The sequence below is a fragment of the Marinobacter manganoxydans MnI7-9 genome (assembly GCF_000235625.1).
Classification (GTDB): domain Bacteria; phylum Pseudomonadota; class Gammaproteobacteria; order Pseudomonadales; family Oleiphilaceae; genus Marinobacter; species Marinobacter manganoxydans.
On sequence record NZ_AGTR01000085.1, the window covers coordinates 1 to 57671 of the forward strand.

Annotated in this window: 46 protein-coding genes and 1 tRNA gene (1 of these 47 running past the window's edge); 16 read left to right on the top strand and 31 right to left on the bottom strand. The window is 58.7% G+C overall.

Translation table 11 applies throughout. The annotated features are described in order from the left end of the window. Positions 1–40: 40 nt before the first annotated feature. The 3 genes from KYE_RS18645 to KYE_RS18655 all read right to left on the bottom strand — a co-directional run bounded on the left by KYE_RS18645 (position 41) and on the right by KYE_RS18655 (position 4108). Positions 41–805 carry a VC0807 family protein gene (locus KYE_RS18645; protein WP_008176596.1) on the bottom strand — a complete coding sequence of 255 codons (765 nt, stop codon included), beginning with the start codon at positions 803–805 and terminating at the stop codon, positions 41–43. Positions 806–1010: 205 nt separating this feature from the next. Continuing rightward, a complete protein-coding gene (gene gabT / locus KYE_RS18650; protein ID WP_008176599.1) occupies positions 1011–2288 on the bottom strand; it encodes a 4-aminobutyrate--2-oxoglutarate transaminase in 1278 nt (425 codons plus the stop codon). Between the two features lie 89 nt (positions 2289–2377). Further along, positions 2378–4108, bottom strand: a complete 1731-nt coding sequence (locus KYE_RS18655; protein ID WP_039882150.1) for an ABC transporter transmembrane domain-containing protein — start codon at positions 4106–4108, stop codon at positions 2378–2380. A gap of 252 nt (positions 4109–4360) precedes the next feature. On the opposite strand from KYE_RS18655, the gene KYE_RS18660 reads away from it, so the two are divergent. Beyond that, positions 4361–6178 carry an ABCB family ABC transporter ATP-binding protein/permease gene (locus KYE_RS18660; RefSeq protein WP_008176603.1) on the top strand — a complete coding sequence of 606 codons (1818 nt, stop codon included), beginning with the start codon at positions 4361–4363 and terminating at the stop codon, positions 6176–6178. Here KYE_RS18660 and KYE_RS18665 read toward each other — a convergent pair. The 4 genes from KYE_RS18665 to recC form a co-directional block, all read right to left on the bottom strand. After that, complete coding sequence (locus KYE_RS18665; RefSeq protein ID WP_008176604.1) at positions 6163–7512, bottom strand: sensor domain-containing diguanylate cyclase; 1350 nt, start codon at positions 7510–7512, stop codon at positions 6163–6165. The two genes, KYE_RS18660 and KYE_RS18665, sit on opposite strands and share 16 nt — an antisense overlap. A gap of 67 nt (positions 7513–7579) precedes the next feature. Then, a complete protein-coding gene (gene recD / locus KYE_RS18670; protein WP_008176607.1) occupies positions 7580–9853 on the bottom strand; it encodes an exodeoxyribonuclease V subunit alpha in 2274 nt (757 codons plus the stop codon). After that, positions 9850–13572, bottom strand: a complete 3723-nt coding sequence (recB, locus tag KYE_RS18675) for an exodeoxyribonuclease V subunit beta (protein ID WP_008176609.1) — start codon at positions 13570–13572, stop codon at positions 9850–9852. The genes recD and recB overlap by 4 nt, the downstream gene beginning before the upstream one ends. Continuing rightward, positions 13569–17186 carry an exodeoxyribonuclease V subunit gamma gene (recC, locus tag KYE_RS18680; RefSeq protein WP_008176612.1) on the bottom strand — a complete coding sequence of 1206 codons (3618 nt, stop codon included), beginning with the start codon at positions 17184–17186 and terminating at the stop codon, positions 13569–13571. The genes recB and recC overlap by 4 nt, the downstream gene beginning before the upstream one ends. A 155-nt stretch (positions 17187–17341) precedes the next feature. Here recC and KYE_RS18685 point away from each other — a divergent pair, with 155 nt between their 5' ends. After that, on the top strand, positions 17342–18127 hold the full coding sequence (locus KYE_RS18685) for an SDR family NAD(P)-dependent oxidoreductase (protein ID WP_008176614.1): 786 nt from the start codon (positions 17342–17344) through the stop codon (positions 18125–18127). Positions 18128–18164: 37 nt separating this feature from the next. On the opposite strand, the gene KYE_RS18690 is transcribed toward KYE_RS18685, so the two are convergent. After that, entirely contained in the window at positions 18165–18455 is a 291-nt protein-coding gene (locus KYE_RS18690; RefSeq protein ID WP_008176616.1) for a DUF6482 family protein, read from the bottom strand. Positions 18456–18596: 141 nt separating this feature from the next. Between KYE_RS18690 and KYE_RS18695 the strand changes: the two genes are divergently transcribed. After that, the gene (locus tag KYE_RS18695) at positions 18597–19037 is read left to right on the top strand and encodes a DUF4864 domain-containing protein (protein WP_008176618.1); all 441 of its coding nucleotides are present in this window, start codon (positions 18597–18599) and stop codon (positions 19035–19037) included. A gap of 5 nt (positions 19038–19042) precedes the next feature. Here KYE_RS18695 and folM read toward each other — a convergent pair whose 3' ends face one another. From folM to KYE_RS18720, 5 genes are all read right to left on the bottom strand, one after another. After that, the gene (gene folM, locus KYE_RS18700) at positions 19043–19750 is read right to left on the bottom strand and encodes a dihydromonapterin reductase (protein ID WP_008176620.1); all 708 of its coding nucleotides are present in this window, start codon (positions 19748–19750) and stop codon (positions 19043–19045) included. 11 nt (positions 19751–19761) lie between these two features. Continuing rightward, positions 19762–20688 carry a LysR family transcriptional regulator gene (locus KYE_RS18705; protein ID WP_008176622.1) on the bottom strand — a complete coding sequence of 309 codons (927 nt, stop codon included), beginning with the start codon at positions 20686–20688 and terminating at the stop codon, positions 19762–19764. Between the two features lie 233 nt (positions 20689–20921). Then, positions 20922–22202, bottom strand: a complete 1281-nt coding sequence (locus tag KYE_RS18710; protein ID WP_008176625.1) for a TRAP transporter large permease — start codon at positions 22200–22202, stop codon at positions 20922–20924. Between the two features lies 1 nt (position 22203). After that, complete coding sequence (locus tag KYE_RS18715; protein WP_008176627.1) at positions 22204–22695, bottom strand: TRAP transporter small permease; 492 nt, start codon at positions 22693–22695, stop codon at positions 22204–22206. Positions 22696–22745: 50 nt separating this feature from the next. After that, positions 22746–23732 carry a TRAP transporter substrate-binding protein gene (locus KYE_RS18720; RefSeq protein ID WP_008176628.1) on the bottom strand — a complete coding sequence of 329 codons (987 nt, stop codon included), beginning with the start codon at positions 23730–23732 and terminating at the stop codon, positions 22746–22748. Positions 23733–24059: 327 nt separating this feature from the next. On the opposite strand from KYE_RS18720, the gene KYE_RS18725 reads away from it, so the two are divergent. The 3 genes from KYE_RS18725 to KYE_RS18735 are packed head-to-tail and all read left to right on the top strand — an operon-like array spanning position 24060 to position 28925. Then, positions 24060–24929, top strand: coding sequence for a polysaccharide deacetylase family protein (locus KYE_RS18725; RefSeq protein ID WP_008176629.1), 870 nt, complete (start codon positions 24060–24062; stop codon positions 24927–24929). A 28-nt stretch (positions 24930–24957) separates the two neighbouring features. After that, positions 24958–26667, top strand: a complete 1710-nt coding sequence (locus tag KYE_RS18730; protein WP_008176630.1) for a VRR-NUC domain-containing protein — start codon at positions 24958–24960, stop codon at positions 26665–26667. Between the two features lie 2 nt (positions 26668–26669). Then, entirely contained in the window at positions 26670–28925 is a 2256-nt protein-coding gene (locus KYE_RS18735; protein WP_039882169.1) for an ATP-dependent DNA helicase, read from the top strand. Here the strand turns inward: KYE_RS18735 and KYE_RS18740 are convergent, their stop codons facing one another. The 3 genes from KYE_RS18740 to KYE_RS18750 form a co-directional block, all read right to left on the bottom strand. Further along, a complete protein-coding gene (locus KYE_RS18740; protein ID WP_008176632.1) occupies positions 28926–29297 on the bottom strand; it encodes a VOC family protein in 372 nt (123 codons plus the stop codon). Between the two features lie 60 nt (positions 29298–29357). Further along, positions 29358–30725, bottom strand: a complete 1368-nt coding sequence (locus KYE_RS18745) for a sensor domain-containing diguanylate cyclase (protein ID WP_008176633.1) — start codon at positions 30723–30725, stop codon at positions 29358–29360. A 123-nt stretch (positions 30726–30848) separates the two neighbouring features. Beyond that, positions 30849–32117, bottom strand: a complete 1269-nt coding sequence (locus KYE_RS18750) for an FAD/NAD(P)-binding oxidoreductase (protein WP_008176634.1) — start codon at positions 32115–32117, stop codon at positions 30849–30851. Between the two features lie 222 nt (positions 32118–32339). On the opposite strand from KYE_RS18750, the gene KYE_RS18755 reads away from it, so the two are divergent. After that, positions 32340–32783: a hypothetical protein gene (locus tag KYE_RS18755; RefSeq protein WP_008176635.1), complete on the top strand. Its 444-nt coding sequence runs from the start codon at positions 32340–32342 to the stop codon at positions 32781–32783. A 44-nt stretch (positions 32784–32827) separates the two neighbouring features. Here KYE_RS18755 and KYE_RS18760 read toward each other — a convergent pair whose 3' ends face one another. After that, positions 32828–33373, bottom strand: coding sequence for a rhodanese-like domain-containing protein (locus tag KYE_RS18760; RefSeq protein WP_227497885.1), 546 nt, complete (start codon positions 33371–33373; stop codon positions 32828–32830). 66 nt (positions 33374–33439) lie between these two features. Next, positions 33440–34066: a peroxiredoxin gene (locus KYE_RS18765; RefSeq protein ID WP_008176637.1), complete on the bottom strand. Its 627-nt coding sequence runs from the start codon at positions 34064–34066 to the stop codon at positions 33440–33442. Positions 34067–34308: 242 nt separating this feature from the next. Between KYE_RS18765 and KYE_RS18770 the strand changes: the two genes are divergently transcribed. The 3 genes from KYE_RS18770 to KYE_RS18780 all read left to right on the top strand — a co-directional run bounded on the left by KYE_RS18770 (position 34309) and on the right by KYE_RS18780 (position 37197). Continuing rightward, entirely contained in the window at positions 34309–35865 is a 1557-nt protein-coding gene (locus KYE_RS18770) for a phospholipase D family protein (RefSeq protein WP_008176638.1), read from the top strand. 140 nt (positions 35866–36005) lie between these two features. Then, positions 36006–36668: a hypothetical protein gene (locus tag KYE_RS18775; RefSeq protein ID WP_008176640.1), complete on the top strand. Its 663-nt coding sequence runs from the start codon at positions 36006–36008 to the stop codon at positions 36666–36668. 1 nt (position 36669) lies between these two features. After that, entirely contained in the window at positions 36670–37197 is a 528-nt protein-coding gene (locus tag KYE_RS18780) for a type II toxin-antitoxin system VapC family toxin (RefSeq protein WP_008176642.1), read from the top strand. 67 nt (positions 37198–37264) lie between these two features. Here the strand turns inward: KYE_RS18780 and KYE_RS18785 are convergent, their stop codons facing one another. Further along, complete coding sequence (locus KYE_RS18785) at positions 37265–37624, bottom strand: hypothetical protein (RefSeq protein WP_008176645.1); 360 nt, start codon at positions 37622–37624, stop codon at positions 37265–37267. A 73-nt stretch (positions 37625–37697) separates the two neighbouring features. Here KYE_RS18785 and KYE_RS21400 point away from each other — a divergent pair, with 73 nt between their 5' ends. Continuing rightward, positions 37698–37925 (top strand): hypothetical protein, encoded by a 228-nt coding sequence (locus KYE_RS21400; RefSeq protein WP_081467559.1) that lies wholly within the window; start codon positions 37698–37700, stop codon positions 37923–37925. Positions 37926–37962: 37 nt separating this feature from the next. Here KYE_RS21400 and KYE_RS18790 read toward each other — a convergent pair whose 3' ends face one another. From KYE_RS18790 to def, 12 genes are all read right to left on the bottom strand, one after another. Then, the gene (locus KYE_RS18790) at positions 37963–38394 is read right to left on the bottom strand and encodes a hypothetical protein (RefSeq protein WP_008176647.1); all 432 of its coding nucleotides are present in this window, start codon (positions 38392–38394) and stop codon (positions 37963–37965) included. Beyond that, positions 38391–39767 carry a restriction endonuclease subunit S gene (locus tag KYE_RS18795; protein ID WP_008176649.1) on the bottom strand — a complete coding sequence of 459 codons (1377 nt, stop codon included), beginning with the start codon at positions 39765–39767 and terminating at the stop codon, positions 38391–38393. The genes KYE_RS18790 and KYE_RS18795 overlap by 4 nt, the downstream gene beginning before the upstream one ends. Continuing rightward, positions 39764–41383 (bottom strand): N-6 DNA methylase, encoded by a 1620-nt coding sequence (locus KYE_RS18800; RefSeq protein WP_008176652.1) that lies wholly within the window; start codon positions 41381–41383, stop codon positions 39764–39766. Before KYE_RS18800 ends, KYE_RS18795 begins: the two co-directional genes overlap by 4 nt. Before the next feature lie 189 nt (positions 41384–41572). Further along, positions 41573–45100: a type I restriction-modification system endonuclease gene (hsdR, locus tag KYE_RS18805; protein ID WP_008176655.1), complete on the bottom strand. Its 3528-nt coding sequence runs from the start codon at positions 45098–45100 to the stop codon at positions 41573–41575. Positions 45101–45223: 123 nt separating this feature from the next. Then, positions 45224–45300, bottom strand: a tRNA-Pro gene (locus tag KYE_RS18810). A gap of 35 nt (positions 45301–45335) precedes the next feature. After that, complete coding sequence (gene gmhB / locus KYE_RS18815) at positions 45336–45893, bottom strand: D-glycero-beta-D-manno-heptose 1,7-bisphosphate 7-phosphatase (protein WP_008176658.1); 558 nt, start codon at positions 45891–45893, stop codon at positions 45336–45338. A 27-nt stretch (positions 45894–45920) separates the two neighbouring features. Continuing rightward, the gene (gene glyS, locus KYE_RS18820; protein ID WP_008176659.1) at positions 45921–48002 is read right to left on the bottom strand and encodes a glycine--tRNA ligase subunit beta; all 2082 of its coding nucleotides are present in this window, start codon (positions 48000–48002) and stop codon (positions 45921–45923) included. A gap of 2 nt (positions 48003–48004) precedes the next feature. Then, entirely contained in the window at positions 48005–49030 is a 1026-nt protein-coding gene (gene glyQ / locus KYE_RS18825; RefSeq protein WP_008176661.1) for a glycine--tRNA ligase subunit alpha, read from the bottom strand. A 105-nt stretch (positions 49031–49135) separates the two neighbouring features. After that, positions 49136–50539 (bottom strand): Trk system potassium transporter TrkA, encoded by a 1404-nt coding sequence (trkA, locus tag KYE_RS18830; RefSeq protein ID WP_008176663.1) that lies wholly within the window; start codon positions 50537–50539, stop codon positions 49136–49138. Beyond that, complete coding sequence (rsmB, locus tag KYE_RS18835; protein ID WP_008176664.1) at positions 50536–51837, bottom strand: 16S rRNA (cytosine(967)-C(5))-methyltransferase RsmB; 1302 nt, start codon at positions 51835–51837, stop codon at positions 50536–50538. The genes trkA and rsmB overlap by 4 nt, the downstream gene beginning before the upstream one ends. A 1-nt stretch (position 51838) precedes the next feature. Next, complete coding sequence (fmt, locus tag KYE_RS18840) at positions 51839–52774, bottom strand: methionyl-tRNA formyltransferase (protein WP_039882172.1); 936 nt, start codon at positions 52772–52774, stop codon at positions 51839–51841. Between the two features lie 92 nt (positions 52775–52866). Continuing rightward, the gene (gene def, locus KYE_RS18845; RefSeq protein ID WP_008176668.1) at positions 52867–53370 is read right to left on the bottom strand and encodes a peptide deformylase; all 504 of its coding nucleotides are present in this window, start codon (positions 53368–53370) and stop codon (positions 52867–52869) included. 418 nt (positions 53371–53788) lie between these two features. Here def and KYE_RS18850 point away from each other — a divergent pair, with 418 nt between their 5' ends. From KYE_RS18850 to aroE, 5 genes are all read left to right on the top strand, one after another. Beyond that, positions 53789–54805: a LysM peptidoglycan-binding domain-containing protein gene (locus KYE_RS18850; RefSeq protein WP_008176670.1), complete on the top strand. Its 1017-nt coding sequence runs from the start codon at positions 53789–53791 to the stop codon at positions 54803–54805. Between the two features lie 71 nt (positions 54806–54876). Then, positions 54877–56019 (top strand): DNA-processing protein DprA, encoded by a 1143-nt coding sequence (gene dprA, locus KYE_RS18855; protein WP_008176672.1) that lies wholly within the window; start codon positions 54877–54879, stop codon positions 56017–56019. A 44-nt stretch (positions 56020–56063) separates the two neighbouring features. Continuing rightward, positions 56064–56636 (top strand): L-threonylcarbamoyladenylate synthase, encoded by a 573-nt coding sequence (locus tag KYE_RS18860; RefSeq protein ID WP_008176674.1) that lies wholly within the window; start codon positions 56064–56066, stop codon positions 56634–56636. 8 nt (positions 56637–56644) lie between these two features. After that, positions 56645–57571, top strand: a complete 927-nt coding sequence (gene hemF / locus KYE_RS18865; RefSeq protein WP_008176676.1) for an oxygen-dependent coproporphyrinogen oxidase — start codon at positions 56645–56647, stop codon at positions 57569–57571. Continuing rightward, positions 57564–57671, top strand: partial view of a shikimate dehydrogenase gene (gene aroE / locus KYE_RS18870; protein WP_008176678.1) — the 5' end (the start) only. Its footprint extends 720 nt past the window's final position; 108 of the gene's 828 nt are visible here — the first part of the coding sequence; the start codon lies at positions 57564–57566; its stop codon lies beyond the right edge, outside the window. The genes hemF and aroE overlap by 8 nt, the downstream gene beginning before the upstream one ends.

Below are 57671 nucleotides of genomic sequence, written 5' to 3' on the forward strand. Positions count from 1 at the left end.
TTTGTTTTCGATCCCGTGCGACAACGATCCACCGGAGGTTTTATTTACCGGTGCTCGATTCCGACGATTCGTTTCGCTCCCTCTCTTTCTCCGCCAGATGCGGTGCCATCACCTCTTCCAGCGTGTACCCGGTCAGCCGGCGGATGGTGCGCCAGAGATAATAAAAGATCAACATCATCATAATCATGGAAGGAATGGCGATCATGGGATAGCTCACCAGGGTCATCCGACCAAGCTCCTCATTGAACGCCTCGGTACCGGACGGGCTGACCACGATCCATTTAGCAATCACGTAGTTCATGATGGATGAAAACAGGAAGGTGCCCGCAAAGAAGTAACTCGCCTTTAGCAGGCGGGCCTCGAATTCCTCAACCCGATTGTGTTCTTCAAGGGTTTTGTGGATCTTATCGACATCCAGAACACTCGGGTTATACAGAAGGGTGCGTACCAGAGGGTACTTGGTTCGTGTGGAAGCCAGTACCGCCAGACCTATGATCGCGGGAATCGCGGCTTCCTTGATGGCTAACCAACCCGCATCCAGCTCAAGCAGGCCAATGCCGCCTGTCAGCCCGACACTGACCAGACCGAGTACCGCAATGAAGTTTTTCTTGCGGTACTTGATCAGTTCGAACAACCCCCAGCCCAGTGGAAACGCCAGGCCGATGACCAGTGCGTTCACGCTGCCCAGATGTTCTTCGCCACTGAACTTCATCAGGATAACGGATGGAATGATAATGCTGACCAGCAAGTCGACCCAGGGCCTTGGTTTGTGGTCCGGAACGTTGGCGGAGCTCGGAGACGTCATGTTCTAGCCTGATTGGTGAAACTGGAGCAGGCCGGAAGGCACTGCCGGAGTAGTCTGGGCAGTATACGATGAATCCAAGTGTGGACGTAACCGCCGTCACCGCACACAGAAGCGGCGGGTTGACTGAATAGACGCTTTCCAAACGGGCATAAAAAAACCGGGCTTATGCCCGGCTTTTCTGTTTCTTCTTGAACGTCAGCGCCGATCAGGCACCCACTTCCTTGAGGCTTTCTTCCACAATCGCCAGCCCTTCTTCCAGCACCTCGTCTTCGATGGTGACCGGCATCAGGAACCGCAAGGTGTTGCCGTACATACCACAGCTCAGGAGAATCAGACCCTTCTCCTTCGCCTTCTTGGTTACCACCGCTGCCAGTTCCGGCTTGGGCGTACGGCTTTCCTTGCTTTCCACCAGCTCAAACGCAGCCATGGGACCGAGGTTGCGCACATTGTCGACGTGGGCAAACTGTTCCTGCCACTGGCTGAAGCGCTGCTTCAGTTTTTCGCCCAGCGCCTGGGACTTGCCGAGAATGTCCTCTTCCTTGAACACGTCGAATACGGCCAGGGCTGCTGCACAGGCGGTCGGGCTGCCCGTGTAGGTGCCGCCCAGAGAGTTCGGACCGGACGCGTCCATATACTTGTCGGTACCGACGATGGCGGAAATCGGCATGCCATCAGCCATACTCTTGGCCATGGTCATCAGATCCGGCTCAACGCCACTGTGCTCGATGGCAAACATCTTGCCGGTCCGGCCAAAGCCGCTCTGCACTTCGTCTGCGATCATCAGGATATCGTTCTCGTCGCAGATCTTGCGGATTTCCTTGAGGAAGCTGGTCGGAGCCGCGTAGAAGCCGCCCTCACCCAGCACCGGCTCGATAACGATCGCTGCGGTGTTGTGGGCCGGGGAATCGGCTTTCATGGCCATTTTCAGGCCACGCAGTGCTTCATCTTCACTGACGCCGTGGTACGGAACCGGATAAGGCGCGCGATAAACGGTGCCGGGCATGGGGCCGAAATCCGTCTGGTACGGCGCTGCCTTACCGTTCATGGCCATGGTGTAGAAGGTCCGGCCGTGATAACCACCGTCGAAGCAGATGACGTTGGTCTTGCCAGTCGCTGCACGGGCGATCTTCATGGCGTTTTCCAGGGCCTCGGCACCGGAGTTGGCCAGCATTACCTTGGCGTGGCCACGCACAGGAACCACACCGCTGAGCTTCTCCGCCAGTTTCACGTAGCCCTCATAGGGCATAACCGTCTGGCAGGTATGCATCAGCTTGTCCAGCTGTGCCTTGACCGCTTCTACCACCTTCGGGTGGCGATGGCCGATGTTCAGTACGCCGATGCCGCCGGCGAAATCGATCATGCGCTTGCCGTCTGCATCCCACAGCTCTGCATTCGTTGCATGGTCGGCAAACTGTTCATTGGGACTTGCCGCGCCCGCCGCAACGTAGCGTTCTTTGAGTGCCTGCAATTCTTTATTGCTCACTTTGCCATTCTCCCTGGGTTCAGGTTCGAAAGTTTCACCTAACAGTGTAAGTAGTACGGTCACAGGAAACAAACCGACTATTGTCGCCCTCAGGCCGCATTGTCCCGGAATTGCAGTTTTGCCAGGCGTTGATAGAGGGCGTTATGGCGCATCAGTTCATCATGGGTGCCCACCGCCAGCAGGCGTCCCTGGTCCATAACGGCAATCCGGTCCGCGTCCCGGACCGTGGCCAGGCGATGGGCAATCACCAGGGTGGTACGCCCGGCAGTGAGAGCTGGCATCGCTTGCTGGATCAGATTCTCGCTCTCTGCATCCAGTGCGCTGGTGGCCTCATCCAGCAACAGCACTGGCGCATCGGCCAGCAGCGCCCGGGCGATGGCAAGACGCTGCTTCTGGCCACCGGACAGCCCCAGGCCGGCATCTCCGAGCAGCGTGCCGTAGCCCTTTGGGAGGCTCTGGATGAAATCATGGGCATGGGCGACCTTCGCAGCCTGCTCGACATCCTGCTGGCTGGCATCAGGCCGGGCGTAACGGATGTTGTCGGCCACCGTGCCATGGAACAGGGCTGGATTCTGGGGCACCAGGGAAAAACACCGGCGCAGCGCATCGAGAGACAGATCGGCAGTGTCGACGCCATCGAGTAGAATTCGGCCCTCTGTCGGCTGATAGAAGTGCAGCAGCAAATCGAACAGCGTGGATTTTCCGGCTCCGGACGGCCCCACCAGGGCCAGGGTCTCGCCGGCCCTGACCTCCAGCGAAAGATCTGTCAGCGCGGGCTGTTCCAGCCGCCCCGGGTAACTGAAGCTCAGCCGCTCAATCCGGATTGCCCCCTGAACGTGTTCAGGGAGTGTCAGTGTCGACTCCTTGCGTTCAAACGCCGGCTCAGTCTGTAACAGTTCAAACAGCCGCGCCGCCGAGCCTGCAGCCCTCTGCAACTCGCCGATGACCTCGCTGATGGCGCCGGCAGCAACACCCACCAGCAGACTGTAGAAGACAAAGGCCGCCAGCTCACCCGGGCTGATCCGGCCGTGAATAACGTCCAGGCCCCCTATCCAGATAACGATGCCCACAGCGCCCATCACCAGGGAAATAGCCAGCGTGGTCAGCCAGGCCCGCTGCCGGATACGCTGCCGGGCTATGTCGAAGGCCCGTTCCGACACCTCGGAAAAATACCGACGGTCGTGGGGCTGATGGTTAAAGGCCTGCACGGTCTTGATCTGGGTAAGGTTCTCGCCCACATAACTGCCAACATCGGCCACCCGGTCCTGGCTGAGCCGGGACAGCGCGCGAACTCTCCGGCCAAAGAACAGGATGGGGGCAATCACCAGTGGAAAGCCCAGTAGAATGATACTCGCCAGCTTGGCGTTGGTAATGAACAGCAGCAGCAACCCGCCGACCAGCATCAGGGCATTGCGCAGCGCAATGGAAACCGTGGAGCCAATCACCGACTGCAGAACCGTGGTATCAGCGGTAAACCGGGACTGGATTTCCAGGGCCCGGTTCTGCTCGAAAAAGCCCGGATGAAGATCAATCAGGTGGTTGAAGACTTTTTTGCGGATATCCGCCACCACCCGTTCGCCGATCCAGGACACCAGATAGAACCGGGCAAACGAGCCAAATGCGAGCCCCAATACCAGTATGAAAAACAGACCGATGGCCCTGGCCAGGTTCTCCGGCGACTCGGTGGCTAATCCCTGATCGACAAGAATACGTAGACCCTGTCCTAACCCGAGTGTAATTCCGGCCGTAAAAATCAGCGCCACCAGGGCACCGGCGACAGCCCGGCGATAGGGGCTGATAAAGTCGATGACCAGTCTCAGGGCCTTGCGGTGACGAGTGTTAATGATGTGCCTCCTGGATACGGGGTGCTGTAGACTCCGCTAACAATACGGTTTGTACTCCATACAAGACCTATCATACAGCTACGCAAGAGCGTGCGGGTGGAGCAGCTTGCCAGGACCGTCGAAAGCCAGGGATGGCTTTCGCCGAGCGTACAGGGACGTATTTACAGCGTGTCCTGGCAAGCTGCTCCACCCGCGCGCTCGACTACTCCGAAGCGGAAGGAACATGAATTGAGAGCCTACGCCGACAACGATTACCCGGCAGATCATAAACCGGACTGGAAAATCATTTCAGGCCTCTGGCCCTATCTGGCCGAATTCCGCGGCCGGGTAGTCCTGTCCCTGGTTTTGCTGGTGTTGGCCAAGCTGGCGACCGTTGCCACGCCCATTGCCCTGAAATACATCGTCGACTACCTCGACCAGAACCGCGGCGCGGACATGCTGCTTTGGATCCCGGTGATCCTGGTGGTGGCTTACGGCACACTGCGCTTTGGCGCCACCCTGTTCAATGAGCTTCGGGATGCGGTATTTGCCCGGGTAGCTGAACGGGCCATGCGCCGGGTGTCCCTGCGAGTGTTCGAGCACCTGCACCAGCGGGAACTGGCCTTCCACCTGGATCGAAAGACCGGTGGCCTGGCGCGGGATATCGAGCGGGGTACCAACGGCATCAGCTTTCTGCTCCGCTTTACCCTGTTCAACATTGTGCCCACCCTGCTGGAGATCCTGATGGTCGCCGGCATTCTTTTCGTGGTGTTCAACGTGGGTTATGTGCTGGCGATCCTGGTGGCCGTGGTGGTGTATGTGGTCTTTTCCATCAAGATCACCGAATGGCGAACGAAATTCGTGCGCGAAGCCAATGCCCGGGATAACCAGTCCAACTCGCGGGCCATAGACAGCCTGTTGAACTATGAAACCGTCAAATATTTCAATAACGAGCGGTACGAGGCGGAGGTCTATGATCGGGATCTGGACGACTGGGAACAGGCCCGTCTGAAAAACCGCCTGTCCCTGGCCGCGCTTAACTCCGGTCAGGCATTGATTATTGGTTTGGCGATGATCGTGATCATGGCCATGGCGGTCCGGGAAGTGGCCAGTGGTGAGATCACCCTCGGTGACTTCACCATGATCAATGCCTACCTGCTTCAGCTGTTCATTCCCCTGAACGCCCTGGGGTTTGTCTACCGGGAAATCCGGCAGGCACTGGTGAATGTCGAGCGCCTGTTCAAACTGCTGGGGGACAAACCGGCGATTGAAGATGCTCCGGATGCTACCGAGCTGGCCGTGGATAGAGGCGAAGTGCAGTTTGACCACATCCACTTTGCCTACCGCCCGGACCGCCCGATTCTGAAGGATGTGAATTTTTCCATCCCGTCCGGCCACAAGATTGCCGTGGTGGGAGCCAGTGGCGCCGGCAAGTCCACCCTCGCCCGCCTGCTGTTCCGCTTTTACGACGTCGATCAGGGCGCCATACGGATCGACGGCCAGGACATTCGGCAAGTGACCCAGGACAGCCTGCGCTCGGCGATTGGTGTGGTTCCTCAGGATACGGTGCTGTTCAACGATACCCTGTACCGGAACCTGGCCTATGGCCGGCCGGAAGCCACGGAAGAAGAGGTGTACCGGGCAGCTCGAATGGCCCACCTGGAAGACTTTATCCACAGCTTGCCGGAGGGTTATGAAACCAAAGTCGGCGAACGGGGCCTCAAGCTCTCCGGTGGTGAAAAACAACGGGTGGCCATTGCCCGGGTGATCCTGAAGAACCCGCCGTTGCTGATCCTGGATGAGGCCACGTCCTCCCTCGATTCACTTTCGGAGCAGGCCATCCTTACGGCGCTCAAGGAAGTCAGCCAGAGGCGCACAACACTGGTGATTGCCCACAGGCTGTCGACTGTTATGGATGCGGACAGCATCCTTGTGATGGAGGGCGGAAAAATCGTGGAGAGCGGACACCATCAGGATTTGTTGGCCCGGAACGGGCACTACGCCCGGCTGTGGTTCCAGCAACACCAGTCTGATGGCGGGGATACCGAAATTCAGCCGGAATCCTGATCGTTGTAGTCAAACACGACCACTTGATTGCGGCCTTGAGCCTTGCCCCGGTACATCGCCTGGTCCGCACGTACCAGAATCTGGCTGGGTTTTTCGTCAGTCCGGTCGGAAATGGCAACGCCGCAGGTTATGGTGCCCCGCAGTTCATCAAAGCCAATGAACCGCAATTGTTCAACGGATCGGCGAAGGCGTTCTGCAAATTGCCTGGCACTGTTCTCGTCGCACTGAGGCAAGAGCACGGCAAACTCCTCGCCACCGATTCGCCCCAGCGTGTCGCCCGTACGCAGTTCATTTTTGATGCGGTGGGCAGTCTCCCTCAGGACAAGGTCACCAACGTGGTGCCCGTAATGATCATTCACTCTCTTGAACCAGTCAAAATCGAAGAGTACGACCGCATAGCCGGCGCCGTTCCGTTTCAGCCTCTCAAACTCCCAGGACAGCACCTCGGTGAAGCGACGCCGATTGGCTGCACCTGTGAGATCGTCAGTGGTTGATGTCTGTCGGAGCTCTTCTTCAAGCGTTTTCTGGGAGGTGATATCCAGGATCGCGCCGTGCCAGATGACCGTACCGTCCGGCTTGAATTCCGGTTTGGAACGGCCCAGAACCCAGCTGACCACGCCCTCGTTTATAACCCGATATTCACAGATCCAGTTTTCGCCGCTTTTCTTCGAGTGGTTAATGGTCTGTTCAACAAAGCCGCGGTCTTCTGGATGAATGGCCTGGAATACAATAGTCCCATCGGCGAGCGCCTGCTCAGGCGTCACGCCATAGACCCGTTCAATGCCGGCACTGGCATAGGGAAACGTCATGGTTCCGTCCGGTCTGATCTCGAACTGGAACACCACACCCGGCAAGAGCGACGCCATTTTTTCAAAACGCTGGATCGTTTGCTGTTGCTCAGCCTTGATTTGCTCCAGCCTCTGTTCGTACTGCTTGCTGCTGGAGATCTCTATGTGCGTTCCGGAAATCCACTCGGGCTCACCTTCAAGTGTCCGACTGACGAGGCGACCATAATCTCGGACCCAAACCCAATAGCCGTCGCGATGACGCATGCGGGCTTCACACTCGTAATACTCGGAGTCGCCGCGGAAATGAGCCGTTAACTTCTGCTCTGACAGAGCCAGATCGTCCGGATGGGCGTGCTTCATCCAGGTGTCAATGGACACCGGTTGAAGTTCTTCCAGCGAATACCCGATGATTTCCGCCCAGCGCTCATTAAAAATCGTCTCCCCCGTCTGGACGTTCCATTCCCAGGTTCCGGCGCCGGTCCCTTCCAGAATGGTTTTTAGACGTGAGGCTTCGTCTTGCTGAAGATAAAAAGAATGAGAGGGCATTCCACGTACTGCATGTCAGAGAGTTCCCGGCGATCATATAAGAACATGTAGCTGGAGGCGATACCCATTAGTCAGTAGATTCCACAAGTGCGAGCGCCAAACCTGAGGCCCTGGAGACCTGCTGCGAGACGGCCTCCCTGAGCACCGGAATGTCCCCGGCAATCAGGCTGAACCAGTTTCTGGCGCGGGTGATCCCGGTATAGACCAGCTCTTTTGTCAGGACCGGGCTCAAACGGTCCGGCAAGACCAGGCAGGTGTGGTTGAACTCCGAACCCTGGGATTTGTGCACCGTCATGGCGTACACGGTTTCCAGCTGCTGCAGACGACTGGGCGAGATCCAGCGAATACCGCCAGCGGTGTCGCTATCCGGAAACGCCACCCGCAGGGTATAGCGGGGCTCACCGGTGTCGGTCCGATCCCAGGGCACGTTGACGGCAATGCCAATGTCGCCGTTCATCAGGCCCAGGTTGTAGTCGTTGCCGGTAATCAGCACAGGCCGGCCCTCATACCAGCCCTCGGCCCGCGGGATCAGTTTTTCAGCCAGTAACTGCTTTGCGATCCGGTCGTTGAGGCCTTCTACGCCCCAGGGGCCCTTGCGCAGGGCACAGAGCACCTGAAAGTCACTGAAGGCTTCAAGGAGCTGCACCGCCATCGCATCCCAGTCTTCGCGGGGGCTGTTTTCGTTCAGGCCATGATTCTGCAAGCGTTCGAGGTAATGGCGGTAACCAACGGGTGGTGGCAGGCTCTGACCATTCACTTGCCGGCCCTGCCCGGCATTTCGGAATGCCTCTGGTGAGCCGGTGATGGCATGTCGACACACCAGGTCCAGGGTGTCTTCCGTGTCCCCACTTTTCGACCGGCTGTTAAGCAAAATTACGTCGTCGAATTCTGCTTGCCGGATCTGGCGCAACATGGCGTTATCAAGCGCGTTAGTGTTCACTGCTTCGGCAAAGGCGCGGATACCGCTGTCCTCCCGGAACCGGTAGCTCTTGCGCAGCATGGCCACGGCCTGATCCATGGGTTGGCCGGTTTCGTCCACCAGTGACTCCGGTATCTCGCCTTCGGCCATGGCGGCCAGCCACCGGGCCGTCTCCGGTGTGTAATGCGCCAGCAACGCCCGCTGGCAAAGTTCCCCCAGTACTGCACCGGCGTCCACCGAGGCCAGCTGGTCCTTGTCGCCCAACAGGATCAGCTGGGCGTTGGCGGGCAGGGCATCAAACACCGACGCCATAAGATCCACGTCCACCATTGAGGCCTCGTCGATCACCAGGATATCCACCAGCAAAGGGTTGTCCCGGTTATGGCGGAATTTGCGGGTATCCGGCCGGCTGCCCAGTAACCGGTGCAGGGTAGTGACCCTGGTGGGGATATCATTCAGGTCCACGTTGCCCGGCAGTTCGGCAAGGGGTAACCGGCTCACTGCACCACCGATGGATTCGTTCAGTCGGGCCGCCGCCTTGCCGGTCGGGGCTGCCAGGCGGATCCGGTATTTCCGACCGGCCCGTTCGGGGGATTCCCCGGCGACGGCCTGCAGGGCCGCCAGCAGGTTGACCACGGTGGTGGTCTTGCCGGAGCCCGGCCCGCCGGTGATCACGGCGAAATGGTTGCGGGCCGCCAGGGCACAGGCCAGTTTCTGGTAATCCACCGGTTCTGACGACCGGAACAGCGTATCCAGAGCGAGAGACAGGGTGCGGGCCGGACCGGATTCCGGATCTGCCAGGGGTGATGGCAAAGCCAGGCGGTGCCGGATACCCGCCGCAATGCGTTGTTCGTAGCGCCAGAATCTGCGCAGATAGAGCCGGGTTCCGTTCAGCACCAGGGGTGTTGTATGTGAGCCATCACTTACGGCGCAGGCGCCTTCCAGTATGATCAAGCATTCCGGCAGCGTTACAAGTGCAAGCACGTCGGCGGGCTTGGGCCGGTCCGGCTCGCTGGTGCCGGAATCGGTGAGCGGCTCCTGGACCGACTCCTCTGGCGGCAGTGACAGGGTATGCCCGGCATCGGCCAGGAGATTGCCCAGATCGACGCAGACATGGCCACGCCCCACCTGATGGGAGACCAGTGCCGCCAGCAGCAGGAGCAGTGGGTCCGGGCGTTCGCCCTGCTCTTCCGAGAGCTCCCGGATCAGCCGGGCAAACCCCACATCCAGCGCGCGGATCCACTCCGCCTGCTGCCAGTGCAGCAGCAGGGTCTCGGTTCTATCCGGGCTCGAGAGCAGATCGTTGATAGCGAAGGTGGTATCACCGGCAGCGGGTATGGTCGGCGTTTCCGCAGCGATGTCCTCCGCGAACAGATCAATCTGGTGGTCGGACTTTCCGGTTTGGGAGCGGGAACGGCTCATGCGGCCACCTCCGCAACCGACTCGCCATCAAACAGGGCATCCAGTTGTTCAATCAGGGCTCTGGGCGGTTTGTCGGTGAAGGCGCCACCTGTGCTGGAATCAATGCCTCGCAGGAACAGATACACCGCGCCGCCAATGTGTCGGTCGTAGTCGTAATCCGGCAAACGGGCTTTCAGCAGCCGGTGCAGGGCCAGCAGGTAGAGCACGTATTGCAGATCGTAGCGTTTATCCAGGATGGCGTTGCCCATGGCCTGATCGGTATAGGCGCTGTTGTCTTCGCCCAGGGTATTGGATTTGTAGTCCAGCACGTAATAGCGCCCGTTGTGTTCGAACACCAGATCGATAAACCCCTTGAGCATCCCGTTGAATCGGGTCTCTTCGACTCGGGGACGGTCCGCGCGATTCAGGGTGTGCACGGTTACCAGCTCGTCGAGTTTGCGGATACTGACGTTGCGGCTTTCAAACCAGAACTCCAGTTCCGGGCGCAGGGTGATCAGGTCCGCCAGGCAGACGGTTTCTGCACCGGCCCGGTCGAGGCTCAATGGTTTGCTGATCAATGCCAGCAACCAGCGCTCCAGCGGCTCCACCCATTCGTTCCAGCCACGAGTGCCGCAGCGCCGGGTCAGCTGCTCATGAAGTAGCGGCGGGTTATCCACAACCCGTTGAAACCCCTGCTGTGTGCACCATTCCAGCAATTCGTGCAGGAAGGTGCCGGGTCCGGCGCCTTTCGGAAAGTTATGCTGGTTGCGCTGGTTGGCCATTTGAGCCGGGTTTTCCTCTTCGTCCAGGGTACTTTCTTCCAGCAGGTTCTGGGTCTGGGCATCTTCCACCTCACCGGTAAACGCGATCCCGGTGCCGGTCATGCCGGTGTATTCGATGGAGGAGTAGCTGGCAATCCACCAGTCCTCTCTGGCCTCGCGGGAAGAGACCATGGCCGGGCCAAGCGCTTCCGGCGCCGGTTCGTGGTAGTGCGTGTCGTCCGGATCCGGTAACGGGGTTATCCGGATCTCTGCTCTGCCCTCTGCCAGTTTCCCCAGGCAATCGCTGATACGGCTTTGCCCTTCGCCGGCAATCAGGTAGCCCAGTCCGCTTTGCTGCCAGTTGTCCAGGGCCGCCGTGCCGACCCAGGTGGCGAAGCGGGCCCGGGTCAGGGCTACGTAGAACTTGCGGATATCCTCGCCGAGGCGCTCACGGTCAGCCCTGGCCACGTCGTCCGGCGACGGGTCGAATACCGTGACCAGCCTGCCCTGCTCATTGTGATAGCGCACGAAGGCCTGCTTTTCACTCTGGGCGCGAAAAGCTGTGCCAAAGGGCAGAAACACCAGCGGGTACTCCAGGCCCTTGGACTTGTGCACGGTGATGACCTTCACCAGGCCGGCATCACTCTCCAGCCGCAGGGTACGGTGTTCATCTTCCTCGTCGGCTGCACGCAGAATCTGGGTGTAGTGGTGCACCAGGGCATGTTCGCCGTCCAGTTGCAGGCTGTCCTGCTGCAGCAATTCGGCAATGTGCAGAATGTCGGTCAACCGCCGTTCGCCGTCAGGGCGTTGCAGTAACCGGCCTGGCACCTCGAAATCCATCAGGAAGGTTCGCAGCATGGGCAGTACACCCTGTTTCTGCCATTGCTGCTGGTAACCAATAAAGCGCTCGATTTCCCGTTCCAGCACGAGCTCGTCGGTCAGCAGCTGATTCATGGCATGCCAGGACTGACCGAGGGTGGGTGTAGCCAGGGCCGCGCGGATATAGGCCAGCTGCCGGGGCTCGGCAAATGCCCGAAGCCAGCAGAGCATTTCCTGTGATTCCCGGGAGGTCAGCACCGAATCGCGGTCTGACAGGTACACACTCTTGATACGCCGCTGGCCCAGGGCGTCCCGCACTGCGCTGGCCTCGTTGCGGTTGTTGACCAGTATCGCGATGTCTTTGGGGGCAACCGGCTCCAGATTCTCTGAATTATCGTGCAAAGCAAAACCCGCCTGCCCGGCCTGGCCCAGGGTCAGCAATTGGGCGATCTCACTGGCGCAGGTTTCCGCCACATCGGCCGTGGCAGTGCCCTTGGCCATACCTTTCGGATTGCCATCCCTGTCCTCTTCCCCGGATTCATGGGTCCAGAACACCAGGCTGGGCTGCGCTTCCCCGTTAATCGCCCAGACTCGTTTGGTGCCATTGGCGTCCACACCCTGGAACGGCAGCGGTGACGTATCGCCCTTGCCGAACAGGAAGGCGCCGTCCCGGCTGTTCTGGTCACTGTGTTCAAAGACCCGGTTAACCGCCGCCACCATGGTTTTGGCGGAGCGGAAGTTCTTACCCAGTGTGTAGGTCTGCTCTTTCACACCCTGCCGGGCCTGCAGGTAGGTGTAGATATCGGCCCCCCGAAAGCCGTAGATGGCCTGCTTGGGATCCCCGATCATCAGCAGGCAGGTACCGGAATCGCCGCCAGCCACATCATAGATGCGGTCGAAGATCCGGTACTGCACCGGGTCGGTGTCCTGGAATTCGTCAATCAGAGCAACGGGAAACTGGCGACGGATCGTCGCGGCCAGCTGGTCGCCCCGGGAGCCGTGCAGCGCATCGTCCAGCCGGGTGAGCAGATCGTCAAAGCCCATTTCCGAGCGTTTCTGCTTTTCTGACTCCAGCCGCCCGGCAATCCAGTGGCTGGCGTGGCGCAGAATGTCGGATTTGGCGTTGGGCTGGTTCTGGCTGAAATCCAGCAGCGCTCCGATGGCATCAAAGGCCGGGTGATGAGGGGCAGAATCATCGCCCTTGAGAATCTTGTCGAGCCCTTCGGGCGTCTGATTCTTGAAGCCCGCGGCGCTATCGATCTTTTCCGGCAAAAGGTCGTCCGATTCCGCCCAGGCAACCAGCAAGTCCCAGACCTTGATCATGGCATTCTTGCTGGCGCCATGGAGTCGCTTGCTCTTGTTCAGATCGTTCAGCAGCTCGATGACGTCATCGCGCCACTGGCTCCAGGGGTGGGCTTTCAGAGACTGTGACTGTTCCAGACGCTGCTGAACCACTTGATCAATGGCCTGATGAACGCTGTCCGGGGGTGTGCCCAGGCTCAGGGGATCGTCAATCAGATTGCGAACACCCTGGCGCAGGTCCCCGGGGGTTTTCCAGTGGCTCAGGGCCTCGTCCATCAGCGCCGGTGGCAGAGGATAGACAAAGGTGCGCCAGTAATCCCGGGCGACCTCGTCCAGCAATTCGCTCTGGTCGGTTTCGAGGGTGAGTTTGAACAGGCTGCCGCTGTCGAAGGCGTGCTCGCTGAGCATGCGGTTGCAGAAACTGTGGATGGTCGATACCGCCGCCTCGTCCATCCATTCGGCGGCCAATAGCAGCTTCTTTCGGCATTCCGGCCAGCTGGCCGGATCCGGGTAGCTTTCATCCCGTAGCTGGTAGATCAGTGCCGTCTCCGCGGGTGGATTGGGCTCGTCGGGCGCGTCAGAAAACACCTCGGCGGCCTGGGTGAGCCGGGTGCGGATACGGTCACGCAGTTCCTTGGTGGCGGCCTCGGTAAAAGTGACCACCAGCAGGTTGGGAGGCAGCAGGTTCTGCAGAGGGCTGTCGGGCGACTGGCCGTGGCCAAGCACCAGGCGTACGTACAGAATAGCAATGGTAAAGGTTTTGCCGGTGCCGGCACTGGCCTCGATCAGAGCACTGCCGTTGAGGGCCAGTGCCAGGGGATCCAGGTTCGGATTCCGGTTGGTCATCTGCTCGGTCATTCCAGGCCTCCGATCTGATCTGCAGCCGATTTGTCCTGCTCGGCTTCCCAAACCGGCACGTAGAGCTGATGCAGCAGGGCTTCGAATTCACCGCTGGCCATCAGCAGCTCCGGTGTTTCAAAGGCTCCTCTCAGGTAACCCGTATCCCGCTCCAGAGCAATGGTATATGCCTGCTGCGCCTCTGATATGGCTCGTTCATGGTCACCGACGTACTTTTTGCTGCCGTAGAAACTGGTGATCCAGGCAAAGCCGGCCTCGCAGTGAATGGGCAGCGCCCGGGTGGTGGCGTCCATCCATCCGCTGAGCACCGTTTCGAACAACGGTCTGGCCCGCTCTGGATGCAATGGAGCAAAGCGGAATTTCCGTCCCTCCTCCTTGCCCAGAACCAGGGTCTCAAAAGGTTGACCGCCGAGCTGGCCTGCCAGATGGATCAGCCAGTCCCGCATCAGATTGGCATAGCGTACTTTCTTGCTGGATCCTGAACCGGTCAGCAGGCTGGAACTCGCCACCACCAGCCGGCACAGTTCCCCCTGGGCATTGCAGCGCAGGTTGTCGATCAGATCCGCGATTTCCACCGAACCCAGGGCGTTTTCAAACCGGTAGTCAAAGGATAGCGGTTCAACGATTGCTTCCGGCCAGTCAGCCAGTGCGTTCTGGTAACGCTCGAACAGATCGGGCAAACGCCCGGCCAGCTCGGAACGCAGGCGGTGTTCGGTCACGCCCATACCCAGGTCCCCGCGTCGGGCCATGCGGTCCAGAGTTGCCTGCAACCGGTCGTGCAGTTCCTCTTCGCTGCTGGCTTTCAATAGCCCGTCCTGGATCAGCTCGTTGTCCAGGCGCCAGCGGTCGAGGCCGTCCAGCTCGAAATTCTCGTTGTCGGTGTCGTCGTCTTCGACATCCTCGAAGCGCACCTGCAGCCGGCGCTGGTAAAAGGTGTCGATGGGCTTTTTCAGGAAAGCCGCCAGATCGTTCAGACTGATGGGCTCTTCGGGCGCCTGGTAAGGTAGTGCCGACTGTGTCTGCGCGGCAGCCTCACCACCATGGGCACTGCGCCATTCCCGCTCGTAGGTGAATAACCGGCGTGCCTCCAACACCTCGGCCAGGGGACGGGGCGAACTGTTTTCCCCCTTTCCACCCTCCTCCAGCCCGTTGGCTTTCGGGAAATAGCTCCGGCTGAACGGCTGCAACGGGTGTTGGGTCGTCAGTGCCTCGATGACCCTGGTTTCGGGTTGCCCTGACACAGACCAGAGACTGTCCAGATGATCCTGAAGCTGCCCCACCAGAACCGACGGCGGCCGTTCCGAATCGTCCTTGATGCTGCGGCCGACCCAGCTGATGTAAAGCTGCTCCCGGGCAGACAACAGGGCTTCCAGGAACAGGTAGCGATCGTCTTCCCGGCGGGATCGGTCCCCCGGGCGGTAATCATGGGCCATGAGATCGAAATCCACCGGCGGCCGGGAGCGGGGATAGTCGCCGTCGTTCATGCCCAGCAGGCACACTTTCCGGAAGGGTATGGCACGCATGGGCATCAGGGTGGCGAAATTGACCTTGCCGGCCAGGAAACGCTGGTTCAGGCCGCCTTCATCCAGCCCCTCCAGCAGCACATCCTTGACGATGTTCAGGGGCAGGGTCTGTTCCTCAAGGCCCGCTGCCAGGGCGTCTTCCAGCCACTGCGCCAACTGGCGGCGGAAACGGTTCAGCAGCAACAGGTCGCTGCCTTCGACCTTATGGAAGAACTGCCCGAGCATCTCTGAGAACAGGCCCTCCCATTCGTCCGGTGTGCGATGGGTCTGCAGCGCCTGCCAGAGGGTTTCCAGCCGATGCACAAAGTCGTTCAGGCGGCCGGCAAGGCTGGCCTGCAGGCCCCCGATTTCCCCGAAGGGTTCCACACCGGCCCAGGGCTCATCGTCGCCCATGCCATAGCCCAGCAGCATCGAACGCAGCCCGGATTGCCAGGTGTTGCGCTCCAGCTCGGCGGGCAGGTCCAGGCTTTCCCGGTGCTGGCCGTGCAGACCCCAGCGGATATTGGCGCCCTCGACCCAGCGACGAGCCAGGGGGATCTCGTCTTCATTGATCCCGAAACGGTCCCGTATGCCGGGTACTTCCAGCAGGCTGATGATCTCACTCACCGCAAAACGGCTGCGGGGCAGTGACATCAGGGTTTCCAGGGCAATCAGCACCGGCTCGTGGTGGCGCTGGCCCTGGTCGGAAATGGTGAAGGGAATGTGGCGCTTCCGGCCCGGCTGGTAGCGGCCGAATACGGCCTGGATGTGGGGCGCGTACACGTTGATATCGGGCACCATCACGATGACGTCCCGGGGCCGCAGCGTGGGATCGACGTTGAAGGCGGCGAGAAGCTGATCGTGCAGAATTTCCACTTCCCGCTGGGGGCTGTGGGCCTCGTGGAACGCCAGGGAATGATCCCGCTGAATATCCAGTTGTCGTTGTTGCTGGCGGATTTCCTGGAGGGGCGTCAGGTTGTGGATATCGTTCTGCAGCTGATGCAGCAGGCGCGGTGCGTCCTCGTTGCCATGGTCCGAGAAAATATCAATTTTCTGGTCGGGGGTCTGGAAGCTGCCCCGGTACTGGTCCGGGTTGTCGAACTCGTCCAGCAGCCGGATGTAGTCCCGGCCCTGCTTGCCCCAGGCGGCCAGCAGTGGATTGGCGTGCTGGTGCAGCTGGTCCGGATCCTCAATGGCGGAAAGTGTCGGATGGGTCCTGCCCCGTTTGCGTTCGGCGGTGAGTAGTTCCCGGTCGCTGATGATGTCGGCCCAGTAGAACTGGCAGGGGTTGTGAACACACAGCACCACCTGACTGAACCGGCTCAGGACGTACAGGGCTTCCAGAGCTTGCCGTGGCAGCGACGAGACGCCAAACACCACGATCCGGGTTGGCAGCCGGGACGGGTTGGCCGGCGCCTGAAGTCGCTGGCCCTGTTCCATGAACCGGGTATGGATCTGGGAGCGGCTGGTATGAGCGTCTGCGCCCACATCCTCAACCAGCCGGCGCCAGAGCAGGGGCTGCCAGCGGGTTTCCGCATCCAACGACTTTTCCTCGGCCCGGGCCGTGATAATCACGTCCTTGCCCTGCTCCCAGGCAGCCAGCCAGTCGGCCCGGAACACCTGGTACTGATCAAACAGATCGGCCACCTTTTCGGCCAGCTGGAAATTGCGCAGGTCCGGATCGTTACCTTCCAGAAACCGGGCGAGCGGTGTAAAGGCCTCGTCCTGCCCCACCAGACGTGGCAATAACCGGTACAGCCGCCACACCAGCCGCCGTTTGTCGAAGGGCGACTGTTCCGGTACCTCACCGTCCGGAAGCACGGCCCGGTAGGCTTGCCAGATAAACCGGGCCGGGAACAGAAAATCCATGCCGGCAGCAATTCCCAGGCCGCCTTCCATGCCATCGTCAGTGCGCTTCTCCGCCAGTGCCAGCTTCAGCCACTGGGCAATGCCGTTACTCTGTACCAGGAAGGTTTCACTCTGCAGCGGGGGCATGGGATTGTGCCGGCAGATATAGACAACGGCCCGGCGCAGATCTTCCAGATGGTTGGCGTGAATCGCGTGAAACCCGGGTTCGATGGGAGCGGGTTTATCGGTGGACAGAGCGGCCATGGGTTTCCTTGTCTGATATGCAGTTCAATCCTGTTGCCACAGGTTACCGTATGTGACCACAGATGCGGACAGTCTGAAACGTTCGATCACCGGAAATCATGACGGCCCGTTGCGACAGGCGGTGTCGTGAGCTATCTGCGCAGGAGAGGTGCATTATGTGGACATTGATCACCGGCGCCGGTTCGGGCATTGGCCGGGCCCTCGCTCTGGAGCTTGCCGCCCGGGGCCATAACCTGATTCTTGCCGGCCGAACCCTGGCAAAGCTGGAGGAGGTGGCGGAAGCACTTCGCGCCGATGCACCTGACTGTGAAGTGATGACACTGGGCGTCGACCTGGCGGATCCCGCCAGTACCCGCGATCTGGCCCACCAGGTGAGTGATGCGGTCGATCACCTTTCAGTCTTTGTCTATTGTGCCGGCGTGGGTGAGCCGGCCGCGGATTTTGCCAGCCTTGGCCTGATCGATTTTCAGGAAGCGCTGGCCGTGAACGTGTCTGCCCCGATGCTGCTCACCCAGTCGTTGCTGCCGGTACTGAAAGGCGGCGATCCCGCGTCGAGGATTGTCATGATTGGTGCGGGCATGGACAAGCACGCCCAGCCGGGAACCGGCAGTTACGGGATCAGCAAAATGGCGTTGCGTCGGCTGGTGCGCCAGATGTCCGTGGAATTCGACACCATGTCGGACGGACCGGTGGTGAGTCTGTTCCAGCCCGGGCTGGTGGATACCCTCGGAATCCGGAGCCATATCCATAAGGCGGGTGAAATGAACCTTCCCCATGCGGAATGGCTGAACAGGCGCCTCTCGTCCGGCGACTGCCTCACCGCCGAACAAGCCGCCAGTGCATTGGCGTTCACGCTGAACCAGGTTCCGGAGAGTGATTTTCACGGTGCCGTGTTCAACGGCGCCGATCTGGTGGATTCATTGTCGTTTGCCGCAAGCTGACGGCTGGCGAAGTGGATCCTTGCCGTAAGCCCCTGTTTTACAGGGGAACCCGCATGGTTTCGCCGCTGCTGTCCGGCATACCGATCATTTCGTCGGTACCGGTAGGCGGAATCACTTCGGTGTTGGCCACCTGGTAATCGTGAAAGTATTCCCGTACCGCGCAGGCACCTGAAAACAGAACCGGCTTGTCGTGGGGGTCGGTCAGAACATAGCCCTGGCCATCCAGATAGAACCGCGCCATGTAATAACGCCCCTCCATGGAGACGATCTCCAGCAAGGAAATGGTGTCGTGTTTGTGGCTTTTCAGTTCGCCAGTGTCCATATGCATCGGAAGTCTCCCGCAGGTTTGTTGTCGTAATGAAGGTTACGGAACACACAGGCAAACAGGTCAATAAACGAGCAATCAGGAGGGTCCGGCGCGCCCGACACCCCGTATTGTTTAAAAGATGAACAATAGAGAGGTGCCATCATGGGTCACCAAAACATCATGTTCGGAAAGTGGCTGATTCCCGTTCTTCTGACTTTTATGGGGCTGGCCATCCTCGGGTCCTCACAGTCTGTAGCCAGCGACAAAGATGCGGACATCCGCGACACCATCCTTCGCCAGATCGAAGCCTTTGCCAACAACGACGAGGAACAGGCCTGGGCCCACGCCTCCGAGGGCATCAAGCGTCGATTCGGATCGTCCCAGGTATTTGTTGATATGGTTCGCGAAGCCTACCCGGCTGTGCACAACGCCACGGCCATCGAATTTACCCAGCGCGTGCCCCATGGCGCCTTTGAAATCCAGGTTGTGCGATTGCAGGGGCCGGAAGGCAAGCGGTGGGACGCCTATTACCGGATGGTGCTCACTGAAGGTGCCTGGAAGGTGGCCGGCGTGAGGCTCCAGCCGGCCGAGCTGGGCATTTAACGGGGTCAGGCAAGATGCCGCCCGCCGTCCAGGGGAAGGGTCCTGCCCGTGATGTAGGGGTTGTCCAGCAGGAACTGCAGTGTAGCGACAGCGACCTCGGCCCCGGGCTCGATGCCCATCAATGATTTTTTGAGGGTTTTTTCCCGGTAGGCCTCGCTGTCGCCCGGGTTGAACATGATCAGGGAGGGCGCAACCGCGTTCACCTTCACTTTCGGCGCCAGCAATCTTGAGAACGACAGGGTCAGGTTGGTCAGCGCCGCTTTGCTGGCGGCATAGGCGATATGCTTCGCGCTGCCTTTTTCCACCACATAGTCCGTCATATGGATGATATCGGTTGTCGAATCACCCTGCTCCAGCATAGATCGGCATGCCAGATTAATTCGGTAGGGTGTCATCACGTGGATCTGCATCATGGCGTTCATCACGTCTGCCGGATCCGAGTCCTCGCTCTCCGGTAGCCAGTCCGAGGCATTGTGGATGATCGCGCGGAGTTTGTCCGTCCGCGCTTTCAGGGCGTCGATAAAGCCATCAATGCCTTCGTTGGTGGCAAAATCCGCGTGGAGACATTCGGCTCCCGCCTTCTGAAGCGCATCGATGGCCGGGCGATAGGTGCGGTAGGTAACGATGATGGGCTGGCCACGATCAAGGCAGGCTCTGGCGAAGGCCTGGCCAATTCTCTGGCCGGCGCCGGTTATCAGAATAGGTGCGGTCATGACGTCTCCAATCAGGGTTCAATCTGCTTAATCTCCGAATTGAATACGTCAATAATCGTCTCGCAGAGCCATTTATGGCCGGATTCTTTCTCTGAATTCTGATCCCAGCAGAGGTCAAACGAGAAAACGACCTCTTCCAGTGGCAGCGGGGCGGCTTTGAGGTGTTTCAGGCGCGGATCCAGGGCCAGCAGGCGCTGTGGCGCTATGGCAATCAAATCTGTTTTCAAAAGGATATCGGGAATGGCGTCCCAGCTGGACACAATCAACGCAGAATGTCGTTCAAAACCACGCCCGGCGAGGGCGTCATCAATCACCGTTGTACCCGTGGACGCCTGGGAGAGTTTTACATGGGGCAACCTGGCATACAGTTCCGGAGTCATTGGCTCCGACGCGCTGGGATGGTCTGGTCGCATCAACACCACAACGTCATCGGCCATCAGGCGTTTACTTCGCACAGCCTTGGGCTTCAAACGGCCCGGCGTCAAACGGATCTGCGCGTCTACCCGATCCCATTCGGAGCTCTCGGTAGAAATGGAGAATGGCAGGATATCGATGGTGATATTCGGCGCTTCTTCGCGAATCCGCCGGGAAAAACTTGGCAGGAAAAAGCCGGAGATATAATTGGCCACTTGCATGCTGAACACGCGCTTTGATTCGGCTGGCACAAACTGCTGCTGGGCACTGATCGCGCTAGACAGGTAAGACAGGCCGTCTTCTACCTGAACAATCAGTTCTCTGGCTCTGTCGGTGGGTTCCAGCCCCTTGGCTGTGCGGTAGAACAGCTGATCATTGAGCATCAGGCGCAGTCGCCCGAGCGCGTGGCTGACGGCCGAGGGGGACAGCCCCAGCTCACTGGCCACTTTTGAAATCGAGCGTTGTTCCATGATGTTGGCGAAAATTACCAGCAAATTCAGATCAAAGTCGCGCAAATTCACCATAGTTTTCAACTCTCGCAGCTATTCATCATTATTGTTATTGCAAGGTTCCCCTGGCCTTGCCGTCGTGCCCAAGGCCCGCCAGGGATTGCCAAACACACTGACAAGTCTCGCAGACCACTGATATTTGCGCCAGATTCCGGGGGCACTACCAACGAGGCAGAAGCCGGCGCTCCGTGAGTGAGCACCGGCTTTAGAGAAGCGGTTACGGGAAGAGGACCTTACAGGCCCCGGGTTCAGCCGAAGGTAGCGGGCAGCCAGAGGGTAATGGCCGGGACATAGGCCACCAGTGCCACCACGCCAAGCAGAACCAGCATGAAGGGCCAGATATGGCGCGCGACAGTCTCCACGCGCAGCCCGCTGATGCTGGAGGCAACAAAAATGGAGTAGCCCACCGGTGGCGTCACCATGCCGACGGCAAAGTTGATCACCACCATGGCACCCAACTGGATCGGATCCAGACCAATCTGCTGGCCCAGGCCTATGAGGACGCCACTGAGGATGACCATAGCCGAGATGTTATCCATGACGGCCCCGAGCAGGAGCAACATGATGTTCACGATCAGTAGCAGGATGATCGGGTTGTCCGTGAGCGCAAGCAGCGCCTGGGTGAGCTGGGCCGGAATCTGTTCACTGGCCATGACCCAGGCGAACCCGTACGCCACCGCAACAATGAACATGATAACGGCGGTTGTTCTCATGGAGCTCATCAGGATGGAGGGCACTTTTTTCCAGTCCAGATCGCGATAGAGAAACAGGCCAACAATGGCGCTGTAGAGAACACCGACCATAGCCGCTTCCGTGGGCGTGAACATGCCGCTGTAGATGCCACCGAGGATGACAACAGGAGCGAGCAGCGCCCAGATGCCATCTTTCAGAGCGAACAGAAACTCTTTGCCGGTGGCACGCTTCTGCCTGGCGACACCGTGATAACGGGCATAAAGCACACTCACAACGCAGAACCCGGTGGCGGCAATAAGACCGGGAATGATGCCAGCCAGGAACAGCTTGGCGATGGATTCCTCCGCGAGGACACCCCAGATGACCATGGGGATGGAGGGAGGAATCATCTGCCCCAGTGGTCCCACCGCGGTCGCCAGTGCCGCTGCATACCCCCGCTGGTAGCCCCGGGTTTCCAGCTCATCAATCATGATCGAACCGACGGCCGCTGTCGTGGCCGGTGCGGAGCCTGAGATCGCGCCGAAGAAGGTTCCGGCGGCTACCGTAGACATGGACAGGCCACCGGTCAGGTGACCAAAAAAGGTTTCGGCCACCCGTACCAGTCGCCGGGAAAGACCCCCCGCGCTCATCACCTCACCCGCCAGGATAAAACCGGGAATCGCGAGCAGACTTGTAACGCTGCTTCCGGCAATGAATTGCTGGGGAAGAATCATCGGATTGACATCGGCCATCCAGATGCCCGCAGCCGCAAGCAGGCCGATGGTGAAGGCAATGGGAACACCCAGGGCCAGGAGAACTATCAGGCCAATGATCATGACCAGGCCAATCTCACCCATGTTAATGCTCCGAGGATTTGTGGATCGGCTGTGGCCGGATCAGAAGAATCAGGGCATGAATACTGATCAGCGCGCCCCCGACAGGGACCGCCGCATTCTTCATCCAGACTGGATAGCGGATGGCAGGGGACACCTGGCCGGCTGTGAACTCCGCGAAGTTCCAGCCGTTCCAGAACATCACAAGCCCGAAGCCGATGATCAGCACCATGATGCCGCGTTCAACCAATTCACCCAGAAGTGGTGGCAGTGCGTTTACCAGCAAAGTCACCCGGACATGGCCACCGGAACGGACCAGCGCGCTGGCAAACAGGAAGACGGTCCAGGTGAATGCCAGGGCCGCCACCTCATCGCTCCACACCAGCGCATCACCCAGAACGTAACGATAGAAAACACCCAGTAGCAGGCTGCCGATCATGACCAGAGCGGTCACCGCCCCGACAGCCTGTGAGCCAAAGGCCAGGCCTTGTCCAAATTTATCCAGATACTGATACATCCAAACGGTTCCCGGTCAGATAGCCTCAGGGTGTTCCCGGGCAGGTGGCGTTACTCGGCCACCTGCTCCAGGGCCTTGTCGAGAATATCCGCGCCAATCTTGCTGCGGTATTCGTCGTAGACGTTGGCGACCTTGCTCCGGAACGCCTCAACATCGTCGACTTCATTGACCGTCATACCCGCCGCCTTGATCTGGTCAAGAACCTCACCGTTGTTGGAGGCAACGGTTTCGCGCTGGCGGTCAATGGCCCGTTTGGCGGCCTCTTGAACCAGATCCTGGGTCTCCGGGGAAAGTTTGTTGAAGGTCTGCTTGGACATCAGCAGGGCCAGGGCGTTGTAGGTATGGCTTGTCAGTGAAAGATAGTCGGTTACTTCCGGATATTTGTTGGCAAAGATGACAGGAAGTGGAATTTCCAGCCCGTCGACCGTGCCCTGCTGTACCGCGGTAAAAACATCACTCCAGGCCATGGGTACCGGGTTTGCGCCTATGGCGCGGAAGCTGGCAATGAACAGGTCACTGGGCTGCACCCGAAGCTTTACGCCGTTGAAATCCTCCGGTGTGCGGATTGGGCGCTCGTTATTGATGGTGTGCCGGAAGCCGGCTTCCGGGAATCCGAGCCCGACAATGCCCTTGGCATCCAGCTTGGCAAGCAACGTCTGGCCGACTTCGCCATCCAGAACTTTGTGTGCCTGCTGATTGTTGGCATACAGGAAAGGCAGATCGTTGAGCTGGAACGCAGACTCCAGAGTACCGACCTGGGTTCCGGTAATCACGCCTGCGTCCATGGTGCCGAACTGCATGGCTTGCAGCATTGCGGTGTCGTTGCCGAGCTGGTGGTTGGGGTAGAACTGGACGTTGAATTCGCCCGGTGCGGCGGCCTCGAGTTCTTCCGCAAAGTAGTGGGCGGCGATTGCGTAGGGGTCGACTTTACTGTCAGCCGTGGTCCAGCCGAGCTTGATGGTTGTCTGGGCCTGGCTCAACGTGGCGGCGCTGGCCAGAACGGCGGCGGCGATCAATTTACGATTCATGAGTTTCATTGTTGCTCTCCGATGTAAATCAAACTGGAAATGTGTTTTTTCTTGATGGTATCCGCTTTCCAGTCAGGCAGGTTGTACCAAATTTAATTGTGTTTATTTGCTCCGATTCTGATCGGTAAAAATTAATCTAGGGTAAGAAAAACAAAAGCGCAAATTTAATATTATTCAGCTGTTTGTGAATGAAATTAAAAAAGGCACCCCGCTGAATTCCATTCATAACCAGCTGAATATAATTGAATTTGCAAAATCGGAGAAATAATATTATTTATTTGTGAGTTAATTATTTATTCAAAGTGATTCGGTGTTAATTAATAAAAGGAAAAAGCGATGAGCCAGGAAATGTCGTGTGAAATAGAGCGCCTGGAAAAAGACTTTTTATGGCCTGAAAACAAACGATTGGCGGTTAACTTTAATATCGCTTTTGAAATGTGGACACCGGATTCGTGTTCCAGCGTTAATCCCATGGGCAACGTTCTCGCTGGTGATATGGTGGACCCCAATGCCGACAGTTATGGTCGCTACAATGCCAACGTGGGCGCAAAAAGGCTGTTTGATATTGCGGAGAGTTACGGCGTGGCCTCCAGTGTGTTTACCTCCGGGCTGGTTGCAGAGCACTGTTCGGATGAGCTCAAAAAACGCTTTGACTATGGGCACGAGATCATCGGCCACAGCTATGGCCAGAACATGCTTTTCCCGTATCTGAATGAACAGCAGATCGAAGACAATATAAAAAAATCGACTGCGCTGATTGAGCAAGCCACCGGTCACAAGCCTGGCGGCTGGATCAGTCCCAGAATCACCTCCGATCTGGATGTTCAGTGCCGGCTATCCCTGCATGGCTACAAGTGGCACGGCGATGCACTGGATGATGATCGACCGTACCTTCAGCGGTTTTCCGATAGTACGATCATGGCGATCCCGGTAACCATTGATTTCAATGATCTGCCACACGCCATGCGATTTGGCAGAACGCCCGAGCAATTCGTTGAGATGTTCACCACGACGCTGGACAGGCTCTTGGCGAGCAATCGCGAAACGCTGATTCTGGACGTGATTGTTCACGGCCATTGCTACGGTCGGCCTGCCGGTGCCTGGGCGTTTGAAGAGATTGTTAAGCGATGTGCCCAGCAAAGAGAACTGTGGCTAACCACCAGGGGACAGATCTTTGATTATGTGAGACCATTTTTCGACGATTGATACCGGAGGCATAACGCCCACACTGACTATGGCAGTACGGAACCCGATAAGCCCACAACCGGGTACCGCAGATCTGAACAATCCGCTGTACTACCTCGAGAACATGGAAACCGTCCTTGGCTGGGTGCAAAGCCATCACGGCGACCTGCTGACGGCGGACGAGCTGGATCGACTGACCGGCTTTCATACCCTTTCACTGCCGGCCCGGGCCTTGCTGACCCGTATGGTGATGCGCACGGGCGATATCTTCCGGTCGGACAAACTCAAGTACCCGGAGCTTGGCGTACCAGAGCAACAGGCCCTGGAGGAGCTGACTGACACGGGCTGGCTGGACACCGATCCCCTGCTCAGCCTGGACGAGCTGTTCCGCCTGTTCACGCTGGGAGAACTGCGTCCGGCCCTGGGGCCTCTGCTAAAGGCGGCCGGAGAGCCTGCCAACCTGCCCAAGGGCCAGATGCGCGACGCCCTGCTTGCGCGATTTCCCGACCCTCTGACCGTCGCCGACTGGCTCGGTCAGCACGCCAGGCCGGTGGTCAGGCTCAAAACCATGGCGTTGTTTGACCGGGTCCGCCTGATGTTTTTCGGCAACCTTCGCCAGAGCTGGTCGGATTTTGTACTGGTGGAACTGGGTCATCAGCAGTATGAGCCGGTCACCTTTACACCGGATTCCCGGGCGTTCCAGCATCGTTCAGAGGTCGACCTGTACCTTGCCATGCACCAGTGCCGGGAGTGGCTCGATGAAGGGGTACCTGCCAGCGAGGTATGGCGCGAAGTGCCCGGTCCTTCGGAGAACGCCTGGCTGACCAGCCGCCGGGACCGGTTGTTGCTGGAATTGGGCCGCCAGGCGGAGCGTCAGGGTGAGCGGGAGCTGGCCGTTGAGGCCTTCGCCAGCAGTGGCCATCGGGAAGCAAGGTTGAAGCAACTGCGGTTGCTGGAGCGGATGAAACGTCACCGGGAAGCCTGGGCCATTGCCTCCCGATGGCAGCAACAACAACTCAGCGACGCAGAAGCACAGGGTCTGGCGCGAATTCTGAAACGCCTCGCGGGCCGGCTGGGTGAGACACCACCCCGACTGCCGATGCAGCCGCCAATCCGGGACATCACCCTGACCCTGCCCAAACCGGAAATCGGATCCGTGGAGTACGCCGTCCAGCACCATCTGTATCAGGACGATGCTCCGGTGTTCTATGTGGAAAACACCCTGATCAACGGACTGTTCGGCCTGCTCTGCTGGCAAACCATCTTTGCACCGGTGCCGGGGGCCTTTTTCCATCCATTCCATGTCGGCCCCGCGGACCTGACCCGGGAAGATTTCGTAAGCCGTCGCCAGGCATCCTTCGAGCAGTGCTTTGGGTTGCTGGCGGATGGTCGTTATCGGGACCGGATTCTGGAGAATTACCGGGCCAAGCAGGGCACCACCAACCCCTTCGTGATCTGGCCGGTCATCACCGAGGAGCTGCTCGGCCTGGCGCTGGACTGTATTCCACCGGAGGATCTGGAACGCCTGTTCCGTCGCCTGTTGTTGAATATCCGGGAGCATCGCAGTGGCTTCCCGGATCTGATTCGCTTTTTTCCGGGTGCCACCGACACGGCAAAGCGCTATGAAATGATCGAGGTGAAGGGGCCGGGTGACCGTCTGCAGGATCACCAGATCCGTTGGCTCGAATTTTTTGCCGGCGAAGGCATCCCCGCCAGTGTTTGCTACGTGCGCTGGCAAGGCGATGGGGGGATGGAATGACGGTGAAGGTGGCCGTCCGGACCCTCTGCGAATTTGCCGCCCGCAAGGGTGATCTGGACTTCCGCTATACTCCGGCCCCCAGTGCCGAGGAAGGCATCGCTGGCCATCAGGCAATCCAGTCCAGGCGCGGTTTCGGCTATAAAAGCGAGTATTTACTGACCGGTGAGTGCCTGGGGTTATTGCTTTCCGGGCGCGCGGATATTTATAACCCGCACCGTGGCCGGCTGGAAGAAATCAAGACCCATCGTGGAGACCTCAGCCGAATCCGCGAACACCAAAGAGCGCTCCACCGGGCCCAGTTGCGAGCCTACGGCGCGCTGTTGTGCCGGCAGGAAAACCGGAAAACCCTGGAACTGGCGCTGATCTACTACGACACCGGCAGGGATAAGGAAACGCCGGTGGTGGAGACCGTCAGTGCCGACGAACTCTGGCAGGAACTGGAAACCCTGTGCAGCAACTACAGGGCCTGGGCCGAACAGGAAGCGCATCACCGCGAACAGCGCAACGCCCTGCTCGCGGGTCTTGTGTTTCCTTTCGCCGAGTTTCGCCCCAGGCAGCGCCAGCTGGCGGAGACGGTGTACAAGAACGCGGCGAAGTCCGCCACCCTGCTCCTGGAAGCCCCCACCGGTCTGGGCAAGACCCTTGGCACGCTGTTCCCGGCGCTAATGGCCATGCCTGCCGCCGGGCAGGACCGGTTGTTCTACCTTACCTGCCGTAATACCGCGCGCCAGCTTGCCATGGATGCCGTGGCGCGCCTGCGTTCGGCGCAAGCGGCCCCGAACTGGCCCCTGAGAACCCTGGAACTGGTGTCGAAAGACGACGCCTGCGAGCACCCGGACAAAGCCTGCCATGGTGAATCCTGCCCCCTGGCCAAAGGCTTCTTTGACCGGCTGCCCGATGCCCGGGCGGAAGCGGCCCGGACTGAAGGCACACTGGATCAACACACATTGGCGAAGATCGCCGCGGGTCACGAGATTTGCCCCTACTTTCTGGCCCAGGAAATGGCCCGCTGGAGCGATGTGGTGATCGGTGATGTGAACCGGCTGTTCGATCAATCCGCCCTGCTCCATGGTTTGATTCGCCAGAACAACTGGAAGACCAGTGTGCTGGTGGATGAGGCCCATAACCTGGTGGACCGAGGCCGGGGCATGTATTCAGTTCGGCTGGATCAGCAGCGATTGCTGAAGATCAAAAAAACCGCACCGAAGCCGCTGAAATCGGCCATCGACCGGACAGCCCGGGCGTGGCAGAGCCTGATCCGGGATCACCAGGCTGATACAGAGAGCCCGGACTTCCTGGAGACACTGCCGACGCAGTTGCTGGGTGCCCTGCAGGCCATGGTCTCCAATCTGACCGATTATCTGGCTGACAATCCCCCGGATCTGGCCCTGCAGGAACTGTTGTTTGAAAGCGTCGCCTTCATGAAGCTGGCGGACACGTTCGGCGATCACTCCCTGTGTGAACTCCAGCGGGCCGGTCGGGGACGGGCCAGCCTGACGATCCAGAACCTGATCCCGGCGGATTTTCTGCGGGAGCGGTTTGAAGCCGCGCATTCGGTGCTGCTCTTTTCCGCCACCCTGAGTCCGGGTGCCTACTACCGGGACCTGCTGGGTCTGCCCGGGGATGTCCGTTTTACCTCCTTGCCCAGCCCGTTCAGCGCGGATCAGCTGCAGGTGCATTTCACGCCCGGCATCAGCACCCGGCAGGTTCACCGGGAAGCCTCGCTCCAGCCAATCGCCGAGCTGATCGCTCGCCAGTTCCGGGACCGGCCCGGGCATTATCTGGCGTTTTTCAGCAGCTTCAAGTACGCGCAGCAGGCGAGCGACGCTCTGGCGCAGCTGGCTCCCGATGTCCCCCAGCGGGCGCAGGCGCCGGGTATGTCGCCCCGGCAACGGGCGGACTTTCTGGCAGGGTTCAGGGAACCGGAAGGCAATGTGGCGTTCGCGGTTCTGGGTGGGGTGTTCAGTGAGGGCATCGATCTGCCCGGGGACCAGCTGATCGGGGCCTTTGTTGCAACCCTTGGGTTGCCGCCTTTCGATGCCTGGCATGAAATCCTGAAGGCTCGCCTGGAACAGCGTTTCGGGGCCGGTTACGACTACACGTATCTGATTCCGGGCTTGCAGAAAGTGGCCCAGGCGGCCGGGCGGGTGATCCGCACCCCGGAAGACCGGGGTGTTATCTGGCTGATTGATGACCGGTTTCTGCAGCCGGCCATCAATCCGTTATTGCCGCGCTGGTGGTTCAGCGCACCAGAGTAGTTAACCGAATACAAAGAACGCCAGCTTGTTGCCGTCCGGGTCTTTCACATAGGCGCCGTAGAACTGGTCCGGAATTCGCTGCCCGGGCTCGCCGTCGCAGGTGGCACCAAGTTCGATCGCTTTCTTGTACATGGCATCCACACCCTCTTTGGAACCCGCAGGAAGGGCGACCATATTGCCGTTGCCGGGATGGTTGGGTTCTTCATTGAAGGGAACGCAAACGGCGATCATGGGCTCGCTCATGCGCTTGCCGATAAAGGCGATACGGCCCATGTCCAGAAGCATCCTGGCCCCCTGGTCGCTCAACAATTCGGCATAGAATGCCTTTGCTCGTTCCATATCACTGACGCCAAGGGTGACGTATCCGATCATATGCGTTCTCCGTTGATGGTTGTTTTAGGCGAATTTAATACGTTGAATGCCGGGCCGGGATCATTCTCCGTCGCCATCGGCCACTATCCGGTTACGCCCGGATCGTTTGGCGGCATACAGTGACTGGTCGCAGGCCGATAGTAAATCCCGAACCGAAGTGCTCTGGGTATCTGACCCGGACCAGTTAACCACGCCGGCACTGAAAGTGATGCTGAAGGTTTCTCCTTCATCACTGACAAAGCTCTCTGTTTGCAGGGTAACCCGCAGGGATTCGGCCACCTGGCCGGCTTCGGACAGCCCGGTATTGGGCATGAAGATAATGAATTCCTCACCCCCGGTGCGGGCTACGATATCGGATTTTCGGGTGCTGGACTCGATGATATCGGCGAACCGCTTGAGCACCGCATCGCCGGTTGGGTGCCCGTAGGAATCATTGATGATTTTGAAGAAATCGATATCCAGAGAAATCAGAGAGAAGGTATCTCCGTACCGCTCACCCTGTGCCACGGACTCCTGCAATTTCCTCAGCATATACCGTCGGTTGTATAGCCCGGTCAGTTCATCGGTGATCGAGAGCTGTTCCAGCTCGAGTTCCAGGTTCTTCTGGGTGTCGATATTGATGGTCATGCCGTGCCAGCTGATCCGGCCATCTGGGTCTCTTTCCGGCAGCGAGACACCTTTGAGCCAGTAGCTTCCGCGTTTGGTCTGGACACGGTATTCGCAAACCCACTCCTCCAGAGTCTCGGCAGAAACGGCGATGCTCTCGTGCACCCTGGGAAGATCATCCGGATGGATCAGGTTGAAGATCTTGTCGGGATCAGCCAGGCATTCGTCTGTTGTCAGCCCGTAAAAATCCCAGGTTTTTTCGCTGAGGTAGGAAAAGTAATAGCGACCGCCCGGTTCCAGCACAAAGGTGTAGATGATGCCCGGCAGGGATTTGGCGAGTTGCTCCATCTGGTGTTGGCTCAGCTTCTCCCGGGTGACATCGAGGTGGGTTCCCATCAGCCAGCGGGTATCCAGGCCCTGATCGTCGGTTAGCAGCGTGCCGCGGGTGTGGATGTAGCGCCAGTCCCCGAATTTGTGGAGCATGCGGACCACGCAATCGAACTGTGGGGCGTCACCATCCAGATAGCGGGCGAGAGCCTCGCGGGCCTCCTGGAGGTCCTTCGGATGGCAAAGGTTCTCCCAGGTCTTGAAGGTGACGGGCTGGAGTTCTTCGAGGCAATAGCCGAGCAGGTCTGCCCAGCGAGGATTGTAGATAACCTCGCCAGTATCAAGGTTCCATTCCCAGGTACCGGCACCGGTGCCTTCGAGTATTGCTTTCAGTCGGATTTCCGGTGTCAGTTCCATGTCTACCATAAGACTAGCTTGTGCAATCAGACCTCGCTGGGAGCCCAGTTCTCCCAGCGAGGTCTGATCCTGAGCCATCTCCGTCAGAGATTCAGAAATTATTTGAATCTCACCACCAGTTCGTGGAGCTCGCTCGCGATCTGCTCCGTTCTCCACATACTATGGGGGGAATTTTCGACTTTGGCCAGTCTTGGTAACAAGCTAGTGTTTGGCTGAGCGCGGCGCCGGTTTGGCCAGCCATTCGTGGCCCTTCAGCATGCCGTGCCAGTACAGTGTTGGCAGTTGCTTGGCCTTCAACCACCAGGCGGCCCGGGTCGCCTTGGTGCCATCGTTGATCCATTTCGGGAAGCTGGGCTGGAGTACGCCGCCGTAGCCGAATTCCGCCAGTACGATCTTGCCATTTTCCACGGTCAGCGGGCAGGAGCCATAGCCCAGGTAGGCGGCCTCAAGGGGCTGGTTTCGAAGCGTGGCCACCAGGTTTTCCGCCACCACCGGCGCCTGTTTGCGCACCGCAGCGGCGGTTTTGGCGTTGCCGGTTCCGCTCACGTCGCCAAGGCCAAAGATGTTGGCGAAGGTTTTATGGCGCAGAGTGTCGTCCTCAAGATCCAGCCAGCCGCCTTCATTGGCCAGTGCGGATTCCCGGATCAGCTTCGGTGCCCGCTGGGGCGGCACGGCGTGCAGCATATCAAAACTTACTTCGCGGTCCTGGCTGTTGCCCTCGCCATCGGTTGAGCGGAAAACGGCTGTTTTCGAAGGCCCGTTCACGGCAACCAGTGTGCTCTGGAAATTCAGATCGATGTCGTATTTCTCGATGTACGCTTCGAGGGCCGGGACGTAATCGGCCACACCAAACAGAACGGCGCCGGCGTTATGGAGCTGGATATCCAAGTCGTTCAACACACCATGCCTGAGCCAGTAATCGGCAGACAGATACATGGCTTTCTGGGGGGCGCCGGCACACTTGATCGGCATCGGCGGCTGGCTGAACAGGGCGCGACCCTTTTTGAGGTTCTGGACCATGTCCCAGGTGTAGCTGGCCATGCCTTCCCGGTAGTTGGAGGTGACGCCGTTGGAACCGAGAGCGTCTTCCAGGCCTTCAATACCGCCCCAGTTCAACTCGAGGCCAGGGGCGAGCACCAGGGCTTTGTATGCCAGCGCAGAGCCGTCGCCCATAGTAACCTGGTTGTTGTCCTGGTCGATGGCGGTTACCGGTTGCTTATACCAGGACACGAAACCGGGCATCACGTCTGACATCGGCTTGGAGGTGACCTCGGGCCGGAACACGCCGCCGCCGACCATGGTCCAGCCGGGCTGGTAGTGATGCCGGGCAGCGGGCTCGATGATGGCGATGTCGATATTGCTATCCCGTTTGTGGATGCTCGATGCCACCGATATACCGGCTGCCCCGCCTCCCACGATCACGACGGTATGAGTTTTGACGCTGCCTGTGTCGGTAGTGCTGGTAATCATGCCTCGAACCTCTTGTGTTTGTTTGCTCTGCGCGAGTGGTGTTAGAGATATATCAAAGCCTACCAAACTTCAGGTTCTAACGTTAGAATAAATGGCAATATGCGGGGTTGGTCTGCTCTGCCACAGGCATAGCGTTGAAAGTGACTTTGTCACTGAAGGCTCGATCTTGGCTCGATACATTGGTTTCGAAGCTTTTCGGTCAACCAAAAAGGAGTTTTTCCCATGATCAAATCAATCAAAGCCGTCGCCGCCGCTGCGCTGATTGCCGCCGTACCTTTCAGCGTTCACGCCGACAGTCATAAAGGTGGCGTTGAAGAAGTGCTGGTGATCCTGTCCAGCGATTCGCTGCAGACCCAGGGCATGGCGATGGTGCTTTCGAACACCATGGCCCAGCAGGGGGCGAAGGTAAACGTGCTGCTCTGCGACAAGGCCGGTGACCTGGCACTTAAGTCCTACGAAGCGCCTGCGCTCAAGCCCAAGGATGTGACACCGGGGCAGATGCTGCGTGGCCTGCTCAAGCAGGGTGGCGAGGCGAAGGTCTGTGCCCTGTACTTTCCGAACAGCAACTACGGCAAGGACGATCTGATTGACGGCGTTGGCGTTGCCATGCCGCCGGAAATGGCCGGCCAGATGCTGAACCCGAAGATGCGTACGTTCACCTTCTGAGGCGGTAGCCCGGGACGGACCGCCCCCGGGCGTTTACATTCCAATCAAGGACGATAGATCTTCTCTGGATTGAGTTTCATGGACCATGGCAGGCCCTCGTTCTGCCAGCCATTCACAATTCTCATGCCTTTCTTCTCGCCTTCTTTGGCGCCACTGCCCTGAAAGCCGTGGTCAATGTACTTCACATTGGTGAAGCCCCGTTCCATCAGGTATTCCGCGCTGGGCTTGCCACGGCTGGAACCGGAGCGGCACATGGTAATCACCAGGTCATCCCTGGTAAGGCCTTTCTCTTTGAGGGCTTTTTCTACCTCCGCCGCGAACTCCGGATTGGTGTTCATGGCAAACCGGCCCTTGTCGGCAAGAAAGTCGGAGCGATCGGCGAGTTTGAACGGGATATTCTTGTCGATCACGTCGGTAAAGCCGATAAACATGATTTCCACCGGATCCCGGACATCCACAAACAGGAGTTGGTCTCCCTGCTTCTGAACCATGTCATAGGTTTCCTGTGGGGTCAGGGATAGCGCTTCTTCCGCCTGGGCGCTGAAGGCAATGGCGAAAGTGGCGAGCAGGGCTGTCAGTATATGCTTCATGATGGTTTCCTCCTGCATTGAGGAGGCCCGCCGAACGACGGGCCCCTTATCTATCCGCGAGTCGGATTAAAGCTTGGTGGTGCGGAGATACGGACGGATTTCATTCCAGCCCTGCGGGAACAGACCCTTGGCTTCCTCGTTGGAAATGGAGGGCGGAATGATCACGTCGTCTCCTTTGCGCCAGTCGGCCGGCAGGGCAACCTTGTTGGCATCACCGGTTTGCAGGGCATCGATGACCCGGAGGATCTCGTCGAAGTTACGGCCGACCGCCATTGGGTAGGTCATGGTCAGGCGGATCTTCTTGTCTGGGTCGATGATGAACACGCTGCGTACGGCTGCGGTTTCGCTCTCACCGGCGTGGATCATTTCGTACAGCTCGGCCACTTTGTGGTCAGCGTCGGCAACGATCGGGAACTGAAGGTCGCAGTTCTGGGTGTCGTTGACGTCTTCAATCCACTTTACGTGCTCTTCCACGGTATCGGTGGAAAGACCCAGGGGCTTCACGTTGCGGGCCTCGAATTCTTTCGCCAGCTGCGCGGTGCGGCCCATTTCAGTGGTGCACACCGGCGTGAAGTCGGCCGGGTGGCTGAAGAAGAATACCCAGGAATCACCTGCCCAGTCGTGGAAGTTGATCTGGCCGGCGGTGCTGTCGATGGTGAAGTTCGGGGCGGTAGAGCCAAGCAATAAACTCATGATGAATCTCCTGTCGGGTTTTGCTGGTGGAGGCGGGTCGCCTCTTGATGTCGGAATAACAATAACCCGTCAGGAGGCTCTTAGCCAATAAAGTTATATCTATAGAACAAATAGGCTTAACGAATTGAGGACGGGCCTTTCTCAGTAGATCGCTCTACCGTGACGTTTCTTCTCTGTCCTGATAAAGCGATTACTCTGTGGCATGCTTCAGATTGTGCCCATAGTCGCAGGCCCCTTTGAAAATGATCGAAAGCCGAACTTTCGCCCCTCTCGCACTCCTACTGCTCACAGGTCTGCTGGCAGGTTGTGCGTTGCCATCCCTGAAAGACCGCTCACAGTCTGTTGCATTCGTTCAGGCGCAGACGGCAGATACGCGCCTTGGCAGCGCAGTTGGCAGAGAGATTGAAACCCACCCCGATCTCAGTGGTATTACAACGCTGGAGCATCCACTGGACGCTTTCGTTGCCCGCGCTTTGCTCGCAGAGGCCAGCGAGAGATCCCTGGATGTCCAGTACTACATCTGGCGGGACGATATTACCGGCAAGCTGCTTCTGTACTCGCTATATCGCGCGGCCGAACGTGGCGTTCGGGTTCGGTTGCTCCTGGATGACAACGGCATCGCCGGCCTGGACGATCTCCTGGCGGCGTTAAATCATCACGACAACGTCGAGGTTCGGCTGTTCAATCCGTTTGTGATCCGTAGTTCCCGGACTTTGGGTTTTCTGACGGACTTTGGTCGCCTGAACCGCCGGATGCACAACAAGTCATTCACGGCTGACAACCAGGCCACCATCATTGGCGGCCGCAACATTGCCGATGAGTATTTCGGTGTAGGTGACGGTGCCCTTTTCGCGGATCTGGACGTTCTGGCGATCGGGCCTGTCGTGGATCGTGTTTCCAGGGATTTTGATCGCTACTGGGCGAGTCAGTCCGCGTATCCGGCGGATCGGTTGCTATCAGGGGCCGATGAGGAGGATCTGGATGCTATGGCAGCCGATCTTGCTTCCGTTCAACAGGATGCTGAAGCCCGGCGCTTCGTGGCTGCTTTGCAGAATTCAGAGTTTCTCAGGGAATTGCTGGACCGGGAGGTCTCTTTTGTCTGGGCGCCGGTAGAAATGGTGAGCGATGATCCTGCCAAGGCCCAGGGGCTCGAAGGAGAGCAGGGTCTATTGAGCCAACAGTTGGCTCTGGCGTTGGGTGAACCTGAAAAGACAGTGACCCTGGTTTCGCCCTACTTCGTTCCCGGTAACCCTGGCGTTGAGCTGTTCCGCGACCTTGAAAACGCCGGTGTGGAGGTGCGGATTCTCACCAACTCCCTGGAAGCCAACGATGTCGCCCTGGTGCATTCAGGCTATGCGAAATATCGGGAGGCTTTATTAAAAGCGGGTGTTGAGTTGTTCGAGCTGCGCAAATTCAGGTCGGAGAATGAAGACGAGCGCCGTAGCTCTGGCGGTATTGTCGGCAGCTCTGCGGCCAGCCTTCACGCCAAAACGTTCGCAGTGGATGGCGAGACGCTTTTTGTTGGTTCCTTCAATTTCGACCCCCGTTCAGCAAACCTGAACACCGAGCTGGGATTCCTGATCAAGAGCCCGGAACTGGCCAACGCCCTGGAGTCGGCCTTTGCCGGGCAGGTGAGGCTGGCGGCCTACGAGGTAGTGCTGGACGAAGAGGGTGAACTGCGTTGGCTGGAATTCAACGGGGCGGAGACTGTCGAGCACCGTCATGAGCCGAATACCGGCCCGTTCAAAAGGGCATTGGTGTATCTGTTTTCGTTATTGCCGGTTGAGCCGTTGCTTTAAGTCAGGTGCGCTTTGGAGTCTGATATCGTGGGCTTGAGTTGCCAAACACGTGGTAGCAAGTGTGCTAGTGCCCTTCTATAATCACAACTATGAAAAAGCTGACCCTTAAGTTAAATGACCGCACCCCCGAAACGCTCTCAATGAAGCGCTTGGGGCAGTATATTACCCAGCTCTCCGATATGCTCGGAGAAGTGGAGCATGTGCATTTTGAGTCGGTCAGCAAGGGCAGTGCCATGCTGAATGTGGATGTTGAAGACCTGCATTATCAGAAGGTACTCACCCATGTGCGGGAAGTTCCGAACGGGATGGGTGCGAAGAAACAGCTATCTGCATATCGTAGTTTGCAGCAACTCATGGACGAGGATGGCACAGGAGGTGTGATTTTGAACGATACTGACACTCGAATCCTGTCATTCAGGAAAAGACCCGATGACGAGAAGCCCTTGGTGGTTAACAAACTCGGTTCCGTTCAGGGTCGGTTGTACCGCGTTGGCGGCAAGGATGACACCATCCCGGTGAGTCTGGAAGGTGCTAACGGGGAAACGCTTCGTTGCGAAGCCTCTATCGATATTGCCCGAGAGCTTTCTTCCCTGCTGTTCAAACAGGTTCGGGTTAGTGGGCATGGTACCTGGGAGCGGTCGCCGGAAGGTGGCTGGCGGCTCAAAAAGCTCAAAATAGAATCTTACCGGGAGCTGGGTGCAGCCAAGGTCGGTGATGTTGTTGGCCGTCTTCAGGCAATTGGCGGTTTAAAATGGGCGGATATGGAAGATCCGCATGGAGTGGCCAGGGATTTGAGAGGCTGATTTGAAGTTATTAGTCGACAACAACATTCTGATACAGATTCTTGCCCCAAGCCAAACGGGTCTTACCCATCCGGAGACGAGTGCTATCCTGGACCGTGTTGCTGAGCGCGCGCAGGCATTTGTCTCTGAGGCAGAGAAAAGGAACGCTCTTATTCTCATACCGACACCCGTGTTGTCTGAATTCCTGATTGGTGTGGAAGCATCAAAGTATCAGGAGTATCTGGATGTTCTGAATGGCAGTGCGTGCTTCGAAGTTGTGGATTTCGATACTGCGGCAGCGATTGAGTGTGCCGAGCTCCCGGACAGGAAAGAGCTCGCTCAGATCTCACCCGGGCAGGTCGCCAGCAAACTCAAATACGACCGCCAGATTGTCGGTATTGCTCTCGCTGCCATGACTGATGAAGTCTGGTCGCACGATGACTCGCTCCGCAAGATCGCAAGCGCCAAAGGGTTGGCGATAAAGTCGCTGGCGGATATCGAGCCGCCAGCGGTTCAGGGACAGATGTTTCCACCGGACGAAGACGCCTGAATATAGCAGACGGTCTTTTTTTACATTCCTGCCCGTTGAGTTGGCCACATCGCTGTATTGCTGCTCATCATACTGGTTTCTTATTCCTGAGCGATTGTGACAGATCCTTCGAAAGATCCATTAATACGGACTCAACATCCGGATCCAGGTGTTTGGTAGCGACATACTGCGGTATAACAAGCCCCGCCTTTTCTACATCAGGTAATTGGCGCAGAACATCAAGGTAACGCTCCAGTAGCTCAGGTTTGGTGGTGGGTCTCGTGAGCTCCTTCTTGAGCCGCTCCTCGAAGCGCTTCAGTTCTTCCTCATCATCAGTGTCAGTCAGCTCCCAATGAAGCTGTCGGGCAAGCGCTTTGCGTGACCAGCCCACCCTGGCGATCAAAGACTCAATTGCCTTCTGAAGCTCCAGCGTTCTTTCCGTCCCCATTTGTCCCCGACCTCCTATGTATCTTTGAATTGTCCCAGCGGGGACATAAACCAAACATTGATGGAGAAATACCATGAGCAAAGCAAAAACACCGATGTCGACGGCCGCTGCTGCACGTATTCAGAGTGCAACCGCAAAACAGCATGGCGGAAACACGCCGAAAGGCTCTTTTGCCGCGAAAGCGCAATCTGCCGCTGCCAAGAATCTGGCTTCCGGTGGTCGACGTCCACCTAACGGACCGAGCACGACTGGCGGTAAATCTGGCAAAGGGCAAGGCAACAATCCGCCCCGCTCCAAGTAAACCGAGTCGCACAAGCGGGGGCATGTCTGCCCCCGTTCTACCTGCATTCCTTTGCGCTGGCTGACAGCACGGTTTTGAGTTCAGATTTGCGCTCGTCGAGTTCGTTGTAGGGCAGCGCCTCCACGGTTTTACCCACAGCGCAAAGACAGATCTCCTGCTTTGATTCGTAAAGTCCGCGTGGTAGAGCGTTGATATCCCCATTGGTACACGCATTCACCAACGCATACTCCAGTTCCATAGGGTAGCGCTTGTCGTCCAGCAAATTGCGATCGACCAGGCCGTATCCGGTAAAACCAACCGTGAATGCCAGAACTGCTGATAAAGCGCCTTTTGCTCCGTACTTATGGCCCGTGATGGGTTTTTGGCATTTTTCGCACTTGATGTTGCGGTGCTGATCCAGTTTGTTGACGGCAGAACATGCGGGGCAATTCACCGAGACGGTGGTTGAGTTTTCGATTTCCTTGGTCATTTTGCAGCTTGTTCCGATTTCCTGTTTTTTGTCCGGCGTCCCGCTGGTTTTTGCGCCGCCCGCTCCGCCTTGATCCGTTCCAGCAAGGCCTCCGCACTATTCTCTCCGCTGATCAGTTCCGGGTTGTCCTTGCGCCACTGCTCGGTAAGTTCACCCCTGAAAGCTTTGGTCAGAATGGACTGGGTGAGGTTGTTGACGCGGGCCAGGGCGTTGTTGACCTGTTGTTCGATGCGGTCGGCGTGGGCGAAGAGTTGGTCTACTCGGCGGACGATTTCGGTTTGTTCTTCTTTATCAGGTACTGAAATGCTAATGGCACGAACCTTGTTGAGATTAAGGTTTGGCTGAGCCCCACCGGCCGCTGCTTTTCGGGTTTCCTCGTAATTCTCAAGAAGCCTCAGCTTCAGATAACTGCGTAGGATCTTTCGTTCATCGGCTGTGACGGAAGCGCAGGCTTGGTTACATGTGGCGGACAGTCTCAATTCTGTTACCTGTCCACGAGTTTTACCTTCACCGTACATTGCCAACAACAGTGTGCCTGGTGGAAAGACCTTAAGAGAGTACTCATCAACGGCCCTTTTAGTTACAAATTGTTCCGCTAATTCTGTATAAATTGCTCCTGTACTGGCGCTGGTCAGCCATGGCACATCGCCATCTTTCCAGTATTTGGGCTCTTTTCGGCTAGGGGTTTTTCCTGTTGCAACGGTTGCAACATCACCAACAGTAAGAGCGTCCCAATCAGTAATGCTTACACTATTCTGACCTCGCCACTCCTCCGTCAACCGCCCACTCACCGCCGCAGCCAGCACGGACTGGCGGAAGCGTTTGAGGATTTGCGGGATGCGTTCGAGGCGGGCTTTGGTGTTTTCCACCTGGGCCAGCAGGGTGTCGAGTTTGTCGGCGATGGCTTTTTGTTCGGCGAGGGGAGCAAGAGCCACAGGTGCTTTCGAAAATTTTCCCTTATTGATGATCGTTACTGTCGTTGCGGATGCGTTTTCCCTCATCCAAGGCTTCAAAGTTTGCAGTTGGTAATAAAAAAAACGATGCTCTACCAGAGAAGACGACACTAATGTATTTATTTGCTGGTTCGTCGCACTGGTTCGGTTGGTAATACCCACTTTCCCTAAATTCCCAATGCAAGTAACGAGAATGGAGTTTGCTGGTACGGTCGGGACTGCCGATGCTCCAAGATCAGTCAGCGTTTCCGCAGTCCGCGTGATGTACCCACTATTATCCAAGTCAGCGGGTTTGATAAACGGGATGTCGCCACCAAAGTTGTTGGGGCTCTTGGTGCTTGGAGTTTTGCCAGTTACAACTTCACCCACATCATTCAGTAGAACGGGCAGCCAGCTAACAGGAAGGTCATTGCTGATCACTTAACCTCTCCCATCACTTCCTGCAAAAGTACCCTAGCCCCATCAGCCTCCTCCTCAGCCCCCAACTCCCGCATCAACGCATCCAGCTCGCCCAGCGCCTGCACCAACTCCCCCATCGCCTCACCTGCCAACACACTCGGCTCCGGCAGGTTGGCCGCATCCACGCTGTCACTGTCTTTCAGCCAGGAAATATCCAGCGAGTCGCCCTTGTGCTCGGCAATCCACTGGCGGCTGAAGCTGCGCCAGCGGCTGTGAGCCAGGCGGGGGTCGATGCCTTCGTTTTCATCGCTGTGTTCCGGCAGCTCAATGTCTTCGGAATGGAAGCTGTATTCTCCCTCTTTGCGCTGGCTGTCGCCGTTGGGGCTTTCGCCATAAACGGCTTCAAACGGATTCAGGTGCTGGTCGCCAAAGGGGGTACGTTTGCCGAAGCTGGGCATGTTGGTGCGAAGGTCGTAGACCCAAACGTGTTCGGTGCAGTTTTCTTCCTGGTTTTTGTTCGCTGCGCTGCCTTTGGTGAAGAACAGCACGTTGGTTTTCACGCCCTGGGCGTAGAAGATGCCGGTGGGCAGGCGCAGGATGGTGTGCAGGTTGCACTTGTTCATCAGGTCCCGGCGCACGTCGGTGCCCACGCCGGCTTCGAACAGCACGTTGTCTGGCAGCACCACGGCGGCGCGGCCACCGGGTTTGAGGTTGCGGTAGATGTGCTGCAAAAAGGCGAGTTGCTTGTTGCTGGTTTTGTAGGTCAGGTCGTCCCGGGTGATGCTGGCGTCGCCGCCTTTGCTGGTGCCGAAGGGCGGATTGGCGAGGATTAGATCCGCCTTTTCCAGCCCGGCGCCGGTCTGGCCCAGGGCGTTGCCCAGATGCACCACGCCCTCGGCATCCCCTTCCATGCCGTGCAGCAGGCAGTTCATCAGGGCCAGGCGGCGGGTGCCGGGGACCAGTTCGATGCCCACATAGGCCTGAGTGGTCTGGAAGGTTTTGTCTTTGTCGCTCAGTTCGTACAGGTCGTCGGTCTGGCTTTTGATGTACTCATGGGCAGCAATCAGAAAGCCCGCCGTGCCCGCCGCCGGGTCCTGGATATGTTCGCCGGGTTGCGGTTTCAGGCAGCTTACCATCGTGTTGATCAGGGCACGGGGCGTGAAGTACTGGCCGGCACCGGATTTGGTCTCGTTGGCGTTCTTCTCCAGCAGGCCTTCGTACAGATCGCCCAGGCCGTCTTTCTGGGCGCTGAACCAGTCGATCTGGTCCAGGGTTTTGATCATCTGTTCCAGATGGCGCGGCTCCCGCAGGCGGGTCTGGGCATCGGCGTAGATGGCGCTGATCAGCGGGTCATCATGCACGAGATTGCCATCGCCGTCCTTGCCAGTGGACAGGCTGAGCAGGATGCGTTTGTAATCGTTCAGCAGATTGATGCCAGATTTGCCGTTAATGTCCGTCCAGCGGCAGCCCTCTGGCAACGGGTGCTTTTTCAGGGTGCCGGCCTCAGTATTCTCGTGCACCATCTTGATGAACAGCAGCAGCACCAGTTCGGTGACGTAGTCCGAGTAGTTGATGCCGTCGTCCCGCAGAACGTCGCAGAGATTCCAGAGTTTCTGGACGATGTCGTTGTTGGTCATGGGTGATCCTTTGATAGGCGCGCCGTTTTCGTCAGCGCCTCATGTATAAAAAATGCCGAAATCTTTGCACGTTGCGGGCGACATGTTAAGAAAAGCCGGTTTTCTATGCATGTCATTCGGGCTATGTCGAAAAAAGGCGAAAAAATCGACATAGACTGAATCTATGTCGATCCGGTAAACACGGTTAAATCAGGCACTCTGGTCCGGCCACATCGCCGCATTCAACTCCTCCAGCACCGTATCCAGTTGCTCTCCCAGCACCTTGTCCATCTGCTTTGCTCCGCCATCATCGGCAAACCGGTGGTTCACAAACTCCCGGTCGATGATGATTTCGTGCACCAGTTGCTTGGCCAGGCGTTCCAGCCATTTGCGCTGGTTCGGCGTCCAGTTGTGCTGGGTGAGGATGCGGTCCATGGCTTCGGCCACGCGCTGTTCGAAGGGAATCAATGGCTCGCCCAGGGCGGCGCGGCGGATGTAGCCGATGATGCTGGCGGCAATATCCTTGTTGGTCTGGTTACGCACGGCGCTTTGCAGGCGGGCTTCGGAATAACCATGGTTGTCTAGCAGCAGTTTCACTTCCCGTAGCTGTTCCCGGGTGAGGTCGCGAGGTTTGTTCACTACCACGGCCAGGGCGGCGGACTGGTTGAGCTGCTGTTTGATGAACTCGTTGAAGCTGTCCAGGTAGTCTTCCGGTTTGCTGTGAGCGCCGTAGGTTTGGGTGCGGTCCCGAATTTCATCCTCATGGTTGGAGATCAGCGGCATGTACTCGCTGCCCACCAGGGACTTTACCTCGGCCAGCTGGTTCAGCAGGCCGCTGTGCTGTTTGATGAATTCCGAGGCCTGGCGGGAGCCGAGTTTATGCAGGTGCTGGTGCAGGGATTTGGGTTGCACGCCCCAGCTCTGGTGCAGTTCATCCAGTTTCTGTCTTAGAGCCGGGCGGCTTTCGGCTTTGTTGTCGGCCTTCCGCAGCACCCGCATGAGTTTCTGGCTGAGCTGGCTGAGCACCACGTCAGCCTGGCTTTCATCGGGTTGTTCGCCGGGACTGCTGAGGGCCTTTTCCAGTTGTTCGTCGTCGGTGAGCTCGTCGACCAGTTGCTCCAGAGTGATGTTGGGGTCTTTAACCAGGGGCTTCATGGTGTTCACATCCTGCAATGCGGCGTAGATGTCCACCGGGTCGTAAATGCGGAACACGGTTTTGCCGATCTCGTCGCAGCGGCGGGTGGCTCGGCCGATCATCTGCTCGTACAGGATGCGTGAACGCACCCGGCGCATGAACACCAGGTTGCAGATGCGTGGTACATCGATGCCGGTGGTGAGCAGGTCTACCGTGATGGCGATGTTGGGGTAGCGCTCGTTCTTGTAGCGGCGGATAAGCTGCTCCACCTTGTCGCTCTGGCCGGTGATCTTGGCCACGGCGGCTTCGTTGTACTGGCCGTTGTACAAGTCCTTGAAGGCCTTATCGAGCTGGCTTTTTACCATGTCTGCGTGTAAGTCGGTGGCGCAGAAAATCATGGTTTTCTCGTCGCCAAACGGGTCCAGTTCCTGCACTAGTTGCTCGCAGATTACCCGGTTGAAGTTCTCATTGATCACCCGGCGGTTGAAGGCGTCTACTTCAAAATTAAGTTCGTCTTCGAGTTCGGTAGTGTCCAGTTCGCCAGTTTTTGTGTTGATCACTTCGACTGGTTTGCCCTTCTCAAACTTTATACCGTTGCGGGTGAGCAGGGTTTCATAGCGAACAGGCGGTTCGTGGTCGATCAGCCAGTCGTCGGCCACCGCCTCCCTGTAGGAGTAGGTGTACACCGGTTTACCAAAGATCTCGCTGGTGTGTTTGGCCGGTGTTGCGGTCAGGCCGATTTTCACGGCATCGAAATAGTCCAGCACCCGGCGGTAGCTGGACAGGTACTGGCTGGTGTCCCTCAGGGCCAGTTCGCCCTCGGTCATTTCCTGGTCCAGGGTGTAGCCACGGTGGGCTTCGTCGATGATGATGCAGTCAAACTGGTCAATGGGCGGCGGGTTGTCGCTCATGAAGATGCGTTTGACCATGGCCTGCACGGTGGCCACCTGAATGCGGGTTTCCGCTTCAGCGGCCATGTCGCCCAGCTCGGCGACGTTGTAGATTTTGCTGAGGGTGTGGTTCTGCTCCAGCGGCGCTTCGTTGAACGCGTCGATGGCCTGCTGCCCAAGGGCGGTGCGGTCTACCAGGAACAGGATACGGTGGAAGCGCTCGGCCTTCAGGAAGCGGTACATCAAACCGATGATGGTTCGGGTTTTACCAGTGCCAGTGGCCATGGCCAGCAGCGCGGTACGCACGCCACGGGCCAGGGCGTGTTCGGTGGCGACAATGGCGCTCTGTTGATAATCCCGAAGTTTCAGGTAGCCGAAGGGCTCGCCTTTCAGCAATTTCTCGGCGTTTTCCTTGTCCCGTTCCAACAAATCCAGCAGGCCGCCCGGGGTGTGGAACTGCGGCAGTGCCCGGCGCAGGTTGCTGGGCTCTCGCACATCCCGGAACCAGGTCCCGGACTGTTCCGCCAGTTGGGGTATATAGGGGCGGCCGTTGCAGGAATACACGAAGGGCACATGGTAATGGCCGCTTTCATCGGCAGGCCAGGCGATGGTGCGGCCCATCAGCTCCCAGGCACCGACCAAAGGTGTCTCAACTTTCAGGCCTTTGCTGTAGCGCTCTGCCTGGCGGATCTTGCCGGCGACGTTGGTGTTTTCTTTCTTGGCTTCAACCACGGCGATAGGGGTCAAACCCACAAAAAGCACGTAATCGGCCCGGCCCTTCTCGCCATTGTCGTTGGTGGGCCATTCGGCAATGGCGCGATACATGCCTTTCTCGGGGCGGGCACCTTTCTGGAAGGTAATTTCCTGGCTATCGGCTTCCCACCCGGCTTCCTGCAATTGCTGGTCGATGAGGATGCGGGTGAGTTCTTCGTTCAGTACCAGAGTATCCGTGGCGGCTTTGGTCTGCTTGGCTACCTGCTGGCGCTGTTGGTTAACGGTTTGTTCGCCTTGCTCTGTGAGCTGTTGTTGCAGGGCTTTGATCTTCTGCTCGTAGGCTAGTTGCTGTTGGCTCAGAGCCTGTTCGTGCTGGCGGGCTTGTTCTGCCAAAGCGCGGGACTCTTCGTCCATGGCCAGGGCCAGGCCTTCGTATTCGGCCTTCTCTTTCTCGATCAGTTGGCTGAGCTGCTGGCTGCTGTCCAGCTCCATGTTGGCGTGTTGCAGGTCGTGACGGAGCTTTTCGATATCGCTCTGAAGCTGGCGCAACTGGGCGCTGGGGTCCGCGGGCGGTACAAAGGGGCCGGGCTTGAAGCTGGCACCGGTTTTCCCGAAGGAGCGGTGAAACCAGATGGCCAGGCCTCGTGCTACTTTCAGGCCGTCCATCGCTTCCTTGTGCTGGGTGCGAAACTGATGAGTGGCTTTGTTACCCTCGATGCGCAGGATGTGGAAGAGCTCTTTGATCTGCGGTTCCAGCCGCAATTCGCGGTTCAGGCGGTAAAGAAGCTCGGACTGGCTGGTTTGTTCGTCAAATTCGATACCTGAGAGCGCAGCCAGGTGCTGGGCCAAGGCTTCGCCGAGCTGACGGAGTTTGATCAGGGTGGTGTTGGGATCACTGGCGAAGGCACGTTCGGCGGATTCGGCCAGCTCCACGAACAAGGAATCGTGTTCTGACAGAAACGAAAAGCTGCCGGACTTGAATTCCGTTGCCTTGTTCAATGTATCCCTCCGCGACAGTCTTACGCGAGAACATTAGCAGACTTATCAAGGATACAGAACCGCAGTACCCGTGTGGGCAATTACGGAAAACGAGAACAAGATGAGGAAGAAAAAGCGGGAAAATGGTCGGCGTGGCAGGATTCGAACCTGCGACCCCTTCGTCCCGAACGAAGTGCGCTACCAAGCTGCGCCACACGCCGATCAACGGCCGGTATTATACGGATTCGCTTTGGTTTTACCAGCCCTCGGCGGATAAAAGGGCATCCGTAAATTTGCTGAGATTATCGTAGATACTGACATCGGCGCCGGGTATGGGTCTGGCGTCGAGGTGGCGTTCGGTTTCCTCGCCATTGCCGGTTCGTACCAGTACCGGGTGGCATCCTTCAGCGTGGCCGGCTTCCAGGTCTTTTCGGCTATCGCCGACCATGATGGCCCCTTCAAGGCTCGTTAGGTGGAAGTGCTGGCGGATCTGCTCCAGCAGGCCGGTCAGAGGCTTGCGGCAGCTGCATTGGTCGTCGGGATGGTGGGGGCAGTAGGCGATGAAATCGATGCAGCCGCCCTCGGCTTCCACCAGTCGCTCCAGCTTTTCATGCATGGCGTCCAGTGCATCGGTGTCGTAGTAACCTCGACCGATGCCGGACTGGTTGGTGGCGATGGCGATGCGATGGCCGGCATTACAGAGCCGGGCCACCGCTTCTACGCTGCCGGGAATGGGGTGCCATTCATCCGCTGAGCAGATGTAATTGCCATCGTATTCATTGATGACCCCGTCCCGATCCAGAATGATCAGCATTGCTGCGCGCGCGCCCCGCAGACGTTATCAGCCTGCTGTGGGCAGCAGGCTGATATCCGCGACGCGCAGGAACAGGTTGCGCAGACGGTTCAGCAGGGCCAGTCGGTTGTTCCGGATGGCGTCGTCGTCGGCCATGACCATTACCTCATCAAAGAAGTTATCTACCGGTTCCCGCAGGCTGGCCAGGGAGCTCAAAGCGCTGGCGTAGTCGCCGTTCTCGAACAGCGGCAGGGCCTTGGCGGCCTGTTGGTCAACCTGCTCGGCCAACGCCTTTTCCGCGCTGTCTTGCAGCAGGCTGACGTCGACGGTTTCACCGATGCTGTCACCACCCTGCTTGGTCAGGATGTTCGAAACCCGCTTGTTGGCGCCGGCCAGGGCCTGCGCTTCGGGCAGCTGGCGGAAAGCTTCCACCGCTTTCACCCGGCGGTCGAAATCCAGCGGGCGGGTCGGACGGCGGGCGTGAACGGCCAGGTAAACCTCGGCACCAATGCCCTGCTCGTCGTAATGGGCGCGGAAACGCTCCAGCATGTAGTCGACAACCGTGCTGGCGGTATTCTGTTCGGTCAGCACCGTGAAGTTCTGTTCCGCCCACTCGCAGCAGGTCTGCAGATCCAGCGGCAGTTCACGTTCGATGATGATGCGAAGCACACCGAGAGAGGCGCGGCGCAGGGCGAACGGGTCCCGGGTGCCGGATGGCGGCTGGTTGATGCCGAACAGGCCCACCAGGGAGTCCAGACGGTCAGCGATGGCAATGGCACAGCCGGTCAGGGTTGTTGGCAGGTCGTCGCCAGCGAAACGAGGCATGTACTGCTCGTTCAGCGCCTTGGCCACGTCTTCCGGTTCGCCGTCGTTAGCGGCGTAGTATTGGCCCATGATGCCCTGCAGGTCGGTGAACTCCAGGACCATTTCGGTGACCAGGTCGGTCTTCGCCAGCATGGCGGCGCGCTCGGCGAGGGCCGGATCACTGCCGATGGCGTCGGCGATTTTCTTGGCCAGTGCGGCAACGCGCACAGACTTGTCGTAGATACTGCCCAGTTTTTCCTGGAACACGATGGGCTTGAGGGCGTCGATGCGATCCTCGAGTTTGGTCTTCCGGTCGGTCTCGTAGAAGAACGCGGCATCGGAGAGCCGGGGCCGGATCACTTTCTCGTTACCGGAAACAACCTGTGACGGGTCCTTGCTTTCGATGTTTGCCACGGTGATGAACAGCGGCAGCATTTCCCCGTCGGCGGCCACCACGTGGAAGTACTTCTGGTGTTCCTTCATAGAGGAAATCAGGGCCTCCGCTGGAACCTCGAGGAACCGTTCCTCGAATCGGCCCATCAACGGCACTGGCCACTCGTTGAGCGCGGTGACTTCGTCCAGCAGGTCCTCATCGATGACGGCCTTGCCACCGGCTTCCTTCTCGGCCAGCTCGGTGACGCCGGCGCGAATCTGTTCCCGGCGCTCGGCGAAATCGGCAATCACATAGCCTTCCTGCTTGAGGACGACTTCGTAATCACCCGGCGTAGGTACGATCAGGGATTTCGGGCAATGGAAGCGGTGACCGCGGGTCTTGTTGCCCGGAGTCAGGCCCATGATGGGCGCCTCGATCACCTTGTTGCCAAACAGCATCACCACCCAGTGCACCGGACGCACGAACTCGGTGCGGTGGGCACCCCAGCGCATGCGCTTGGGAATCGGCAGGCCGGCCAGGGATTGCTCCACCAGTTCCGGCATCAGCTCTACGGTGGGCTTGCCCTGCTCGACCGTGCGGTAGACCACCCAGGCACCCTTGTCGGTTTCCAGGGTGTCGAGCTGGTCCGGGGTTACGCCCAGAGAGGTGGCAAAGCCGGTCAGCGCGCGGGTCGGATTGCCAGCGTCGTCGAATGCCGCCTTGACGGCAGGGCCACGTTTTTCAACCGACTTGTCCGGCTGGGAGTCAGCCAGATCCCGGATCCGCACGGCCAGGCGGCGCGGAGCGGCAAAGGCTTCAACCTTGCCAAATTCGATGCCCGCTTCTTCCAGGCCCCGGGCAATGCCCTGGGTGAAGGCGTCAGACAGCGGCTTGAGGGCCTTGGGGGGCAGTTCTTCGGTGCCCAGTTCGACCAGAAAATCCTGTGTTGCCATGGTTATGCGTTCCCCTGTTCCTGCTGTACCTTCTTCGCTTTCTTGCCCTTCTTGCTTTTCGCCTTGTCGTCGGCGGCCTCAGCGGCGGCAAGGACTTCCTTGCGCAACGCCTCGGGGGCGAGCGGGAAGCCAAGCGAGCGACGGCTGTCGAAGTACGCCTGGGCGACGGCACGAGCCAGGGTGCGAACCCTCAGGATGAAGCGCTGACGCTCGGTAACCGAGATGGCGTGGCGGGCGTCCAGCAGGTTAAAAGTATGGGAGGCCTTGAGAACCTGTTCATAGGCTGGCAGGGCCAGGCCGGCTTCGATCAGCCGTGCGCTCTCCCGCTCGTGAACATCAAAGCTATGAAACAGGAACTCGGTGTCAGCGTGCTCGAAGTTGTAGGTGGACATCTCCACTTCCTGCTGGTGGAACACGTCACCGTAGGTGACCACACCGTCCGGGCCCTCGGTCCAGACCAGGTCGTACACGCTGTCGACGCCCTGCAGGTACATGGCGATCCGCTCAAGCCCGTAGGTCAGTTCGCCGGTCACCGGGAAGCATTCCAGGCCGCCAACCTGCTGGAAGTAGGTGAACTGAGTCACTTCCATGCCGTTCAGCCAGATTTCCCAGCCCAGACCCCAGGCGCCCAGCGTCGGGGACTCCCAGTTGTCTTCCACAAACCGGATGTCGTGAACCAGCGGGTCCAGCCCCAGCGCCCGCAGGGAATCCAGGTACAGTTCCTGGATGTTGTCCGGTGATGGCTTCAGAACCACCTGGAACTGGTAGTAATGCTGCAGGCGGTTCGGGTTCTCACCGTAACGGCCGTCGGTAGGACGGCGGCTGGGCTGAACGTAGGCGGCGTTCCAGGTTTCCGGCCCGATGGCACGCAGGAAGGTGGCCGGGTGGAACGTGCCGGCACCCACTTCCATGTCCAGTGGCTGGAGGACCACGCAGCCATGCTGCGCCCAGAAATTCTGCAGAGCCAGGATAAGGCCCTGGAAGGTCCCGATATCCGGAGTTGTCTGTTTCGTTGCCTTGTCTGTCACGACGGTTGCCTGCTGATCAGTCTGTGTGTGGCGCCCCGGTTGTCCTTCGGGGCGCTCCGAAAAAAGAAAGGCGCATTATACGCGTGCTGGCTGTGTATTTCTAAGTCAGAAGAAGGTGAGACCCACCTGGAACAGTTTTTCCACATCCCGGATGCGGGTTTTGTCCACCAGGAACAGGATTACGTGGTCGTCCGGCTGGATCCGGAGGTGATCGTGGGCGATCAGAACTTCGTTGCGGCGCACGATGGCGCCGATGGTGGTGCCTTCTGGCAGGTTGATTTCATCAAGCCGTTTACCGACCACTTTCGAAGACCTGTGATCCCCGTGGGCAATCGCTTCGATTGCCTCCGCTGCGCCCCTGCGCAGTGAGTGAACGTTCACAACATCACCCCGGCGAACGTGGGTCAGAAGGCTGCCAATGGTGGTCTGCTGGGGCGAGATGGCCACGTCGATGTCGCCCCCCTGAATCAGATCCACGTAGTCCGGATTGTTGATCAGGGTCAGGACCTTGCGGGCGCCCAGGCGCTTGGCCAGAAGCGACGCCATGATGTTGGCTTCATCATCGTTGGTCACTGCGCAGAACACATCGGTACTCTCGATGTTCTCTTCCAGCAGGATATCCTTGTTGGCGGCGTTACCCTCCAGAACCACGGTCTTACGCAGGTTCTCCGAGAGCATGACGCAGCGCTCGTGGTCCCGCTCTAGCAGTTTGACCTGGTACCGGTTCTCGAGGGTATGGGCAAGCCGCTGACCGATATTGCCGCCCCCGCAGATGAAGATGCGCTTGTAGGGTTTGACCAGGGGTTGGAGTTCGCTCATCACCGACTTGATGTGGTCGCCGGCGGCAATGAAGAACACCTCGTCCCCGTCTTCAATCACCGTGTTGCCCTCGGGCATGATCGCCCGGTCTTTGCGGAAGATGGCCGCCACCCGGGTATCGATCTTGGGCATGTGGGTGCGCAGGTAAGACAGCTCATGGCCCACCAGCGGGCCACCCTTGGTGGCACGGATGGCCACAAGGCGGGTCAGGCCCTTGGAAAACTCCAGTACCTGGAGGGCGCCGGGGTTCTCGATCAGTCGGGTGATGTGTTTGGTCACCAGGTGTTCGGGGCTGATCAGAACATCAATGGGAAAGCCCCGCAGGCTGTCGAGGTCCTTGGTCTGGTCGCGCTGGTAGAAAAGTTCGGATTTCGCCAGATAGGCGTTGGCTCGTACCCGGCATATGGTGGTCGGGGTCTTGTACAGCAGTTTGGCCACCTGGCAGGCGACCATATTGGTTTCGTCACTGTTGGTGACGGCAATCAGCATGTCGGCGTCTTCGGCTCCGGCCTGTCGCAGTGCCGTGGGATAGGACGCCGCGCCCTGAACGGTGCGGATGTCGAGCCGGTCCTGCAATTCGCGCAATCGGGCACCATCGCTGTCGATGATGGTGATGTCGTTGGCTTCGTTGGCAAGGTTTTCGGCAAGGGTACCGCCGACCTGGCCGGCACCGAGAATCAGGATTTTCATGGTTCGGGTTTCTCCAGCACGGCGTAGAAGAAGCCGTCATGGCTGTCCGGATCCGGGAGCAGTTGCCGCCCCGCACCCATATCGCGTCCCCATTGAGCCTCCGGCTCAACGAGAATGGCATCGGTCTGCTGCTTGCAAAACCGCTGAATTATACGGTGGTTTTCCTGCGGGAACACCGAGCAGGTGGCATACACCAGCCGGCCTCCGGGTTTCAGGATAGCCCACATTGCGTCCAGCAACCCGAGTTGTATGGCCGCCAGGGGGGTAATGTCCGATTCACGGCGCAATAACTTGATATCAGGGTGGCGGCGAATCACGCCGCTGGCGCTGCAGGGCACGTCCAGCAGAATGCGATCGAATGCCTCGCCGTCCCACCATTGGTCGGTCGCAGCCGCATCCGCCTGTTTCAGGGTGGCGTTGAGATCAAGTCGGTCCAGATTCTCCTGAACCCTGGGCAGGCGATCAGCGGATTCGTCGATGGCGACCACTTCTGCCAACTTGCCACAGCCCTCCAGAATCGCGCAGGTTTTGCCGCCGGGAGCGGCACAGGCATCCAGGACCCTCTGGCCAGGCGCCAGGTCCATCAGGGTGGTACACAATTGTGCGGCCTCATCCTGAACGCTGACAGCGCCATCGGCGAACCAGGGCAGCCGGTCGACAGGAACCGGAGTGGCCAGTTGAATGCCGTGGGGTGCGAAGCGCGTTGCCTTTGCTTCGATGCCGGCCTCAGCCAGCAGGCCAAGATACTCATCACGGGCAAAACGGAGGGCATTTACCCGCAGGGTCATGGGGGCCTGGGCATTGTTGGCGTCGAGAATGTGCTGCCAGTCTTCCGGCCAGTTGTGGCGGAGCTTTTCCACCATCCACACCGGGTGGCTGAACCTGGCGGCATCGTCTGCCGGTTCTGGTGCGCCTTCCCGCTCCGCGGCCCTGAGGACACCATTCACCAGCCCGGTCAGATGGGGTTTGTCCAGGGCGCGACAGGCTTCAACGGTTTCATTGAGAACGGCGTAATTGGCCTGTTGGCTGAAGCGCAACTGGAACAGGGCAACCAGCATCAGGTGATGGATGATGCGGTCGGGCTTGCGCAAAGGTTTTTTCAGCCGGCTGTTGAGCTCGCCGTCGAGGCGGTAAAACCAGCGGCAGGTGCCGTAACAGAGCGCCTGGAGAACCGGGCGTTCATTGGCGGGCAGGCGGTTCAGTGCGGGCGGCAGGCACTGGGACAGGGACTGGCCATTCTCCACGGAAAGCATCACACCCGCGGCGATGGCGCGCATGGGGTGTTGTCGGTCGCCCATCTCAGCGCAGCTCCTGGCCGGGCATGAGCAGTTCCTTGCTGCCATTGATCAGGTCGTTCACGCTCTGGGCGCGGGAGCCCGGCAGCTGGAGACGGGTGATGCGCAGGGTGCCGTTGCCGCAGGCAATGTCGATCCCGTCCCGGTCCCGTTGTACTACGGTGCCGGGGAAAGCGTCGCTGGCGGTAACCAGGGCATGGGCTTCGTGAATCCGGATGCGTTGGTCACCCAGATCGGTGTAGGTTCCGGGCCAGGGGTTAAAGGCGCGAACCAGCCGTTCAATCGCTATGGCATCTGCGGCCCAGTCAATATGGCCTTCAGTCTTGCTCAGTTTGCTGGCGTAGCAGGCCAGCTGGTCGTTCTGGAATTCCCCGGTGAGTTCGCCCTTCTGAAGAAGCTCCAGGGCCTTGATGATGGCCTGGCCTCCGAGTTCAGCCAGGCGGTCATGGAGACTGCCGCCGGTGTCGTTGTCCTCGATGGTGGTCAGGGATTTCAACAGCATGGCGCCGGTATCCAGGCCCTCGTCCATCTGCATGATGGTGATGCCGGTTTCCGCATCGCCTGCCGCTATGGCCCGCTGAATAGGTGCGGCGCCGCGCCAGCGTGGCAGCAGAGAGGCGTGGATGTTCAGGCAGCCGTGGGTTGGAATGTCCAGAACCGCCTTCGGCAGGATCAGACCGTAGGCCGCGACAATCATCACGTCCGGATTCAGATCGGCCAACTGCTTCTGGGCGTCGGGCGTTTTCAGTGTTTCGGGCTGGAAGACCGGGATCCCGTGGTCCAGCGCCACCTGCTTGACCGGGCTGGGCTGCAGCTTCCGGCCACGGCCGGCGGGACGATCCGGCTGGGAGTAAACGCCAACAATGGTGTGGCCGGCTGCAATAAGGGCGCGGAGCGCGGTTGCCGCAAAATCCGGTGTACCAGCAAAAACAAGTCGCACGGTGTAGTGATCTCTGTTCCGTTGTATACGAAAAGACCGGGTCATGACCCGGTCCGGAATAGTGTCTGGTTTTGGGCTAGGCCAAAGCCTGATCAGGCACTTTTCTTGTGCTGCTTCTCCAGCTTTTTGCGAATGCGGTTGCGCTTGAGAGAGCTGAGGTAGTCAACGAACAACCTGCCGTTCAGGTGATCCATCTCATGCTGGATACAGACAGCCAACAGGCCTTTCGCTTCCAGTTCAAACGGTTTGCCGTCCCGGTCCATTGCACGGATCATGCAGTGTTCGATCCGCTCAACGTCTTCGTAGAAACCGGGCACAGACAGGCAACCTTCCTGCATGGCTTCCCGTTCGCCGTCCAGCACTTCCACCTCGGGATTGATGAACACCCGCGGCTCGCTCTTGTCCTCGGACAGATCCATAACGATGATCTGTTTGTGCACATTCACCTGGGTGGCCGCAAGGCCAATGCCGGGCGCATCGTACATGGTCTCGAACATGTCGTCGATCAGCTTGCGGTCGGCGTCTGTCACCTCTTCTACCGGTTTGGCAATGGTGCGTAGACGGGGATCCGGGTATTCGAGAATCTCTAGTATCATAGGTCGGTCTTTTAGCCTGTATGTCGGGATGCCCGCGGTATTGTGCCGGCATGCCTTTTGACTTTGCTGCTCTTTGTAACAGTGTGAAACTGATCTCCGAAATGCGACAGCGTACTGCGCAAATTTTCACCTTGCCTCTACTATTATCGGGGCAAGGCCCCAGCTTTCAACGGCTGGAGGGGTTCTCAAGCTTTATACGAGTATTATCCAACAATTCGTCGATTGAGTACAAACTGATCAGTTAATAGTTAAAATCTTTCAACGACGGGATAGAATTTACTGGAAGAACAAAAGATAACATCACAATTTGCGAGACTTCTTCTATAGTAACTGGAATAACAACGTAATAAGCTGCAGGTAACTGACTGCATCCCAACAGAATGCAAAGAATCAAGGCACGCGATCAAGGACTTACACAATGAGGAAACTGCTGTACGCTCTGGCAGCAACTACGCTGCTTATAACCTCCTGGGCTCATGCTGCACCGGAGCTGCGGTCCGATCATCCCGAGCGTTACACCGTAGTTAAGGGTGACACCCTCTGGGACATTTCGGCCCGTTTTCTGAACAACCCCTGGTACTGGCCGGAAATATGGCATGTAAACCCGCAGGTCGCCAACCCTCACCTGATTTATCCCGGTGATCGCCTTGCCCTGGTTTATATTGATGGCAAGCCCCGTATTACGAAGGTTGCCAGCAACGATGTCGTAAAGCTGTCGCCCAAGGTACGTTCCGAGCCCATCGATACGCCCATCCCGGCGATCCCGCTTGATGCCATTGGCAGTTTCCTGACGGACACCCGTATTGTCAGCCCGGAAGAGATCAACGGTGCTCCGTATGTTCTCGAAGGTGAAGACGGCCGGATTATCACCGGTGCTGGCGACAAGCTGTATGCTCGCGGAGAAAAGCCTGCAGACAAAGTGGGTGTATTCCGTCGCAGCAAGGAGTTCCGGGATCCGGATACTGGCGAGTTCCTCGGTCTTGAGGCGCGCAGTATTGCCCGTGGTGATGTCGCCCGGGAAAACGGCGATGTGCTGACCGTAAACCTGACCAGCTCCAGCGAAGAAGTTCGCATTGGCGACCGACTGATGGTGAGTGAAGACCGCCGTCTGACCACCAGCTTTGTGCCCAGTGCTCCCGACCAGGATATTGAAGGGCAGATGATCTCGGTTGATGGCGGTGTAAGCCAGATCGGTCAGTTTGATGTGGTTGCCATAAACCGCGGCACTCGGGAAGGTCTGGAAGCTGGCAACGTGATGGCCGTGCTGAAAAGCGGCAACCTGGTTCGCGATCCGGTGACCGGAGAAACCATCGAGCTGCCCTCCGAGCGTGCCGGGTTGCTGATGGTGTTCCAGGCTTATGAAAAAATGAGCTACGGTCTGGTGCTGCAGGCCAACCGCGTGTTGACGGTGGGCGACAAGGTGACCAACCCCTGATTGACTGACTACCGATAGACGCAACGGCCGGACCAGGAAGGTCCGGCCTCGCTGTTTTCAAGGATGATGCCGTGTTTTCCTCTGCCACAGCCCAATGGCTGTTCCTGACTTGCCTGCCCGGCCTCGGCCGTACCCGTCGGCGTGAACTGCTGACTGAATTTCCTGATTTGCCCCAAATGCTTTCCATGAATGCTGCAACCCTGCGGGCCGTGGGCATGACTGCAGACGCCATGGCCGCAATCCAGGCCTGGCAAAAGCAGGATGATGCGCATCCGGCGGTTCGTGAGGTGCGGACCATAATGCACGATTGCCAGAAGCATGCCGTCGGTATTCTGACCTGGGGAGATACCCACTACCCCGAGCAGCTCCGGCACATTCACGACGCGCCCCTGGTGCTCTTCACCCGAGGTGATACGGAGCTCCTGGCACGGGACCAGATCGGTATCATCGGTAGTCGCAAGGCTACGCCCGCCGGCCTGGATCATGCCCGGCGTTTTGCCGCCGAACTGAGCGCCCGCGATCTGATGGTGACCAGCGGTCTGGCGCTCGGGGTCGATGGCGCTGCCCATGCGGGGGCACTGGATGCGGGGTATCCCACCGTCGCGGTGATTGGCTGTGGCCTCGACCGCGTCTACCCTCACCAGCATCGCCGCCTGGGTGAGCGAGTCGTTGCCGACGGACTGATGATTTCCGAGTATCCTCCTGGCACGCCGGCAAGAGCCGCGCACTTTCCCCAACGTAACCGGATTATCAGTGGCCTGAGCCGTGGGGTGCTGGTGGTCGAGGCGGGACTGCGCAGCGGCTCCCTGATTACCGCGAGGATGGCGCTGGAGCAGGGGCGGGAAGTATTCGCCATTCCCGGCTCGGTGCACAGCCCTGTTGCCCGGGGGTGTCATCACCTGATCAAACAGGGGGCCCGCCTGGTGGAAACGGTGGAGGATATCCTGGAGGAGCTTGGTGCCTGGTGGTCCCCGCCGCTGGTAACCGAGGCGGCTGGCACCCCGGAACCGAAGCCCGGAGGCAAGGGCCTCCTGGCTGGCCTCGACGGCCGTGAAATCGCGGTGTTTGAGGCTTTAGGGTATGATCCACAGTCAACCGACGCACTGAGTTCAGCAACCGGTCTTCCAGCCGATCAACTCATGCAGTCCCTGTTGCTTCTGGAGTTGCAGGGCCTGGTCAGTTCGGCGCCGGGAGGTTTTCAGAAAATCGCCTGAATCCGGTGTAACCATCTACCCTGATCAATTCTGACACGAGCAGTATGGCCCACTCCCATCCCCTTTCTGACTGGCAACTGCACTGTGCTCGCCGCACAGTGTTCAGTGGCGGTGTTATTGCCTATCCCACCGAAGCTGTCTGGGGCCTGGGATGTGACCCCTGGGATCAGGAGGCGGTGGAGCGGATTCTGGAACTGAAACAGCGCCCGGTCGAAAAAGGGATGATTCTGGTGGCTTCGTCCGTGGACCAGATCCGCTTTCTGCTCGATCCCCTTACCCGGTCGATGCAGGCCGAAGCGGAGCGCCATTGGCCAGGTCCTGTGACCTGTCTGCTGCCAGACATTGAGCGCCAGATTCCGGGCTGGGTCCGTGGACAACACAGTTCCATTGCCGTCCGGGTCAGCGAACATCCTGTGGTACGTGCGCTCTGCGAGGCCACGGGCATGCCTCTGGTCTCCACATCCTGCAATCCGGCCGGGCGCCAGCCAGCCCGACATATCTGGCAGGTCAGGGGCTACTTTGGCGATCAGCTTGACTGGATCGTACCGGGGGCATTGGGTGGTAATCGCAAACCCAGTCGTATTATTGATATTGTCAGTGGTCAGCAACTTCGTTAGGAGCGTTTATGGCACAGCAACCCGATAGCCAGGCGGTAAAGCAGTACCTGCTGGGATTGCAGGAATCGATCTGTAGCCGACTGGAGGCTGTCGATGACGGTGCATCGTTCATCCGGGATGCCTGGGACCGGCCGGAAGGCGGCGGCGGTGTCAGCCGGGTGATCACCGAAGGCCGGGTGTTCGAGAAAGGCGGTGTTAATTTCTCTCTCGTCATGGGCGATACCATGCCAGCTTCGGCCACCGCTCATCGTCCCCATCTGGCCGGTGCTCCCTGGCAGGCCATGGGTGTGTCCCTGGTGATCCACCCCAACAACCCCTATGTGCCGACCTCCCACGCCAACGTGCGGTTTTTTATTGCCACGCCGCAGAACAGCGAGCCGGTTTATTGGTTTGGCGGCGGCTACGACCTCACGCCTTACTACGGTTTTGAGGAAGACTGTGTGCACTGGCACCGAACAGCCCGCGATGCCTGCGAGCCGTTCGGAGAGGGCACCTACAAGCGCTTCAAGGACTGGTGCGATGATTACTTTTATCTGAAACACCGGGATGAACCCCGGGGTGTTGGTGGTCTGTTTTTTGATGACCACAACACCGGCGACTTCGAGCAGGATTTCGGCCTGATGAAAGCGGTGGGCGATAGCTACATAGACGCCTACGAGCCGATCGTCCGGCGCCGAATGGATCATCCGTTTGGTGACCGTGAGCGGGATTTCCAGCTCTACCGCCGGGGGCGCTACGTGGAATTCAACCTGGTCTATGACCGCGGCACCCTGTTTGGCCTGCAATCCGGCGGTCGCACCGAATCCATACTGATGTCGCTGCCGCCGCTGGTGCGCTGGGACTACAACCGGACCGCGGAGCCCGATTCGGAAGAAGCCCGGCTGACAGACTATTTCCTGACCGGGCGGAACTGGCTGGAGACCCAACATGACTAACGATCTCTACGCGGTAGTTGGCAACCCCATCAGCCACAGCAAATCGCCGAGGATCCACAGCCTGTTTGCCAGCGAGACCGGTGAGCCGGTTGAGTACACG

Excerpts from the sequence above, each read along its gene's own strand:
- glyS (WP_008176659.1), bottom strand. The coding sequence starts at position 48,002 with ATGGCAACACAGGATTTTCTGGTCGAACTGGGCACCGAAGAACTGCCC.
- KYE_RS18645 (WP_008176596.1), bottom strand. The coding sequence starts at position 805 with ATGACGTCTCCGAGCTCCGCCAACGTTCCGGACCACAAACCAAGGCCC.
- KYE_RS18775 (WP_008176640.1), top strand. The coding sequence starts at position 36,006 with ATGAAGCGCTTGGGGCAGTATATTACCCAGCTCTCCGATATGCTCGGA.
- recC (WP_008176612.1), bottom strand. The coding sequence starts at position 17,186 with ATGGCCGCTCTGTCCACCGATAAACCCGCTCCCATCGAACCCGGGTTT.
- KYE_RS18710 (WP_008176625.1), bottom strand. The coding sequence starts at position 22,202 with ATGGGTGAGATTGGCCTGGTCATGATCATTGGCCTGATAGTTCTCCTG.
- KYE_RS18690 (WP_008176616.1), bottom strand. The coding sequence starts at position 18,455 with ATGCATATGGACACTGGCGAACTGAAAAGCCACAAACACGACACCATT.
- KYE_RS18790 (WP_008176647.1), bottom strand. The coding sequence starts at position 38,394 with ATGACCAAGGAAATCGAAAACTCAACCACCGTCTCGGTGAATTGCCCC.
- KYE_RS18765 (WP_008176637.1), bottom strand. The coding sequence starts at position 34,066 with ATGAGTTTATTGCTTGGCTCTACCGCCCCGAACTTCACCATCGACAGC.
- KYE_RS18745 (WP_008176633.1), bottom strand. The coding sequence starts at position 30,725 with ATGGCTCAGGATCAGACCTCGCTGGGAGAACTGGGCTCCCAGCGAGGT.
- recD (WP_008176607.1), bottom strand. The coding sequence starts at position 9,853 with ATGAGCCGTTCCCGCTCCCAAACCGGAAAGTCCGACCACCAGATTGAT.
- gmhB (WP_008176658.1), bottom strand. The coding sequence starts at position 45,893 with ATGCTGATCATTCTGGATCGGGACGGGGTCATCAATGAATACGATGGC.
- KYE_RS18695 (WP_008176618.1), top strand. The coding sequence starts at position 18,597 with ATGGGTCACCAAAACATCATGTTCGGAAAGTGGCTGATTCCCGTTCTT.
- KYE_RS18665 (WP_008176604.1), bottom strand. The coding sequence starts at position 7,512 with ATGCCCTCTCATTCTTTTTATCTTCAGCAAGACGAAGCCTCACGTCTA.
- KYE_RS18720 (WP_008176628.1), bottom strand. The coding sequence starts at position 23,732 with ATGAAACTCATGAATCGTAAATTGATCGCCGCCGCCGTTCTGGCCAGC.
- KYE_RS18740 (WP_008176632.1), bottom strand. The coding sequence starts at position 29,297 with ATGATCGGATACGTCACCCTTGGCGTCAGTGATATGGAACGAGCAAAG.
- KYE_RS18760 (WP_227497885.1), bottom strand. The coding sequence starts at position 33,373 with ATGAAGCATATACTGACAGCCCTGCTCGCCACTTTCGCCATTGCCTTC.
- KYE_RS21400 (WP_081467559.1), top strand. The coding sequence starts at position 37,698 with ATGAGCAAAGCAAAAACACCGATGTCGACGGCCGCTGCTGCACGTATT.
- KYE_RS18750 (WP_008176634.1), bottom strand. The coding sequence starts at position 32,117 with ATGATTACCAGCACTACCGACACAGGCAGCGTCAAAACTCATACCGTC.
- KYE_RS18705 (WP_008176622.1), bottom strand. The coding sequence starts at position 20,688 with ATGGTGAATTTGCGCGACTTTGATCTGAATTTGCTGGTAATTTTCGCC.
- trkA (WP_008176663.1), bottom strand. The coding sequence starts at position 50,539 with ATGAAAATCCTGATTCTCGGTGCCGGCCAGGTCGGCGGTACCCTTGCC.
- def (WP_008176668.1), bottom strand. The coding sequence starts at position 53,370 with ATGATACTAGAGATTCTCGAATACCCGGATCCCCGTCTACGCACCATT.
- KYE_RS18730 (WP_008176630.1), top strand. The coding sequence starts at position 24,958 with ATGGCAGTACGGAACCCGATAAGCCCACAACCGGGTACCGCAGATCTG.
- KYE_RS18755 (WP_008176635.1), top strand. The coding sequence starts at position 32,340 with ATGATCAAATCAATCAAAGCCGTCGCCGCCGCTGCGCTGATTGCCGCC.
- KYE_RS18770 (WP_008176638.1), top strand. The coding sequence starts at position 34,309 with ATGATCGAAAGCCGAACTTTCGCCCCTCTCGCACTCCTACTGCTCACA.
- hemF (WP_008176676.1), top strand. The coding sequence starts at position 56,645 with ATGGCACAGCAACCCGATAGCCAGGCGGTAAAGCAGTACCTGCTGGGA.
- KYE_RS18850 (WP_008176670.1), top strand. The coding sequence starts at position 53,789 with ATGAGGAAACTGCTGTACGCTCTGGCAGCAACTACGCTGCTTATAACC.
- KYE_RS18800 (WP_008176652.1), bottom strand. The coding sequence starts at position 41,383 with ATGACCAACAACGACATCGTCCAGAAACTCTGGAATCTCTGCGACGTT.
- KYE_RS18715 (WP_008176627.1), bottom strand. The coding sequence starts at position 22,695 with ATGTATCAGTATCTGGATAAATTTGGACAAGGCCTGGCCTTTGGCTCA.
- KYE_RS18725 (WP_008176629.1), top strand. The coding sequence starts at position 24,060 with ATGAGCCAGGAAATGTCGTGTGAAATAGAGCGCCTGGAAAAAGACTTT.
- KYE_RS18685 (WP_008176614.1), top strand. The coding sequence starts at position 17,342 with ATGTGGACATTGATCACCGGCGCCGGTTCGGGCATTGGCCGGGCCCTC.
- folM (WP_008176620.1), bottom strand. The coding sequence starts at position 19,750 with ATGACCGCACCTATTCTGATAACCGGCGCCGGCCAGAGAATTGGCCAG.
- rsmB (WP_008176664.1), bottom strand. The coding sequence starts at position 51,837 with ATGGGCGACCGACAACACCCCATGCGCGCCATCGCCGCGGGTGTGATG.
- KYE_RS18860 (WP_008176674.1), top strand. The coding sequence starts at position 56,064 with ATGGCCCACTCCCATCCCCTTTCTGACTGGCAACTGCACTGTGCTCGC.
- KYE_RS18785 (WP_008176645.1), bottom strand. The coding sequence starts at position 37,624 with ATGGGGACGGAAAGAACGCTGGAGCTTCAGAAGGCAATTGAGTCTTTG.
- recB (WP_008176609.1), bottom strand. The coding sequence starts at position 13,572 with ATGACCGAGCAGATGACCAACCGGAATCCGAACCTGGATCCCCTGGCA.